Raw genomic sequence first — 57,671 nt, forward strand, 5'->3', positions numbered from 1 at the left:
CCCACGTGTTACTCACCCGTTCGCCGCTAAATCCGTACCCGAAGGTACTTCATCCGCTCGACTTGCATGTATTAGGCATACCGCCAGCGTTCGTCCTGAGCCAGGATCAAACTCTCCATATAATGGTAAGCTTGTAAGCTCATATAAAAATTGAACAGGTCATGTGTCACTCTTTAGTTTTCAAGGAACATTTCAGTTGTTACCGCCTCATCGTGGCGACAAGAAACATCTTACCATCGATATAAAAACAAGTCAACTCTTTTTATATAAAAATTAAAACCCTTGTAAAACAATGAGAAGCTGAACGCACCTATATCACTGTAATTGCGCTATTAAATAGGACGGATTCACAACATAGTCATTCTATATACTTTCACCAACTCAGTGATTAAAGTATGATAGGTATGGAACGTTAGCAGTTGTACTACTCGTGTTACCTTTTGACTAAAACGATCCCTATTACTTACGCGTGGTGCAAGTTAAGTTTGTAGCGATTAGCCGGATTGTGTGATTTCGTTTTCCATGCACGCTCGCATCACAAAGAACTGGTCAGACCCGTCTGATTTTGTCTACGTGAAGTTGCGGTTCACAGGCATTTCAACCGTAATACACTTCTTAAATTTAATTGGCTCACTGATATTTTGTTTGATTATAGGAGGATTGTTTGTGCTACTTTCTGGTAAATTAAATAAGATTCGCACAGCAGCATTACTGCTCGTCTTTATTAGTATTATTGTCATGTATCTCGGATTTGTTTGGCCTGCCGTCATGTCGATCTTTATCGCACTCGGTCTCATCTTAATCTCTGTCAGTGTAGGTATCTACTTCTGGATCGGTGTTTTATCTACACATGCTCCCCATGTGATGTGTCCGGTATGTCAAAAGAAAACCAAAGTGTTAGGAAAAAAAGATGAATGCTCACATTGCAAAGCCATCTTGTCTCTTGATCCTAACGACGCACCTCAAGACAAGCCAAAATAAGAGATCCTTCCTATAAGGGATCTCTTATTTTGGCACAAATCGGATGAAATTGATTTATTTGTGAACTCTTCTTCGTTATAATAGGAACAAGAGATTTTCTACGTGAGGAGGAATATAAAATGAAGCCACATAATCTTGTTGAAATGTTAGCTAACACAGTAAAACGACTCCCTGATAAGACAGCACTCATGTGGAAAGAAAGCGGTCGCTATGTCGATCTTTCCTATTCAAAGCTATGGGAAACCATTCAAGACTTTGCCTTTGGCTTAAAAAGTCTAAATATTAACCCTGAAGCAAAAGTAGCTATTTTGGCTGGTAATTCTCATAAATGGCTAATTAGTGACCTTGCTATTCTGAGCCTCGGAGCAGTTTCTGTCCCGATATATGCTACAAATACCGGAAAACAAATCGAGTTTATATTAAATAATGCAGACGTAGAAATGCTCATCGTAGAGTCCCCCGAGATGTTAGCACGGATTTCAAATCCCCCTGAACACACCAAACATTTTATTTTGATGAACGGAGAGTCAACGAGTAGTATAAAAGCATTAAATTTTGAAAGCGTTTTACAGATGGGTAGAAAGCGATATGAGACTGAAAAAGATTGGGCTTATCCTGCTATTCAGCCCCATACCTTAGCTACCATCGTGCATACTTCGGGTACCACAAATAACCCCAAAGGTGTGATGCTATCCCATCACAACATATTAAGCACCATCGAAGCTTGTAGTCAAACACATCCTTTTAATACAAATGACCTTTTTTTATCCATCCTACCCACATCACATATCTATGAAAGAGCGGCTGGACATTTCACACCGCTATACTTTGGTGCTACAATCGCCTATTCTGAAGGACCACTCAAATTATTAGAAAACTTACAAGAGGTAAAACCTACTGTACTAGTCGCTGTTCCTCGATTATTCGAAAAAATTTACAGCAATATTCAAAACGAATTGCGTAAATCTCCACTTAAAGCGAAGCTTTTTAATTGGGCACTGAAAATTTCTGAAGAACGTTTTCACTACACCAGCAAAGGATTTAATTGGCCTGTCCCCAAGAAATTAATGATCAAACACGCATTTGCTCATTATCTTGTTTTCTCTAAACTTCAAGAAAAGCTAGGCGGAAGACTTCGCTCAACGATGTCAGCTGGCGCGTCATTAGACCGTGATATCTGTCTGTTTTTCACTTATATTGGTATCCCTGCTTTTGAAGCATACGGTATGACGGAATCTTCCACTGGAATTTTGGGTAATCCTGTTACCAATCATAAACCTGGCACAGTAGGTGTTCCTTTTCCCGGTACAGAAATTAGACTAATGCCTGATAACGAGCTGGTTGCTCGCAGTTCAAGTGTAATGATGGGATATTACAAAGAACCGGAAGAGACTGCCAAAACCATTGTAAATGGATGGTTACACACTGGAGATATCGCTGAAATCGATGAAGAAGGTTACGTTAAAATTGTCGATCGCAAAAAAAATATTCTCGTTTTGTCTACCGGGAAAAATGTAGCCCCACAACCGATTGAAGTTGTATTAAATTTAAGCCAGTTTATTCAGCATACCATTATTATTGGGAATCATCGCAAATATGTAACCGCTTTAATTGCACTCGATTTTGACTTTTGCCATAAATATGCACAATCTAAAGGGACATCTTTTACCCATCGAGCTGAATTACTTAGATCTGAACTTATCCATTCTAAAATCCAGCGTGAGATTGATCGACTCCTTTCTGATTTTGCTCCTTTTGAAAAGCCGAAAAAGTTCCGCTTTCTAGAAAATGAGCTTACCATAGAATCAGGTGAGCTTACGCCAAAGCTTTCGATTAAAGTACGAACAATCGAGAAAAAATATGGACATCTCATACAAGCGATGTACGAGGAAGAACCCCATCATTCTGAAGTAGCAGCATCTACTGAATAATAAAGGAGCTTAGCGTTTGCTAAGCTCCTTTATTGTTCTTGTAATTGACAGGTTGTACAGGTTCCATACAGCTCTAACCGATGGGAATCAATCTTGTATCCAGTTGCTAGGGATGCTTTTTCTTCTATACTTTTTAAAGATGCATGATCAAAGTCGGTTATCTTTCCACATGTTTGGCAGATTACATGATAGTGATCCAAAATATTTGCATCAAAGCGACTTGAAGCGTCTCCAAAAGTTAATTCTCTAACTAGTCCAGCTTCCTTGAAGACACGTAGATTATTATACACAGTTGCAACGCTCATGTTTGGAAATTGACTTTCCAATGATTTATATATTTCATCAGCAGTTGGATGCTCTAAACTGGCATATAAATGGTTTAATATCGCATGCCTTTGCGGCGTCATCCGCACGCCATTTTCTTTTAACATCTCGATCGCCGTAGTAAGCCGATTATTATGCAAGATCATACACCTCCTTAATATGTTGAAGTTCATAAATAATCGTTATCAATTAATAATTTATACAATTAGTCTACTTGGTAACCCATCATTTTGTCAATCTATCACATTCTCATGTTTTTACCATACCAACAGAAGGGTAAAAGTGGACAAGTGGAACACTTGGGATTACGAGCAGCACATATTCTTCTTCCATGAAAGATAATACGATGATGCGTATCGGTCCATTCTGAACGTGGTATTTTGCGCATCAATTGTTGCTCTGTTTCGAGGGGCTTATCGCTATCAGCTAATGCGAGGCGATTGGCAACACGCTGGACATGTGTATCCACAGCGAGTGCTGGAACACCAAATGCATTACTTAATACAACATTAGCTGTTTTCCGCCCTACACCTGGAAGCGCTTCTAAAGCCGCTCTATTCTTGGGTACCTCTCCATTATATTTTTCCATTAGGAGCGTACACGTTTTTTTAATGCTTTTACTCTTATTGCGATATAAACCTAATCCTCGAATGTAAGTTGCAATTTCCTCTTCGGTAAGTAAGATGTAATCCTGTGGATGAGGCAACTCAGCAAATAAGTTTTTCGTTACTTTATTTACCTGTTTATCCGTCGATTGTGCGGATAGCATTGTGGCAATTAGTAATTCAAATGGATTACGAAAGTCAAGCTCACAATGCGCATCGGGATATAGTTCAGCAAGTATGCTTAAGATTTTCTTTGTTTGTACGCGTTTAGGTTTTGCCTGCAAACCACGTAACTCCTCTCCAAAAACCCGTTAGGCTTGTCCTTTTTCGATATGTTCTCTGACAAATGCGAGTGCTAACGCAACATGATCTTTTACTTTAACTTTGCGATAAGCCTTTACAATATTAAATTGCGGGTCAATGATAAAAGTAGAACGTTCAATCCCCATTTTTTTCTGACCAAACATATTTTTTTCTTTAAACACTTCGTACATTTGACACACTTTTGCATCAGGATCACTCAATAGTAAAAAAGGAAGTGCATGCTTTTCCGTAAACTTCTGGTGTGTGGCAACTGTATCGCGGCTCACACCTAAAATGACTGCCCCTAAGTCCTCATATGCTGCATATTGATCTCTAAAATCACAAGCTTGTGTGGTGCAACCAGGTGTATGATCCTTAGGATAAAAATAAAGGATAATATATTTCCCTTTGTAATCAGATAAACTTACATCTTGACCCGCTGTACCTTTTAATGTGAAATCTATTGCTGGTTGTCCTTCTTGCATCATATTTGTGAGCTCCTTTTCTTCTTATTTTATCATCTCTTACTCAATCATATGAATAGCATCCGCTTAAACCATATTATACCAAAGGTGTTGATCCACATGGTTTCAATATAAACATCATCAACCTGATTATACACGTGGAACATCTGGTCGTACCGGTCTATCCATCGGAACATCTGGTCTTATAGGTTTATCAAATGGAACATCAGGTTGTGGAGGTGTTTCAGGTGAAGGTTCAGAGGGAGGGCTGCCACTATCGCCTTCAGATTCGGAGGTTTTCGTCACATAATTAAGTGTGGTACCAATATTAAACGATCCCGTATTTGTGATCGCTTTTATATTAATGTATCGAATGACAATATTCACGACTACCCCCACTCCTTCTTAAATGACTCGAGGACCGCTTTGATCTGCTAAATCCGGATCGATATAGACATTACGCTCGAAATCTGCATTTCGGGCAAAGTCTCCAATCGGAGATGATCCTCCTACAGACTTATTTATACTTTCTGCCCCGATATTAATCGTATTTCCAAAATTAACAGAAGCTGCTGCGGAAACACTATTGATGCGTACATTAAATATATTATTAATTGTACCCATTTCATATAACCTCCTTCTGCAGCTTCCCAATCAAACTGATTAGTTTTTCTTATGGTACGTACCCAAATGCACCGATTCCAAACGTGTTGATTTTCATTTGTTCTATATGACTCGTGGCTGGCTCTGGTCAACTAAGTCAATATCTAAAAAACAGTTGCACTCAAAGTCCCCATTTCGAACAAAATCTCCAATTGGGGAGGAGCCACCTAAAGATTTATTTTTACTTTCGGCACCAATATTGCTCGTGCTTCCACTATTTAGGCTACTTCCAGCTGATATTACATCCAACCGTACATTATAAAAATTGTTAATCCCCATATCCAACACCCCAATTGATCAATTGCACTTCCTATATTTTGTAGCTATGACCCGTCTTTGCTAAGTTTTTTTCTTCTTCTCATGCTGAGTGGGTACAACTTTTGAAAATCTAATTTCCAGTACCCCTTTACGATAACGCGCACTGTTATATCTCTTTTCCACCGCTACGCCTAGTGGAATAATTTTTTGAAATTCCCCACGCCTTCTTTCCTGTAGTATGGCCGAAAAACCTTGATAAGGCGTATTTAAACGACCCGTTATCGTAAGCTGATCCCCTTCTATTTTAAGTTCAATATTTTGTATATTATCCATCCCAGGTAGATCAATCACTACGATGACTTCATTATTCAAATGATAAACATCCACATACGGGTCTTTACGTTCTGTTACACTAGACATTTCCTCAAAAAAATCCTCACCTAAAAACTGACGTGCAATTTGATTCCACCGTACCATATCCGCATTTTGTCCCTTCACAACAGATAACCTCCCGTAATCAGCTGGTCATATGCCTATATCTATTCAAGTGCTTTTAAATTGGTCACTACTTTCTTTCGAATTTGGTCATGTTTTCTCAAATGTTGTCCATATATTGTAAGAGAGTGTAAAAGGAGGCGTTTATATTGTACGAGTATCAGATTCAGTATTTGTGGAACTGTATTGTGCAAATCACAACACAAGTCAATCAATTGATTGAAGAAAATAATCAACTAAAAGAACAGATTGATCAAATTAAACCGATGCAAATTGATAAAATCGAGTATAAAATACATGAATTACGTGTGGATACTTTATCAGGTACGCTTAATATCGGACTTACGGCTACTGGTGAAGATGGTACAATGGGGGAAATCGTGGAAAAAATGATTGATAATCAATCTAATCAGGTCACGATTGGCGAAGATGAGGATGATCAGCAATCTACCCATTCTGATCCAACACCTTAATATCCAAGGAGAAAATCTCGTGCGCATCCATTTATATGTATTTCTGGGTGGAGTGATTGGAACCTCTTTACGTTTATTCCTAACACTCTGGTTAGATCAATCCATTTTCCCTACTGGCACCTTTTTTGTAAATCTATGTGGCAGTTTCGCATTAGGCTTTTTATTTGCTTATGCAAAGCAAAAACGAAATGTTCCCGATGAAATCAAAGTTGGATTAGGTACGGGTTTAATTGGGTCTTTCACAACTTTTTCAGCCTTCACCGCACAGCTTGTAAATTTACAGCTACCACTTGCGTTTCTATATGCATCTACCTCCATCTGTCTAGGCCTGCTTTGTGCTTATGTGGGGGGGCGACTCGCTTACACCCGGACTTAGTCCATATTTTAGCAAGCGTATTGATTTGCATCAATCAACACCACAATTACATCAAAGCTGATCTTTTTAAGAGGAGTACGCGATATGGATTTATTGGCTTGGCTTTTTATTGCTTTGGGAGGAGGAGTAGGGGCATGTCTTCGGTTTTGGCTATCACAAATTTTTTCGAAAGCCATTCCACCTGAACGCTTTCCCATCGCTACCCTTATCATTAACACAATTGGCAGCTTCGGTTTTGGTTATAGTTTCTCACATATGCAAAATCCATCATTCGCTATAATCGTCACTACGGGTATAATGGGCGGCTTTACAACTTTTTCTACATTTGCAGTTGAAAATATCACGTTACTGGAACAAAAAGCATATCTACGAATGATTAGCTATATCCTGCTTAGCGTAGGCTTAGGTATTAGTGCATTTTTAATTGGAGTGCGGGTCCATTAATTACCCGCACCACGATAACGCTTAATACCTTGGTTCCAGGTAAACACACCCAGACCTAAATACACAATGCCTACAAGTGGTGTAGCCATCGCATACCAAAACCACTCTTGTTTATCTAATAGATAACTAGCGGGGTAAAATCCAACAAAAGCAAAAGGAAGTACCCATGTTAAGGCAATCTGAATGAAGCGATGATAAATATTGATCGGATATCTCCCGTATGTGCTCACATTGAAAATAATCGGTTGAATATCAGTTTTGGAGTCTGTATATAAGCTAATACTGGTAAGGATCGTATAAATCCCACCATACACAAGTACCCCGCCGATCGAAAATAAAACGAGAAAGAAAAAATCTAGTAAAGTCCAAGTTAAGTCTAGATGATAGATCCCGTACCCCATCACCAACACACCTGTAAATACACCAATTAGAGATTCGGGTGTCATGGTCTCCATAATGATTTGGAGTAAGCTATGCACAGGTCTTGTCAAGACACGATCTAGCTCTCCTTTAATAATATACTTCTCATTAAAATCCCAGAGGTTAAAAAAGGCTGAAAAAATAGACCATGGAATTAAAAAGTATCCATATATCGCAATTACCTCATATTGATTCCAACCATTTAAATCTGATGTATGACCAAAAACGACTAATATGAAAACCAAGTTTACCGCTTGAAACAAAAAGTTGGTCAAAAATTGGGCTAAAAAATCCCACCGATAAGCAAGCCTTGTTTTCATGTATTGCTTAAAGTATTCATGAAAGAGCCGAATCTGAAACATTTTACCCCCCCTGTACAATCAGTTGTTTGCGAGCATGTCGCCAAACCAAGTAGATCGGTATCCATAATAATAGAATCCAGACGAGCTGAATCAAAACGGCATCCAAAAATTGCGAACCCGAAATACCTTTTACCAAGGTCATAGTTGGCAAATAGCTAATCGCTTGAAAAGGAAGTAACATAATGATTTTTTGTGCCCATTCTGGATAAAATGTGATGGGAATGATCAGTCCCGATAATAAGTCGACCACGACTCGCTTTGAAAAGATTAGACCTTGGTTGTTCATAATATAAAAGGCAAGTAGGCCTGTCATTAAGTTAATCTGAACGTTTACGATAAAACCTAGAAACAAACTAATAGCAAAATAGCCCCATGCTGGAGATATCCCTGGTAAATCAATCGGAAAAATGAATGAGACGATGATCATTCCCGGTATACTAAACAACAGCAAGCGAAAGATACCTTCTCCTAATCCTTGAAATGCTTTTACAAACAAGTATTGATAAGGGCGTATTAACTGGATCGCAACTGTGCCGTCACGTATTTCTTGTGCAATTTCACGATCGATATTATTGAAGTAAAAAGCACGCGACATCCATGAGATTGCGATATAAGTAGCCATCTGTACCGCAGTCATAGCTTGAAGCGAACTATTATCCCCATATATCGCCATCCACAAGAAATAATACACGCCAATATTTAAACTGTATATAATAATGCCACTATAATAATTTACGCGGTACGCTAACATCATCAAGAAGCGAATTCGCACCACTTCCCAGTACATATTAAGCATGCACAAGCCCCTCCTGATAAATCTTCCTCACAATTTCCTCGGTTGATGCTTCTTCAATTTGAATTTCTTGTACAGCAACATGCTCCACAATACGTGAAATGACTTCAGGTACCTTGGCATTTCCATTTTCAAGTATAGCTGTAAAGCGCATAGGCCCTTCTTCAATCCAGTGCACTTTCATCCCTTCGGTTTGGGCTTGTAATTGCGACAATGTATACGTATCCACAGTTTCGATATGTATCTTTTTACCGTCTCCCCACTCGTTACGAAGCCGTTGCAATCCGCCATCATAAATAATTTTCCCTTTATCCAGCATAACCACCCTAGAACATAATGCTTCAATATCTGCCAGATCGTGTGTGGTTAACAAAATCGTGGTCCCAAATTCTTTATTAATTTCCTTCAAGAATTGGCGAATATTTTCTTTAACCAAAACATCAAGTCCAATCGTAGGCTCATCTAAAAAAAGCAAGGCTGGCTGATGAATTAAGGCCGCAGCCAATTCACACCGCATTCTTTGCCCCAAGCTCAGCTTGCGAACAGGTTGATCTAATAAAGGACTGATATTTAACACTTCAATCATCCGATCCAGATAGGGCTTAAAATCTTGCTCTGGAATCCGATATACTTTTTGTAGCAATCGAAAAGACTCTTGCACTGCAATATCCCACCATAACTGACTACGTTGTCCAAAGACAACACCAATGGTTCTCACAAATTGCTCACGCTGTCCATGTGGATCATAGCCATTTACGAGTAACTGACCAGAAGTAGGTTGTAAAATGCCGGTCAACATCTTGATTGTAGTAGATTTTCCAGCACCATTTTCTCCGATATAGCCTACCATTTCTCCTTGATTTACAGATAAATCTATGGCGTCAACCGCACGAATCACACGATACTGACGATTAAATAAATCACGAAAAGCCCCTTTCAAACCGGGACGGCTTTGAAAAACTTTAAACTCCTTTGTCAAACTTTCTGCTTTTATCGATAACAATTACCGTATCCCCCATTCCATATCATACCTCTGAACTAGTATATCAAAATTTGAAGAGGTTCATTAACCCACCTTATGTTTGTACATCATCATTCTCCAAACAACCCATTTGAAAACGAGATGCGATTACTTACGATCATGATTTCAGCACATTGTTTTATACCATTTGCTTAGGTGCAACTTGATGAGCCATTATCGTTTTTTATAAAAATCTATGATAAATTAAAGAAGAACAAGAGGAGGCGTCGAAAAAAATGAGATTATTAAATGTATTATTCATTTTTTCATTGATATTTCTTAGCGGATGTAGTTCCTTAGTTAATCAATTAGAAGGATTAAAACAAGAACAAGAGGAAAAGCAAACTAAAAATGATACTACTAACAAAGAAGAAAATAAAGGAACTGAAAAGAAAGAAGAGCGGCCTGAAAATTATTTGATGCCGGAAAAGAAAAATTTAAAGTGGTTTTTGCGTGAACCAGCTGGCACATATGCAGGCAAAAAATTTGATAAACAAAAGGTGATTGCCGAATTATCCAAGACATCACTAGATGCAAAAGAGGAAGATAATTACAAGAACATCATTCAGTTGGTAGGGCAAGATTACACCGTTTATGCCGATTTTATCGATCAATTTGATGCGACGGCACCCGTACATACAAAAGTGCCCACCATAAGTCGTACTTCCGGTAAAATTGTCCCAGGAAAAATGAATGTCGAAATACTATTAGATGCAAGTGGTAGCATGAACGAAAAAATCGATGGAAAAACCAAGATGGAGCTGGCTAAACAATCCATTCAACAATTTTTATCCCAAATGCCTGATAATATTCATGCATCGCTCAGAATCTATGGCAACAAAGGCAGTAATCGTGATGCCGACAAACAAGTGTCATGTGAAAGTACAGAAGTGATTTATCCACTATCTAAATATAATGAAAGTAACTTTAAAACGGCATTATCATCTGTCAATCCTGTAGGTTGGACACCTTTAGCAAAAGCAATTGAACAAGCAAAGGTAGATCTAGCGTCTCAGACTGATGCGGAAAATATCGTCTATGTCGTAAGTGATGGTATTGAAACGTGCGGTGGCGATCCAGTAAAAGCCGCTTCTAGCCTTCACTATTCCGATATTGGTGCAATTGTCAATATCATCGGCTTTGATATCGATGATGCTGGACAAACAGCATTAAAAAAAGTAGCTAAAGCTGGAGAAGGAAGCTATTCCACAGTTGAATCGAAAGAACAACTTGAAGATTATTTCCAAAGCGAAAAAGATAAGCTAAATCATGCTTGGGATTTTTGGTATGAATACAATTATGATAAGGTCGATAATTGGTACGATACAGAATATGAAAAAGTAGACAATGCCTATGACGAAATGTGGCAAATGGCTGATGATGAGTATGATTTGATGTACGAGGTATGCGATGAAACCCCCGGATGTGGCAGGGAAGTGAAAAGTTGGTTATATGATCGATCTAAATTGATTAAAAGCTATGCCTATGATCACACTAGCGCTTTTAAATCTGAACTATATGATGCAACAAGTGCCGCTAAAAGCAAATACTATGATATGAAAAAAGAAGCCAAAAAAAAGATCAATAACTAGCTTATATATTGAGCCCCTCTCATAAAAGAGGCACAAGGCACGCTTTGTGAAGAGTGCCTTGTGCCCACATCGCTTTAGTTGTTAATATACTGTTCAAATATGTATCCAAAGTCTTTCATTCTGTACTTTTGCGTATTTTGGTATAACCATGTGAATGCATGTTGATTAATCTCATTGAAGCTTGCTGTGAGCGGGGTATCTTGCTGATTATTTACCCGTCCAAGTGTAGAAGAGGCAATTTGTAAGCTTTGTTTGGCATACTCTAAAGCCATCGCGTTATCCGCCATCGTTTCGGAGATTTTAAGCAGTGATTTGTATAGATCTTTTAATTGTTCTAATTGCGATTTTTTCACATCAATTGAATATAAATTTTCACCTAATTTAAACTTAATCTCAACATCAAGATCGACAGTTCCGGCAGTTTCAATTGTCACGAATGAAATAGGGTGAAGATAATAATCATATCGCTTAAGAAGGCGCTTTTTACTTACAGCACTTTGTCCGTCTAGGTGAATGAATGCTTTATTTGTAAAGCAGTATTCATCCGATTTTGACTTGATTACAAAATAGATCTTTTCCTGATCTTCATGCATCACATAATCATCAGCATCTACTTTGTCATAATCTTGAGGTGCTATAATCGTCCCTACATCGCTTAATCCCATCATATCTGAGGCCACTTTACCAAACATACGCACATCTCCCTCTCTTGGATATCACATAAACCTACTTTAACTCTTTACCCCGCTTTTTAAACATCTAATCTAAGTAAGGCGAGATCACTTCATGGAGCTGATGCGCAATCGCTTCTAAATCTTGATCAAAATCAGATCGGTATAGTGTGAACCGAACGAACCGCTCATCTAGGTTAAGTGCTTCTTCCATCGAACTTACTAAATTGTTGGCTTTACGATCAATCGCCATAATCATATCGACTTCTTCTTCATGCATGTGGAATATCACTGAAATATGATCCAGCTTTTTTTCATAAACAAACCCGGTCGGTATGAGGTAATAAGACTGTACAAAAGGATGTCTCGAATAATACGCATCAAACTGTAAGTCTACACTTTTTAATTGGAAACTCAACAATTCCAAAGCATTAAGTGTTTGATCGATCATACGCTGGGGAAGAATCTCAATACCATCTTCATCGGTTGGATTAAGGGCCATTTTAATATCTAACCCTGTTTTTAAATACAGTCGCACGAATCTAGTCGAAATCGGTGTATCCAATGGAAGAATGAATTCGAAGGGAACGACTTTAGTCTCATGTGGCATTAGATGAATGGATTCCATCAGTTGGAAGTGTTCCACCTCATATTTTTGTCTCTTATCATCATGTTGATAATCCATCATTAAGTATAGATAAATTTCATCGATGGTTTGCTCGGTTTGCCCGCCTTGAATAAATACTTCTCCACATAATAATTCGCCTTGCCTAAAGACAGACTTTTGTAAGCGAGTATCTACTTTAGCATTACCAATGCCCATACTTGCTAGTGTTTTCAAAAATATAGACATCGTCGTTTCTCCTTTATCTTTTAAACTGGTTCGTATTTAAAATTTCTTGTAGCTTTAGAATCGGATCTTCGTACCTTTGTTCTCGATTCATAAGCAGTGGCTGGCCAATATCTTCAAAGCTCCAGTAAAAATCAGTATGTAGTACACTGCCCGCACGCACGATTTCAATATCCATGTGCATCTCTCTATCTGATAATGAGAATATGACACCTAATTCGTCTACTAACCCATGGTTTTTTCCTGTAGGTTTAAATTGAAACATTTGAAAAAATGGATGTGGCTTTACTGATTGATCATATTGATTTGATATCTTATATAAAATAAACCCACCATTTTCCACTTCTTTTAATAATTTTTGAATCAGAGCAGGTGGAACAACATCGATATCATCAACGTCTTGCGGATCAATGGCTTTTTTTATATCTAGTCCTGTTTTGACAAAAACACGATAACTCCCCGTTGACATCGGTGTTTCAAGCGGAATTCTCACTTCGAATGGTATTTTTTTTGTCATGCGCCGTTGAATCGTAAACCCTTCTGACAAGTGAATTTTCTTTAACATATACGGCTTCTTTTTATCATTTTTCGTGATTTCTACCATCAAATAAAAATAGATATCATCGATGAGTTGCTCAATCTCACCTCCTTGAATGCAAACCTCCCCTTTTAATAAATCTCCTGCATATATGGGTTTATCTTCAAGCTGTGTATCAACTACTGCGGCTCCAATTCCTAAACTTGCTAAAGATCTTAGTATCAATCTTTCTACAACTCCTTGACCATTTTTTACTTTCTTGGGTTTCGTGCGCTTTTTTAACCAAAGTAAAATTCCTAATGACGAGCAACTAGCTCCACAGGCACTACTTATCTTTAAACATGAACTTCATATACTCCTCAAACTGCTTCGCTAATTGTTCCTGCTCTTGATTTTCTCTCTGAATTCTAGCATCGTGGAGTTGTTTCCGTAACTCTTCGTCAGAAGAGCCTGTTTCACGCTGGTTTTGGGCTTGTTGTCTTTGCCGCTCCACTAATAACTCCTGCTCACGTGCCTCAAATTCTTCCTTCAATTTTCGTAAACGTTCTGCTTCTTGTTGCAGTAGGTAAAGTTCAGACTTCTTTTCACGGTGCTCCCGTTCAAGACGTTCTTTCTCGAGGCGCTCCTGTTCAAGACGCTCATGTTCGAGACGTTCTTGCTCGAGACGTTCCTGCTCAAGACGTTCCTGCTCGAGACGTTCTTGCTCGACACGTTCCTGCTCCAAACGCTCATGTTCGAGGCGTTCCTGCTCCACACGTTCTTGCTCAAGGCGTTCTTGCTCCAAACGCTCCTGTTCGAGACGTTCCTGTTCAAGACGCTCATGCTCCACACGTTCCCGCTCAAGACGCTCTTGCTCAAGACGCTCATGTTCGAGGCGTTCCTGTTCAAGACGCTCCTGCTCCAAACACTCCTGTTCGAGGCGTTCTTGCTCTACACGTTCCTGCTCGAGACGCTCCTGTTCGACACGTTCCTGCTCGAGGCGTTCCTGCTCGAGGCGTTCCTGCTCAAAGCGCTCTTGCTCAAGACGTTCCTGCTCCAAACGCTCATGTTCGAGGCGTTCTTGCTCAACACGTTCCTGCTCCAAACGCTCATGTTCGAGGCGCTCTTGCTCGAGACGTTCCTGCTCGAGACGTTCCTGCTCGAGGCGTTCTTGCTCGAGACGTTCCTGCTCAAGGCGCTCTTGCTCGAGACGTTCCTGTTCAAGACGCTCATGCTCCAAACGCTCATGCTCAAGGCGTTCCTGTTCAAGACGCTCATGCTCCAAACGCTCATGCTCAAGGCGCTTCTGCTCGTGATTTTCTTGATTCATTAATTTATGCTGCTGATTATACTTATCAAGCTCTGCTTGCTTTCTTTCCAATTCCTTCAATAGCTCTTGTTGTTTACGTTCGTATTCAAGCTTCATATGGGCAATCAGATCATCATTTGATGTCACGGGTACGGGTTCACTTTCCGGTAATGCATTCCGCTCAGGAACCGCCTGAAGCGCTTTTACATCTTCATCTTGCTTCTTCATTTTAATTGGTTTCTTTTTACTGTTACTTCCAAATAATTTCTCTAAAAAGCTCTTGCCTTGACTCTTTTTTTCATAGCTTTCGATTTGTGCAGATATACTATCTAAGGAACCTTGCATACTTTTTTGCAATAATTTCAGCATGGGCTTCGAACATTCCAAATCTGAAGGTATCTTGGAGATAGGCTCTTTCATATCTACTCTTGTTAACAAACCATATAGAAAGCTACCCCAATCTAAGTTAGATTCTAACTTCGTGATATGATCTAGCCCACAGTATATCACTTTTAATTCGCCATTTTCGTTCACGCCAATATTTTCTTGATTCAGTAATAAATACATCGGCATGGTTTTATTTTTTAACGCTTTGGCTTGCATAACAAGTCTTTTCATCCATTGCACAATTTGTTCCTCAGTCGGTTTCTCCAAGACGAGTAAATCTTTCAAAAATGTCATCTTTTCATACGGTCGCACAAAGATGATAAAGCGCTCCTCCGTATAAGCTTCAATATATTGTATGACTAATTCCTCTTGCAATGAACGATATTGTTGAACGGCTCGAGATGGGGCCTGTCTTTGTAAAAGAACAGATTGTAGATAATATAGGCTAGAACCTGAGCGCGCAATTGCCAGTTCCCCATCACAAAAAGATTGTACCTTTTCGATTTCATATATCCCTTGATACTTTTCTCCTACACGAAAAAAAGACAACGTTCCTCGCCTCCACGCTGCTAACTTCCAGACCTTTAAAATCTGTATATTTCTATCACGTCCAAAAAGCTTCTCTTCAAGAATATCACATTTTATCCAATTGATCAGCCATGTGCAATCATCTTTTGTATCAGAGCGTCCTATTTCTGTGTCAGTAATTCATGATATGACAGTTCATCACCTGAGTATGTTATGATGAGCGTATTATACTGAGAATCATCTATAAGAAAGAGGAGTTATCGCTTTGAAAACTGAACGCTCACAACATTTATATCAACAAGCTCTCGATGTCATCGTTGGAGGTGTAAATAGTCCGTCACGTTCCTTTCGTGCAGTCGGTGGAGAAACCCCCATATTTATGAAAAAAGCACAAGGTGCCTACTTCTGGGATGAAGATAATAATCGCTATATTGACTATTTAGCCGCATTTGGCCCCATTATATTAGGACATGCACATCCAGAAGTTACCCAAGCCATTCAGGATACAGCCGCAAACGGTGTATTGTATGGGACACCGACAGAGAAAGAAGTACAATTTGCTAAGATGCTACGTCAGGCGATTCCCTCAATGGAACAAATCCGATTTGTAAATAGTGGTACCGAAGCCGTCATGACCACCATTCGTCTTGCACGTGCCTACACGGGCAGGGATAAAATATTAAAGTTTGCTGGATGCTACCATGGGCACTCCGATCTGGTACTTGTCGCAGCTGGCTCCGGTCCATCCACGCTAGGAATTCCAGATAGCGCTGGCATTCCTGTGAGTATTGCCGATCAAGTGATTACCGTTCCCTATAATGATCTAGACGCCTTAAAAGAAGCACTCCATCACTGGGGAGACCAAATTGCAGGTGTTCTCGTAGAACCTTTAGTCGGCAATTTTGGCATCGTACCTCCTCAGCCAGACTTTTTAGCACAAGTAAATCAATTAAGTCATGATGCTGGTGCACTCGTCATCTATGATGAGGTCATCACCGCTTTTCGTTTCCACTACGGTGCGATTCAAACTTACTATCATGTCGAACCTGATTTAACTGCATTAGGTAAAATTATTGGTGGCGGTCTTCCCATCGGCGCTTACGGTGGACGACGTGAAATCATGGATAAAGTAGCCCCTATGGGTCCTATGTATCAAGCAGGAACCATGGCCGGTAATCCACTTTCCATCTCCGCTGGTATCGCATGTATAGCGGCATTATCTAAACCTGGCGTTTATGAAGAACTGGAACAAAAAGCATCTACACTCGTACAAGCCATCGAAAAATTGGCTGAGCAGTACAATATTACCCTAACCATTAATCAAATGAAGGGTGCTTTCTCCGTCTACTTCAGCGATGAAAAAGTAATCGATTACGAAGGCGCAAAACGCGCAAGCAGTGAACAATTTGCCCAGTTCTTCCGCTATATGCTTGCAGAAGGAGTGTACCTCGCTCCATCTAAATATGAAGCTTGGTTCTTAACAACCGCTCATCAGGAAGTGGATATTCAATTTACCATACAAGCAGTTGAAAAAGCCTTTCAAAAGATGGCAGAAAGGAGCTAAAACATGGCTTCCTATCAAACAGTCTACGAAGCAATTGGAGGCGAGCAAAAGGTTAGAGAATTAGTAGAAGCTTTTTACCCACGGGTACAAGCGCATCCTGATTTAAAAGACCTGTTTCCAGCAGATATCATCCCCGTGATGGAAAAGCAGTATCTCTTTCTCACCCAGTTTTTGGGTGGCCCAGCTCTGTATTCGGAGCAACACGGACATCCGATGTTACGCGCTCGCCATATCCCGTTTCCCATTACACCCACGCGTGCCAACGCTTGGCTACAATGCATGGAAGCAGCACTAGATGAAGTCAACATCACCGGTCTCGCCCGAGATCACATATGGAATCGACTTGTCATGACCGCGCACCATATGGTAAATCAGCCAGAGGATCAAGAATGATCCTCTGGCTGATTCGGTTCCCCGATATAGATCTTCACATGGATGATCCATCCTATTGGTGCGATTATTGGCGCATTTGAGATTAAAGACCGCTTGGGTATAAGTATCACTGCGATTATAGGTAATATCATCGTAGCATTAGCTATAATCGCAGTGATACCCATTATCGATATGATTTCAGGTCCTTAAAAATCTGGAACAAGTCATCATAACCCTCTATTCATCTGAGGAAGGTTATGATGATTCAATCAATATATTAACTCAAAAACGTAAGTGGTTTGGAGCGAGAGGTGATCTCTTTAACCCTTTGTTTCGCTCTTTTCATGCTTTCTTTAGCAATTCGAATCTTAGGATTAAGATGGTGCGTGAAACTAAATCCCAGAAACTTACATTTCCATGGACGATCCACCGCACTTTTCTCTTGATTAACCTTGAATTTTAGTTTCTGTTCGATAAATTGGGTAATGGATTGTTTTACCCGATTTTCCGACTTACGTGTCTTTACATAAATATTACAGTGGTCCGCATAGCGGACAAATTTATGCCCACGTTCTTCAAGTTCTTTATCCAAGAGATCTAACATGATATTGGATAATAATGAACAAGGTCCCCCTTGTGGGACACCTTGTTCATTCGCAATGCTTATTCCATTGATCATGATTCCAGATTCAATATACTTACGAATCAGCTTAAGAATCTGCTTATCTTGGACTTTCTTGGCAATCAAGCCCATTAGTTTATCATGGTTCACTCGGTTAAAGAAAAACTTTCAAGATCAAAATCGACTACCCATCGGTAACCACTCGTGATATACTCCTTAGCTTTTCTAACCGCATCATGCCCCCGACTTCCTTCAGATTCCACCTCACGGTGGACACCCTTGTCTTAAGCTAATAACTACTGCCACCTTCACCATTCGGGACTTTCACCCTATAGACTACTCTAATAGAACCCCTAGAAATAAAATACATATTATAAGTATAGACAGCTGATAGAAGGAGTGAAATCGAATGTATACTAACATTAAAAAAAAGATAAATACAGCAGGACATAGACGCCTCAGAAGCATAAAAAAAAAATCTTTATTAGTATCAAATCTAATATGCGGTAAAATTACTAATCCTTCATTTTCCGTCCCAAGTTCCTCTTCTGCTCTACCTATTCAACTTGCTCGATTATGTGTAGGCACAAAAAAACTTATAAACCCAGTCATAAATATTAGTTATACTAACTTTACTTTAGTAGAATTGAATGGTATTTTACAACGGGTTAGCCTAACCTATACCTTAACTAGAGAAAGTAAAGAAAATGGTGAAATTGTTACGCTGAAACAATGGCAATCTCTAAACTCTATAGCAGAAGGACGTTTAAGTTGTAATATACCCTTAGCTGTTCAATTTTGTGATGAAGTTAAAAATTATAATGCAAATAAGTTAATTTATAAAATAAACGTAGCAAGTGTTCAAATGACTGCAGGATCAAATTTAAAGATATCCAGTAAGGACTATACTGCTCTAGTATCAGAATCTAAAGCAATTTAAACATAACTCAGTGAAGGAGAGAGTAAAAATTCCACTGACAAAACTAATAAATGGTAAAGTTTTCAATCCACCTTTACCAAACTCTTTGACTAATAATGAAAAACCAGTAAGACTGGCTGAATTAAAAGTTTCGTGTTCAGAAAGAAAGCGTTTATATCTCATGATTGAATTTTATTCCTTCATCCTAACAAATCGCATCATACAAGAAAAGAAAAATGAAGTTCAACTGTTATTCTCTTTATTAAGAAAAAAAGATAAATCAAAAAATAGAAAAACTATTCAGACATGGCCATTTTCAAGAGAAATTATAACAAAAACGCCTGAATCAGCTACTGTAAAAGTTAATGAACCTATACTTCTGTCTGTTTGTGATACTATCATTCTTAATGGAAATGCAAGCTATATATTAGAAGTTAATAGAGTAAGTGTTTCAGATGGCTCTTCTTATGATATTACTAAAAAAAGCATCACTGGTGTAGTCACAGAATGTCAATAAAATCATTAAATTAATTAAAGAGAGGGATGAGAATGAAACATATATATAAAAATACAATTTTGTCTCAGCAAATATGTGGAACAACTTACGAACCATTATCCCAAGAAAATTTGCAAAAAAAGGATGCTCCCATCAGATTGGCACAAGTAGAGATAGATACAGCAGGATTGTCGAGAATAAAAACCAAGATTGTTTACTCCAATTTTATATCATTGTCCTTAGGTAAGGATGCACTGATCGACTTGACGTTTCGTCTAACTAAAAGAAAGAAAACTGCAGATAATAAAAGTGAAATTAATACCAGATTAGAACATTGGAATTTAATATCTGAGGCAAGTACCATTGTAATTGATGACACAATTACTCCATTTCAACTTCGTTTTTTTGATCAATCGAGGGTGTCTAATGAAAAAAAAATAATCTATATGATAGATTTGAATAGAATTATAACGAGAAATGCTAGTTACAAAATAGTGAATCAAAGTATGACAGCATTAATTACAAACGAACCGCAGTAGAGTAGACGGTGTTTTTTGTGCGAAAGTAGCTGTGATCATCTTAGTTTCTGAGGTTCTGTTGCAAAAATACAGCCTGAGAATCATAATATGAAGATCATGATAAGGAACGGGATCGATGTATACATGAAGAAACACATGAATGATTTAAAATGGAAACACTATTCACCAGATATTATCGTCTAAACGATGTGCTGGTATCTAGACAACAATGGAACACCTAATAATGATTCATGGCAGAAGGCTTCAAACGAAGGATCAATCGTAGGCATTGATGCCTCCCCTTTCTTTTTCATCAATAATAATTTTAAATATGTTACTGAATGCCTTTCTGATGTTTTCTTCATTTTTTTCATGATTATCTAGATTCTGTCTTAAAACAAAAAATATGGTATCTTCATAGGGAGAACACAACCAGAGGAGATTCCGCATATGAGCCAGCAACGTTACGAAGTGACAGAAGAACAATGGGAACAAATCAAGGGTTTCTTCCCTCCATATACCACAGGACGTCCATTGAAAAGAAGCAATCGTGTCATGTTTAACGCGATTCTATGGATGGCTCGTAGCGGCACAGCATGGCGTGATCTACCAGCGTGTTATGGTTCATAGAAAGCAGCGTACAGTCGTTTCTGCAACTGGCGTGACAAGGGGCTATTGGTGACTATTTTTCAAGCCTTAAACGACGAGGCAGACTTTGAAAACCTTAACATCGACTCGACTGTCATCAAAGCCCATCAGCATAGATCAGGGGCTAAAAAGGGGTTTTAAATCACGAAGAGAACCAACATATTGGCATCAGCCATGGAGGAAAAACGACGAAGATCCATTCCATCTTAGATGGCTTAGGTAATCCACTTCTTTTGAAGCTAGGTTTTCATGTGCATGACTCACGTCCTGCTTGTGACATGCTCGATCACTTCGAAATTACAGGAAGCAATATCCTTGGCGACAAAGCCTATGGTTCAAAGTACATTCGTGATTACATCACGGCTCATGATGCTCGCTATACCATTCCCCCAAAAGCTAACGCACAACATCCTTCGGATGTTGACTGGTGCATCTATAAAGAACGTCATCTCATCGAATGTTTTTTCAATAAACTGAAGCACTTCCGTAGAGTTTCCACTCGTTATGACAAGTTAGCAACGTCTTTTTTGGCGTTTGTTTATCTCGCTTCTATTTTCAAATTGACTCAATGATTTGTTTTCAGTAAGCATCGAGTAGGAGGGGGTGACTAACCCCCGACCTCTCACACCACCGTACGTACCGTTCGGTATACGGCGGTTCATTTAAGTCTGACGAATTAAGTTATATCGCGCCTTGGTACTTCTTCAATCCTTGCTTTTGCCAATTAGCAAGATCAAGGATTGAAGAAGTATTGGGCTACAAGAGATACGCCAATATTTTTTGCGCGTACTTCTCCACTCATAGGCTTTTCCTCTAGGAATTCCTAAGGAAATGAGCCTTTTCATTTTTTGCCATGATCATTAAATGACCATCCATAGTTATATAAATTCATTAAAATATTTTTAGTAAATGGTTTACCTGTCTCAGATACAACACGAAAATATATACCTGAATCTATAGACATCACTAATTTCCTCCTATATATCAATCTAGCCATTCATAATAGTTTCTCCCTTTCTTATTTAGATAACTTTTTAATTCAGAAGGTATAGGTTTATTTGAATGTAATTCGTAGGTAGCGCCATTGTCCTTTGCAATTTTTAGTCTACTCCCCATATCTGATTTAAATTTATCAATCCTCTTAGGATCTTTCATTGTGTTTTTTCAATAAACTACTGACTTCGCCTCCCACCATCTATTATCTTTACCACCATTAAAATCTCTGCCACCTTTTTGAAATCCACCAGTTCCACTCATTCTCACTTTGATTTTAAGTGTTTCTATTCAAAAAACTCTTCACCCAGTTATCATAAAATCGAGCTTGTTCCTCGACACCAACTAAATTCAAGTTTTCATCGTAGTCAAATATATCAACTAAATCTTCTGTTTTAGCCTGTTCACCAATTCTTATTTTATAAGCTAAACATCCACTCCCCATAGATAGATGCATAGGAGAAGAATAAACATTTAATGCTGCTCCATTGCATAATATTTGAATACGATTTTCTTCTAATTTTTTACGTATGCCAGCTAATGCTTGAAAGAAGCTTTCATCTTGGCTACTTATTTTAATTTCACTCGTACTTAGCTCAAGAAAAACCATATCTCCATCCTCTGGAGATTCTTCATGCAAGTATAAAACGGCATGCATTCTTTCTCCATTACATGAAAGCAAATTTATATATTTTTTTTCCATAAGAATAAAGTTACTCCTTTTATGTAAATGGAATCTACTATCCTGTTAGCGCTTCTTTTTTGTCTCTAGTATAATAATGATACTGCATGTTCTAGTTGTTCTGGGAACGACTATATAGATCCTAGAGTATGATTAACATCAATATAATACGAGCTAACCATTTTTCCCTGCAAATGATTCTACTATATCTCTACTTGTGGTTATAATAAGTATCTCAGGTACTATCATCTGGTTTCGAGTTTGCCATAGTTGGGGCTTGGACGATTTTATCATTAATATCTCTTTCCGTACCATCAGCTTGAGCTTTAAAGTGTCCCTCCAAGTGATTATAGCTACTCGTGTTTCCTCCAATGAAGGCATAACGCGTCATATCTGCAAGAATCATTACCACTCCAATATCCTTACATAGCTCGAGTATGGAAGCAGGAGGATGTTTAGGTTGTAATTTCTAAAACCCATGTCATAGATTTCGGTATCATCGTCCCAGCATTTCTGAGTATAGCGGTAAGGTAAGATTCAGTGGGATCAATCCCCGCTTTCCACTAATCATATACGATGATTTCTATCCATGCATGCGGATAGAATTAAGCAGGCTATGTTTCCTTTCCTCTTCTTTGAGCTGAATGTCATGGAACCAGTCCTTCACTTCTTCTATACCAGTTGCTCGTGTATTTAGAAATCCATGTGAGGAGGTTCCGCCACTTTGATTGTGTTACTGAATCGTGATAAAGGTACTATAAAGAAAGTGACAGGCTAGAACATGAATCCTATTTTTGAACCTTCTAGAAGTGGAAAGAAAAACACCCTCACAAATAATCCAGAATGGTAAGTGCTATTGTGCATCTATTACGTTTTTGGTGTTACGATTTCACGATATTAGGTCAATCTGTTCAAAATACCAATTTCTTTTTTTAGTCTATGGTATAGTTTTTGATTGATCCAGCTATCTTTTTGTTTATAAACCGCTAAAATATATTCCTGCAACTTTAGTTTGTCTTCAATTTGAAAGTCATTGTACCAATCCATTGCAAGTGTTGCCCAATACTCTGATTTACTGTCAAGCCCTGCTCTAACTACTTCGGTAACCGGAAAGTCCTGAAAAATATCCACGTTTATATCCATTCCCTTGAGTGGTTCATTCATCTGGTACTCTATCTCCTTTAATGAAAATTCCAGAAGAGGTAATGTATACATATAAGCTCGAGGATTGTTTAAAACAAATACGCCACTCTCAAATGCAATTCCCCATTCATTTTCCCTAACGAGTATTCCAGTTTCAAATCTTAATTTTTTGCTTTGTAGAACCGTAAACCATTGTATATTCTTGCTATCCTTTGTTTTTTTTAGTTCAATTTTATTAGAATCTAACATAGAACAGGCTAGTGCTTTTAATCTATTTTTTTCATTTATTTTTCTTCACCTACTTCTAAATAATTGTATATGTATAACTTGTGTTACTATTCCTTATGATTTGTATCTATACCATTTTCTGTTATAGTCCATTTAAATAAATCTCTTACTTCGGGCAATAATTCTGTCGTTCCGGCGATGAAAATGACATATCCATTAGGCACCCAGACTGGCAATGGGTTTGTTCCCTTAGAGAAAAACCACTCCTACACAGCGTATAGAAATGGCTTCCAAAGATTACACGTGCGTGTTATACAACAAAACCTCCGGTGTTGTCACTTCAATCATGCTACCTGCTTCGTACACTTCTCCAATTGTTTCGAGCAATACATTATTATTCCCTATTTTGAATAGAGTACAATTATCTACTCTATCACTTGACACAATTTTGCCTATCAAACATGTGCCTTCAGAAAAACTATAGATGCTATAGCTATTATGATTACTTTTTTTTATTTCATTCCCCCATCTTAATTTAATCGGAATATCAAACTCTACATCATATAATTTTTGTAAATCCGGTACTTCGCCCATCCATGTAGCTTCTATGGTTCCATAATCACTTGCTACCTCCACAATTGTACCTCTAGAATTACTATTTTTGATCCTATTTATTCTGACTATCAAAAAATCACCTCTTGTAAGGTACACGAACAACTGAATTATCTACATTCATTACTTTTTTATTGTATCGTATGTCCATGTCTCTTCATGATCATGATATTTAGTAGACTTACTGTCCATTTCATGAGCCCTCTACCGAATGCTTCGTGTACCGTCCGCCGAAACAATTCCATCTGGATCAACAGCTCTTGTTCTAGGATGACGATTGGAATAAGGATCGGAACCAAGAAACTCTTCCCATTTATCTACTGCTTGAATAGGTTTTTTTGATTTTTGAAATAAGCTCTAATAAAGTCCATTTTCTTCTTTGTTAGTCTAGTAGCTTCGCTTCTCATTTAGTACTAATGGGTCAAGCACACTCCCAAACGTCGTGCACCACAATGATGAAATATTATAATGATCAGCAAGGAGTTATACAGTATGGAAATTTACCCGCACTCAGCAGTCATATTGTCGCCATGATATCTTACCTTAAGAATTATATTTCGAACTTTTCAAACGGCAGGTTGGATAATTATCACCATAACTGACGCTTTTTTTAAGAGTATGCTACAAGCTGAATAGATCATTTATTTTCAATAATTTTTTAAAAGGTTACATGATAAAAAGTCTGAAGCTGAATTTCTCATCAAGTTCATCTTTAGCGAGAACTGAATATAATAAAAAGATGGCCTTCTACACCAAATGTTAGAAATGGCATCTTTTTATTTGTGAAAATCTATTCGTTTGATCGAAAATATTCGTATGAAACAGAGTTCCCCCATCCATTTATATAATGCGCCCATGTTAGGCACGCAAAAAATGCCTTAGCTGTACAGTAAGCTAAGGCATAGTTCAAAAGGCAAAGGTAATTTCTACTTATTAAATATGAGTATTTATGAATAACAATTCTATTTATTTGATTGAAAGTATTCAAATGGCACTGATTTTCCCCATCCATTCTGTTCTGTAGACTTGGATTTTTTAAATGGTTTGCTGTCGGGAAGTACAATGTCATTATCTTTTAAAATTTGTATCAGATTGATAAGAGGTTCCAGTGTATATTCACTTCTATATCCAGCATAGATATTTCCTAATGTTGTATAAGTAAGTTCCTCTAGTGCAATTTCTACGATTTTTTGTTGATCAATGGATAAATGATCGAATCCAAATGCAATTGCAAGTTCTTTTAATGACTCATCCTTTGGATAATATTCAGGTACCGCTAACTCAATTTGTGTAAAATCGTTGGTTTTAGTACCGCTTTTAATTAATTCCAAAAAGGATATCATTTTTGATGAATTTATTCTCCGTTTTTTACACAATTCATTCATGCATGTTACTCCATAGGCTATTCGACCTCTTATTGAAATCTCATCGAATTCTTCCCTTAAATTCATCTTCCATCTCCTTTCTCATCCGTAATACAACTAATTTCTTAATCTGTAGGAACACGGACACCGTTTGTTGTAATTTGGCAGTTTGCACACCTAACTTTAGGATTTCCATTCCTCATCCAAACCGAGCTCATTACTAAATCATTCATTTTGGCACTACCATTTAATGCAATATTTATACATGCTATCTCTGAACAATTAGCTGTATTAGCCCAGTTAGAAGATAGACTAGGATGAATATTCTCTGGTGTTGTACCACTTCGACTAGTCCCATAATACGTTTTCCAGTTCGACTGTCCACAGCAGCAGATACAGGAGTTGGTTTTCTATTATTCCGACCAGGTCTCGCTTTAATTTCAGCAGCTCTTTTTTGAGCCAAACCTAATGATAACTCATCAAATTTTTATCTAGCATCATATGCTCGTTTGCCCCACTTACCCGCGGTTGCGAGGTTACCAGCTATTGATATCGCTGCACCAAAGGACAAGGCGGCATTACCATAATCCCCTTCGAACGCATACCAGATACCTTTTACAATATCTGCGCCTTCGCCAATGACGGGTACCATACCAGCTGTATCTAATATGGCATGTCCGTTATCTTTCAGAAATGAGCCAATACCATCCAGCAACAAAAACAGAGTTTGTTATTAAAGAAACGCATAGTCATCTACATAGCCCTGAAAGGATCATGAAGATCCTTTCCATAAAAATCACCACCAGTTGCGAGGTGTATTCAACAACGGATAGTGTCAATCAAAAATGTTTAGTACTTTGTTAATTCAAATTCTAAATCCTTTAAGAATTCCTCAACAGTTGGCGTCACACCTTTTTCATGAGGTGTCATGAAAACAGCAGGTAAAACACCATCATTTCTTAAAATGGGTAGCAACTCATGCATTAAATCTTCCAATGGAATGATTTCAGGCTTATAATTTATCCAATCACCAGTAGCACATTTTTGTGCATATTCCCTCGCTGGCCATAATGGGAAGGCAAGTTGCTGTTCATCCGTTTGGGCCAATGCCCAGCCGTCATTCCATAATCCCCAAGCCTCTTCAAAATTGACAACTCTGCCTATAAAATGACTATATCGTTTTGGTCCAGACAAAGCCAACACAGCCGTAAGCTGTTCTTCACTGATGCTCATGAAGTCCCATCCTTCCTTTACCTAACAGGTCTTATTTTGCTCTTTCTTCCGTGGTTATCGTATTTATGTTGCAGTTTATGAAGATCCCGATCTTGTAGATGTGCATACTGGTAACTAAACCCTTTGGCGGATTCTCTCCTCCGCTCGTGAGCTAGTTGATAACAACCTTCATAAGTTTTAGAGTTTCTGGAATTTCTAGGTAATCTCAAGTCTTTAGCTTGTCCTAAATCAACTCTTCTAATCTCATTTCTTAGCCATCCTATATTCGCAGAAGGTACAACCATTCTAGAAGTTGATAAAAAAACATCCACGCGAAAAAGTAAGAATTGTTAGTGCTATTTTACATCTCTTAAGTTTTTTTGATGTTAGAAATTCACTTTATTATGTCATCTTTGATCAACTATTTTTCCAAAGAGGATTATCATTAACTGTAAATGAATTAAATAGACTATCAAATTTTTGATTATCGATAGTTGTTAATTGAAGATCAATTTTTGATGATACAGCATAAAAAAGCTGTTCAACAAGATCCATTTCTATATTTAACTGTAATGTTGAAATTAGTCTTTCTCTCATAAGCTCAATATCTGGTTCCTCTTCTAATAGCTCTACTTCTAATAAAGAAAGTACTTTGTACATTTCTTTTAACTGACCACCACCTGAATATTTTAGCATATCTCTCCAATATGGATGTTGAGTAGTGAGAGAAATACATTCATGGAAATTATGAGCAATCATTCCAGCTTCACCTTCAGAGCCAATATAGACAATTGGGCAATTATCTACCTGTTGTCCTTCCCCCCATAAAGCAAAAATCCCCCCTGTTCCATCCTTAGCAATCACAGTTGCAACCTCTCTCACTTTTAAATCCGGCTCTTCAGAGATTGCGTAGGGTTTAATAACCTCAAAATCAAAGGGCCACGTCAAAATTTCTACTAGATCGGGATGCGCTATAATTTTGTTGAACAAATTCGGTAAGTTCAATTATGTCTTCTCCTTCGTTCTTTAAACTTTTTTTGCGCTAACACTTTGCATCTCCTGTTACTTTCTAAGTCTTTCTGCATACTGCAACATTTGTATCATTCCTTCATCGTACTTGTTACCATGTAAATTTCCAACATTTTTTATATCAAGGCGTAATGCACCCTCAAAATCGCCAGCATCAAAAAGTACTAGTAGAGTAGGGATTGATTGTTGACAAAGAAAAGACCACTCCTACTTCGTGTAAGAATGGTCTTTTTTCATATCATTATATTATATGGCTGGTGCCGCATGCATTAAAAATTCTTGTGGGGGTATCAACTCTTTATCCGCTTTTAGGATTCGTGGATATGGATTTTCAGCATTTATAAAGGTTAATTCATATCTCACCGGGAATAAACCATTACTTGGATCATCATCTTCTCCAGGCTCTATTAGGATCGCTTCAAATAAAAGTTCGTAACTTCCTTTAGGAACAGGAAAAACATACTCATCCGTCATCACACTACATACTGTAATTCCCTCATCTCTCACATTAAAAGGAACAATAATCGAACGGATAGAATCATCATTTAACATAATCGAATCTTTTCTACTCACCATGACTTCACATTCCCAGTTGGACAAAGCACCAAATGACACTGATCCTTCTCTCCAAGAAAAACCTTGGTCAACATGCCTATCTTCCCAATCATTAAATGGATGTTCAATTTCAGTATTAAAAACATATAATCCCGAATAAGATATTAAAAAACTGATTTTAGACCATTCTTTTTCCATAATCACACCCCACTGCTTCTAACCTCCTATATCAATTCGCACACGGGAGGATAGCTGTTTTTTAATTGATTCGCAATGTTATCTATTATTTCTCTTCCCACAGAAGGATAAGCTTCTCATCATCTTCAATTTTGCATACTTTAGTCACCTTAATATCTTTACAATACCCTGATAACCCTTCCCCGCCACTATAATCTTCTATTTCATAACGAATACTCTCCAACTGCCTTGATTTTATATCATGAAGCTTAGTTTCTATAATATTGGCAATAGAGTTCGTTGTAAATATTCTCGGAATGGAGAAATCAATAACATTAACTAATTTTACGCTTAGCATGAATCTTTCTTCATCTTCTATATACATAGAGTTAAAAATAACATCTATCTGACTTCTATCCACTGAGTCAACATATTGATTTAATTTCAGCAGTAGCACCAGCTCTCATCACACCTTCCGAACGGAGTAGGGCTCGCCCACCTCGAACTCCTCCATATAATACAGTCGAAGCACTTCCTAATGATATACCAAAGAAAAACCCATCTAGCGCTAATTCTGGTTTCCACGCATTTTTAGGCTACCGGATTCAGTAAACGCCACCGCATCGGTGGCAAAAGAAGGGCTTCACTTTTATAACCAGCTTTTTGCCATTGAACGTGATTTAAAAGATGTCTCAACAGAAGAGCGGTATCGAATACGGTTAGAACGTAGTCAGCCTGTGCTGAATGCTTTTTCAGCATGGCTTCGTACACAAACCAGTATTTAATTAATCATTAAGTCAGTACTAACCGATACCTAGTTTTAATTTTAGAGCAGGATCATGAAGGAGATAGGGTCGCTCTTTAGGAACCACCAACTTATCAAATTCATGTTTCTGTGCATGAGATCTTTGCATAGCTACAAAATCTGATATATCTTCAATCTGTACGATCCATTCATCAGAATATTTCATTAACGTATCGCCACGTAATCCTAGCTGAATGGCTCGTCTTTCTACTTTATTTCCTAGCGGATCATGGTCTGGATCCCATTGAAGCCGAACATCTGACTTCATACCTGCTTGTTTCCACTCTTCATAACTTGCATATTGATCAGGATCATAACTGGAATTCACTGCATTTGCTAATATCGATTCAAAAGCATCTCTTTTCAGCCAAATAGCAAGAATCATCTCTTGGTTTTCTTTTGTTCCCCAGCCTGATCGATACATCATCCAGAGAAAATTCGTCTTGATCCAACTCATACGTGTCAATTTAAACCCTTCACCAAATCGGTTATGTTTCTCAGCATATTGACCAATCCCTGGATGATACGCTTGGTAGACTACAATGGTATCTTGATCAAATTGCGCCAGTATATGCCGGCCCTTTTGCGGCCAGCTTCGAACCTGTTCTCTATACGGTTCAGTCACAAGTTTCACCTTTGTCCTCCCTTAGGATATATGATGTAGACATCATTGAATGAATGGAATTCTGATTTCTCATATCGAACTTCTACTCAATTAAAAGTACGAAAATAATTTTCATCATCTATAATCCAATAACGCTGGTCATGAGGTATTTTACTTTCAAAATTTAAATATTCTCCTGTCCAGCCATCCGGAACATAATACTCAAAGGACATTGGTTCAGGATAGAATGAAAACAACTGTTTTTTATCAAAGTCTACCATTAATGATACTCCAAAATTATCTGGCTCGGGCTCTTCTTTATCTTTTTCTTTAATTAACAGGTAAGTTAGTTCACACACTGAAACCTGATAACCCGAAATTTTTTCTAGAAATTGTTCCGCCGTATTTTCATTCACAATAGGAATGTCGAATCTTTCTGAATAATCATTATTACTAGGGAGAAGTTTAGTTTGATCTAAAAACCAAACATCTCGATCCGTTACATACCAGATCCATTCATTTTTATAAATCACACCTACAACAATATTTTGTGCATATTCTGGCTCTATTTTCAAAGCAAAATCCTCCTATGATCTATATACAAATTTAGTAAGAGATCTCAGAAGTTAGCTCGAAAAGTAATCTTCTGAGATGATTGGCACTCTCTGTTTTATTAAACTATTCCATCAAGACAATGTGTTTGAAACAGAATGGCTTTTCCTAAATTATATCAGTATTTGGGATACTCAATAGAACTTACACTTGGTGTGTTTATTTAATAACTCTAGCATTATAAGCATGTTCTTCTATCCATTCCGGCCAAGGCCTAGGAAACTCATAGGAATCTCCAGGAGTAAAAGGGGCTACTATTTTAGGTGCTGTACCATTTTGGTTTCGTGGGTTTAATATATATTTATTTTGATCTACAGCTGACTCTTCTACCATTTCATGAAACCATCCTGGGACTTCAAATGCAACAATATGGGCATCTCCACCTCGCTTGTTCTTAAAGTAAATTCCATGTTCAATATCCCCTGTACTAATGTTTAAATTACTCTTCTTATTACCAATACTCACCGTTCTGATTTCATTAACAAGGATGCACGCTCTACTCCTGTTATCTATATTACCAATTTATCCCATCCGAACATGATAATAAGTCACTGGGTTCGAAAAATCTTTACTGCTTGTCTTCTTTTTCTTATTTGATTTGGATTTGCTTTCCTTCGGTTTATTAGTCAAATCAACCCACATCTGCTCCACTAAGGGCCCTAACTTATCTCTACCGTCTTTACCATACTTCCTACTTTTCTTAGTTGCATTTATTCCTATCTTTAGCTTCTTTCCTTCGGCTAAAACCTTTTTTCTTCTTATAGTCCTGATACCAATTGAAAGTTTCTTAAGTAACTTGACATGTAAGAAAGTGATTATTTAGCAAATAGTTTTGAAATGATTTCCTTATTAAACTATACTATTATGCTTTTATCTGATACTCTAATTTGTATCTTTGAATAATTTTTGTTCCATTTTTCTCAAACACATAAATTCTTTGACAACATGAACATCTCCAAATTTTATGTTCAGGATCAGGGATGTCTAAAGTATCAATTTGTCCCATAGAAATGATTTTATCCATCTCTTTATCTGTATACACATGTAAATCTATATTATTTGGTATATTGCCATCCCAAAGAATTTCACCACATATACATTCATATTTCATCTTATCCATTCTCCTAATGAGTAATTTTTCCATCTTTTGTCCAGATTTCAACTCTATCTGGAAGTTATTTATTTGGAAAAGTCCCTTCTGCTCTCTTTATAATTATCAATGTTATTGATTAAAAACCTACGCATCCATTCAGGATCTTCAAACATATTGTATATAAATAAGCATATATCTTGATCTTCCTCTCGATCATCGGTAAAGTCCGGATCTATCATATTAAGAAAATCATAACGAAATGATCGGTACGTGATCGAGTACACTTTTTTCTGTTTATGATAGATACTAAAGGTAATCATCATACATCTTCTTTTATACGATAAGAGAAGATCATCATTTAAACACAACTCTTGATTGTTCACATGAACATATAAATGTTCTCCTCTAGCATAAAGCATCATCCGATCTTTCTTAGGAAAAAACAGGAACCTAAATCCTTTAATATAATCATATTTCCCATTGGTTTCTATATCTTCATCCATTTCAAATACTTCTATCTCTTGAGTTCGCGGATTAAAATACATTTTTTCCACATGTGTTGCATTGTTTCGCAAAATGAGTATTCTTTCCTTCATTGTTATCCATCCCTACTTTACACCCAATATTCGATTAAACCATTTAGAGGTTCTTGAAGCACTTTCAATAATTTCTTCCATGTCTTGTCCCCTTTATCTCTAAACCTATCAACCATGGGTCCTAATTCATCTCCGTACTTTTTCTAGTTTCTTTTATATCCCTTTAAGCGCTTCAGGGAAAGTTCGATTCTTAAACTTCACTCCAATATCACGTCTCATCTGGTGAACCGTTCTTGCGATTTCTTCGACTTCTTTTTCTTCTGCTTTCAGTTTTTTAGCTACGTTTATTAACTCTTTTACTTCTGTAACATATTTTTGTTGGATATTCATGTATTTTAATGGGCTCTTAATCCCCATCTTTGATGCAGTAGCACCAACTCTCATCACACCTTCCGAACGAAGTAAGGCTCCCCCACCTCGAACTCCTGCATATACAGTCGAAACACTTCCTAATGATATACTAAAGAAAAAACCCATCTATTGCTAATTCTGGTTTCCATCCGTTTTGTGAATAATTACGCGCTCTCATTTTCTGTTGCTGTGCTGGAGTAGCATTAAAATAAGCTGTTTGATCCCCTCCAAGCCATCTTTTATATAGCTCATCCAACACTTTTTTGTTTTTTTTAGTAGAACCTGAACCACAAGTAGTTCGGGTACAATGATCTGGTTTTGGATTTGCCATAGTTGGGACTTGGACGATTTTATCATTAATGGATCTGCCGGTACCACCAACTTGAGCTTGAAAGTGTCCATCCAAGTCGCTATAACTAATCGGGTTTCCTCCCGTGAAGGCATAACGCATCATATGACTCATCGCCAGTCCAATATCTTGAGCGGCATCGGCATACATGTCCCGGGTATCGAAACGAGCGATGCTTGGGTTGTAGTTTCTAAAGCCCATGTCATAGGCTTCGGTATCGTCGTCCCAGCGTTTCCCAGTGCAGCGGTACGGGTTATACATGGCTTTCCGGTAAAGGCTTCTTTTTGGCTTTCACCGTACATCTTTTAGCCGTAGGTCGCACGGGTATTTCCTTTTTCATCGAATAGCATCTCGACGTTGCCTGTGCGACTGGTGGTACGGTCGAAGGAGTCATAGGTATAGGACGTGGTATTTACTTTCCCTTGGTCATCCATTTTTTGCATTTAGGTAAGACGACTAAAGCCATTATATTGGTATTTCTCTGTTGTTTTTGTGCCATCGTTCACCATCCGGAGGCTACCTAAGCTGTCGTAGAGGTAGGAATTTGTTTTTCCATCTACGGTTTGGGTCAGTATGCGGTTGCGGTCATAATATGTCTTGGTTTTGCCATTTTGTGTATGGCTGATGATGTTATGATTCTAATTTAATTAAGTAGATTAATGCTTCAATAAATTACATAAGCATCACGATATAAAATGTGTTAGCCGAACCAATCATCACACCAATCGATCTTTTAATCATCTTCCCAGCAAAAGATAAGCATGACTGATGATCGTAATTACACATGAAAAACCATTCCTACGAAAGGTAAGAATGGCTCGCTAGTCAAATTCAAAACATTACGCTTGTGTTTTTTATTCATGCAATAAAGAATGAAAAATAACTTTTATAAGTGTGCATCCCTATAGAGCAGTTTCATCTTTCTAGGATCATTGCAAACATTGTAAATAAATAAACACAAATCTTGGTCCTCTTCCCGATCCTCAGTGAAGTCAGGATCTATTAGATTCAGGCGGTCGAAACGAAATGAGCGATACATCACTGAATAAACCTTTTTTCCTGCTCGATAGATTTTAAATATAATCATCGTAAATCTTCTTTTATAAGATATTTGAATATCATCATTTAAACAAACCTCTTGTTCTTTGACTTTAATATATAAATGATCTCCTCTTCGATAAAACATCATCATTTCACTCTTACTAAAAAACAGAAACCTTCTTCTTTTGATATAGTCATATATACCATCACATTTTACTTTCTCTTCTCGCTCAAATATCTGCATTTCTAGAGTATGAATGTTAAAATACATTATTTCTTTAAATATTGCATTGTTTAATAAAGTAAGGTTTTGATCATTCAAATTAAATCCCCTTATTTCACACCCGATATTCGATTAAACCATTTAGTGGACAGTCCTCGCAATTTTTTAGACTTCTTTTCCTTCTGCTTTCGGTTTTTAGCTAAGTTCTTTAGCTCTTTTACTTCAGTAACATATTTTTGTCCGATATTCATGTATTTTAATGGGCTCTTAATCCCCATCTTTGATGCAGTAGCACCAGTTCTCATCAGACCTTCCGAACGGAGTAGGGCTCGCCCACCTCGAACTTCTCCATATAATACAGTCGAAGCACTTCCTAATGATATACCAAAGAAAAACCCATCTAGCGCTAATTCTGGTTTCCATCCGTTTTGTGAATAATTACGAGCTCTCATTTTCTGTTGCTGTGCTGGAATAGCATTAAAATAAGCTGTTTGATCCCCTGCAAGCCATTTTTATATAGCTCATCCAACACTTGTTCAGGTAATTTAAGTTTTGGTTTGTTTGTTTTTTGAGTGTTTTTCCACCTTTAGCATCTTAATGCCTTTATAATTCTTATTAAATACAATTCATTACATAGATGTCATTGCCCATATTCTCAAAAGTACCTATCATTTCTACATTCATGCTTATTCCACTCCTTAAATCCTTTCGATGAATGTAGCGAGATCCGATCCTACAAGGACAAAAGTTCCTCATTAAGGATCAAAGCACCATCTTCAAGAGTTGCTACTACACCACCTACTATCCATTCTGCATCTTCAAGTAATTTACTATATCATCAGCATCTTCCAACAGGTTTGTAAAGTCTTTGGCGGCCTTCATCCTATAAAGCACGTCCGTGATTGTTACACTCAAAAAAGCTGTTACCCTCTTCAGCGCAGGTAACAACCATTTATGAAACGATTTTATTGATCACAGTAAAAAATACCGATGTTTCTTTTCACATTTGCTGTTGCCATAATTATTACTTCTATTCATTCACTAACTCTGTCTGGGAAGGATTGCGTAGAATTTCCCTCTCTTTTTGGTAAAAGTCACTCTCTATCAACCGTAATTCATCATTCATCATTCTATCATGTATTTTTTCATTTATTTCTAGATCACTTGTACTTAATTTTTTCTCATTAAGTAGCTTCGTATGATGATAAGCAAGCTCTATGATTGTGATCCACATGAAAAGTTGGTACCACCTCGTATGTTTGATGAGATAGCGCAGTAGTTTTTTCCTCTCTTCATAGGTTTTGAGTTGAATATCGTTCTGACGATAGGCAGCACGTGCCATCAAATTATGATAATGTTCCAATGTATTCGATTCTTTCAAACTAGCTTGATGAGTTGCAAGCAGTTTCTCATACAATTCCATTCCTTTTGTATAACATTTTTTTATCAGATCTTGTTTCACCAAATAGATTTCAGTAACCTGATAAAACGATTCCCAAGCTATCTTCATTTCTGCTGGCATTTTGTCACTACTATCTCGAATGTTTTTTAATAACTGCTTCAACCGTTTATATGGCCAAACAGGTGATTTAGACCATTTTTTCCCTATAGTTGATAAACGATAACAACAATGATCAATATTGGTACCCATCCACACTACATCTTGATAATTTTCTTGACACACTTCTTCAATGGGTGGAATACTACCATCACTTCGAATGACTAACCTGGCACGATGGGGTGGACGCTTTACACCGTCATATTGAATAAAAAAGTAAGCAGTATTATTGACGATGATCTTGCAAAATAAATGGTCACTCCACTCTCTATCTTGTTTATACGCTTCTACTCTTTTCTGTACAACCTCTGGAAGTTTCACCTTATTTCCAAACAAATACGCTTTTAATTTCTTCATTGAAAATGACACTCCCTGTTCACTTCCCCCATAGATCATCGAAATCCATGGGGGCATTTTTACATATAATGTTATTCACGAAAATGACTTACCATTTTTGACGTATAACCTCGGGCAAAGAAAGCCAATCCGACTCGCAGTCGCTAGTGCTGTGCCTGCTCCTCATACCGTCATCAAGCCGGCACCTGACATTAAAGTTTCTCCTACACGAATACTTAAATCTGCCCATTCTCCGTGATTCCAGTTGTAAATAGATTCACCAATCCCTACCGCAACACCTACACCAGCAACTTCTTTCGCACCTATTTTCATTAAGTTATAAGTGGTAGATATTTCTGGAGTGTTTGCGCTCCTTTTAAAGGTATCTCCTATTGTAGATAATAAACCTTTTCCTTGCTTGGTAATATTTGTTACATTGCTATTAACATTCTGGCTAATTCCCTTCACAGATTTAAAGTAGCTTTTGGTGGAGATAAAGTGATTCACACTTGACCAGGTGTCTAAAAGCCATTTCTGATGTTCACTATCTGTTGCTAGCCCCCACCAGTCTCGAACGAATCCTCCTCCGATCGCGCACATATTGCCAGATATATTCATTTTCATATCGTAAGTAATTCCTGCTAGACTGGTTTGAATTGTCGTTGAACCTGTTTTGAGACCATCTTTGGCCTTGTCCTGCCTGTCTTTTTTAGTTGGCTTAGATCCACCACTTTTTTTGTTTTTTTAGTTGAACCACAAGAAGCACGGGTACAATAATCTGGTTTCGGATTTGCCATAGTTGGAGCTTGGACGATTTTATCATTAATGGCTCTGCCGGTACCACCAGCTTGAGCTTGAAAGTGTCCATCCAAGTCGCTATAACTAATTGGATTTCCTCCGGTGAAGGCATAGCGCGTCATATTGGCTAAACTCATCGCCAGTCCAATATCTTGCGCGGCATCGGCGTACATGTCCCGGGTATCGAAACGAGCGATGCTTGGATTGTAGTTTCTAAAGCCCATGTCATAGGTTTCGGTATCGTCGTCCCAGCGTTTCCCAGTGTAGCGGTACGGATTGTACATGGCTTTCCGGTGTCCGGTGAAGGCTTCTTTTTGGTTTTCACCGGACATGGTGTAGCCGTAGGTCGCACGGGTATTTCCGTTTTCATCGAATAGCATCTCGACGTTGCCTGTGCGGCTGATGGTACGGTCGAAGGAGTCATAGGTATAGGACGTGGTATTCACTTTACCTTGGTCATCCATTTTTTGCATTTGAGTGAGACGACTAAAGCCATTGTATTGGTATTTCTTTGTTGTTTTTGTGCCATCGATCACTATCCCGATGCTACCTAAGCTGTCGTAGAGGTAGGTATTTGTTTTTCCATCTACGGTTTGGGTCAGTATGCGGTTGCCGTCGTAAGTGTATGCTGGTTCAGCAAGGTTTGATCGGACTTATGTGTTGTTTTTTGTTTCGGTAGTCCATCTTGGAAATAGCTGTAGCTGGTCGTATTGCCATTTCGAATAACCGACTGACTCACTTATCCAAATTTGTTGTGTTTTTGGTATATCATAACTAGTAAAAAGTGCACATATGTAAGTGCTAGAGTAATAGTTGATAACTAGTGGCCCATCGTTAAACAAAAAAATCACCACCAGTAGGTAGCTAAACTAGCAACTGGTGGTTTCATTCACAGGTAAAATATTTATTTCTGATTACAAGAGTAGAAATGTATCCTATATTTGTTATAAATTTGCTTGATCAGGTCACTTTGTTCTAGTGTCCTCTCTGAAAACAATCGATAAAGATGCTTATAATGCATGGTACTCATCAGAAATGCCCCATACTGTAATTAAGTAGGCATATTCCTCCACTTCAATTGCGAAGCCATATTTAAGCATATTAGATACAATTACTACATCTGTGTTCAGTTTTCCATCACAAAAATTGCTCTCCGTACTTTCTAACAAATGGATACATTCTTTCAGTTTTAATTCAATACCATACTTCCTGTTTTCATCACCATTTATATTTAGATTGAGAATAGTGCATTGATCATCCATCTTGCCAGTCAATTGCTAAACTATAAATTATCTTTTTTTAAAAACATTATAATTTAAAAATTCCTCATTTCTATATCTAAGTATAATACCTCCATACACTGATGATAGTATATTGTTAGATTCATTTAATTTAAGAAAATGATCCTCAGTAAGATGTATTCCTAACTTTTCTTTGTATATCCCAATAATATTCTCTATATCTTTTTTTGATTTATTTTCCAGCACTAATCTTTCCATCTTTTTTTTCTTATTTCTTTTTCCATGTATGTTTTTACTCCCTGAGCTAACATAGAGACATGAACATAGGGCACATGTCTACGTCCATGTCTTTCATAATTACTTAAAGCCTCTAAAATCCTCAGAGTAATGTCCTTGATACCCTGATCGATTTTTAGTTCAATTGAAATATCTAGATCCATCTGTGAACATACTTAGGTTTGGATCTTTAGGATCTCCAACATGAAAATGGGGTCCTCTTCCAAATTTATCGTTTCTATGCTCGATTATATAATGTCTTCCATTTCCAAATTCATATATTCTCGCCTTTTCTCCCCCACTATATTTATTTATCCATCCCTGCTTAGATGGGCTTGATGAAGTAGGTATACCTGCATCTCTCTTAGCTTGATTAAACATTTGCTTTCGAGTATACTGAACCACTTCTTCTTCACACTTATTATGCACCCATACATGTAAATCGGAGACAAAATACGTGTGATAATCTTCTACTTCAAAGTTATAGACTTTTACCCTTTTTTCCTTCTTAACTACTCGGTCTATCGAAAGTTCTTCTCCTTAATCATTGAGGAGCAGGTCTTCTGGTGTTAGATCTTTGGCGTCGACTCATCCTTTTCCTTTTACCCAGAAGAGGTGTTCAGCTGTGGTTTCTATGACTTCATCTTCGACATGGACTTGATAGATTTCAGTGACATCCCGTTGATATAGCCATTCTACTTCTTTGTAGGCGACTTCTCCAGTAAATTCATCCTTAGCGAGGACTGAATATAATAAAAAGATGACCTTCTACACTAAATGTTAGAAGTGGCATCTTTTTATTTATGAAAATCTATTCGTTTGACTGAAAATATTCGTATGAAACAGGGTTTCCCCATCCATCTTGTTCTGTTGCTTTCGATTTCTTAAATGGCATAATATCAGGAAGTTCAATGTCATTTTCCTGTAAAATTTGTATTAAATTCATTAATGGTTCTAACGTAATCTCACTATCATAAGCTGAGTACATATTTCCTTGTCCAACGTCTATAAACTCCTCAAACACATTAAACATAACTTGCTGTTTGTCTAATGATAATGTTTTATAGCCAAATGTGAAAGCGTAGTCTTCCAACGTATCCTCATCTGGAAGATAACTTCGAATAATTAAATCCCACTCCTCTATATTAATTGTATGAGTAAAATTTTTCATTTCATTAATAAATTTATTCATAGTAAAGCTTTTAATTTCCCATCTTTTACACAGTGTATCTACACAAATAGTCGCATATGCTACTCGTCCTCTTATTGAAATTAATTGAAGTTCTTTAATTAAATCCATTAACACACCCACTTTAACATTTTAAAATAATTGAACATAGGATTAGTCTGTTGGTACTCGAACTCCTTGTGTTGAAATTTTACAATTGGCACACCGACTTCTAGGTTTCCCATTTCGTGTCCATACAGTACTCATAACTAAATCATTTATTTTTGCACCACCATTTAATGCATTGTTTATACTTGCTATCTCAGCACAATTAGCAGTATTGCTTACACCGGTTAAGCTTTTCTCTGGTAGTCTCGAATCTAAAGAAGCATGAATATTATTCGGTGTCGTTCCACTACCACTTGTACCATAGTAAACATTTCCAGTTCGACTATCTACAGCAGCAGAGGTTACTGTAGGTCTATCTTTTTTTACTACGAGTTACTTTAATTTCAGCAGCTCTTTTTTGCGCTAAATCTAATGATAACTCATCAAATTGTGGTCTTGTCTTCGCACTCTTACCACCTTTCATTGCCCCTTTTATCGATCCTGCTCCACCGACTGGCGATATAAGCCCTGCAACTGCTCACAATTTTGATGTGTTCTCTTTATAAATCGGATCATATCCTGTAATAAGAATAGTAATATCAGCTGACTCACTTACACCCGGAGTCATAGAAAGAAACTCCTATCATTCTTCAATTCAGCTTTTGTTGACTTAGATACACATCCACCTCTAGGGTTACAAGTTTTCCCCTTACGGGATTCATTTCCTTTTTTCTGACCTTTGGCTTTCCTTTTCTTTTTACCACATTTCCAATCGGCAAGCTTTACCTTATCACCACGGGCGTTGGTGCCATAGTAGGAGACTTCGTCTTTGTCGTGGTGCTGAATCGAGAGATGGGCTCCTCATGGTGCGTACTTGTAGGATCGAATGATTTTACTGGCTACTTCTTCACTGATGACATCGTCAGATAGATCGAGATAGTTGAAGGTGGTGCGGTTCAAGGAGTCATAGATATAGGACGTGGTATTCACTTACCCTTGGTCATCCATTTTTGCATTTGGATGAGACGACTAAAGCCATCGTATTGGTATTTCTCTGTTGTTTTTGTGCCATCGTGCACCATCCGGAGGCTACCTAAGCTGTCGTAGAGGTAGGAATTTGTTTTTCCATCTACGGTTTGCGTCAGTATGCGGTTGCGGTCGTAGTTGTATGCTGGTTCAGCAAGGTTTGATCGGACTTACGTGTTGTTTTTTGTTTCGGTAGTCCATCTTGGAAATAGCTGTAGCTGGTCGTATTGCCATTTGGAATAACCGACTGGCTGACTTGTCCAAATTTGTTGTGTTTTTGGTATATCATAACTAGTAAAAAGTGCACATATGTAAGTGCTAGAGTAATAGTTGATAACTAGTGGCCCATCGCTAAACAAAAAAATCACCACCAGTAGGCAGCTAAACTAGCAACTGGTGGTTTCATTCACAGGTAAAATATTTATTTCTGATTACAAGAGTAGAAATGTATCCTATTCGTTTTTAATTTGAGAAATGGATATTAATCTCCTCAAAAGAGATTCGACTCTCTTCTAGACCTTCGGGATCATCACATTCAATCCTATCAATTTCTTCTTTAGTTAGCAGTATTCCGATATTCGGATTTGCTATCTTTTTTTAAAAAATAGACCGTAGCAAACTTGATTGATCCTTGGTCATTTCATATTCCTCTGTCAAAGCATCAAAGGCTTCCTGTATATCCAAAAGTTCATTCTCCAGTAAATAACCTCCATGTTGGTACATTAGGTCATATGAATCTGTTGAGTGATATTTATTTTCTATAATCCAAAATGCAGTTGTTATTGAGGGGACAATTCGGCTTCCTTTTTCCTCAAGAAGGTACTGAAACGCATCTGTTTGAGCAAGATGAATTATGTTACTTGGAGCTCCTCTTAAATAATTTTGGGCTTCTTTGAAACGACTCATTGAATAGCGAATACTACTTTCACTTCTAAAAGCTGCAACACAATAATCTGAATGAAAAGTAATCGTTCCTCTCCCACCTTGACTATCTTGTCTGTTGTAGTTAACACCATCCCATGAGCGCTCATGTGCAATTTCTGGGTAATGTGCAACCATGATAGCATGAGCTACTGAGGATAAAATACAACTTTCCCATAGGCTATTTCTGTTTAGATCCTTTACTGGATTTTTCATTTTTCCTCCTTATCTATCCCACTTTTCTCGATTCAACTTTCTTGATATAACACTCGCATTTGAAAAACTATTTGTTCCTCCACGACTTTTAGGAATAATATGATCAATCTGCTATTCATTTTGTGGAGGAGTAATACCTCTCTGACTTCTTCTCAGCTGTACAAGCACATCAAAGTAATCATTCGGATCATCCGATTTCACTACCCCACCATTTCGTTTCCTATTTTCTTCAATAATTTTAGCTTTCTGAGATGCAGTAAAATTTTCCCCTGAACCAACACTTCTGGCAACCTAACCACCTATTATTATACGGCCATGAATTAAGAAAAAATCACCCCTACTAAAGAAGTAAGAGTGACATATTCAAAATAATTGTCAGATAATACTATCTGTATTGTTTAGGATCTTCTGCTCTGTATATCGGTCCTCTATAAAACCTACTCCATTCAATCACAAAATCTGTAAGTCTGTCATACAAATCATCTGATAAGTACGGTTGTTTATAATTACGTAGTACTTGAACATCTTCTTGTATTTGTTTTAACACTTTGCTATCAAAAACATTTGGGTCACTAAGAGTTTCTTCGATATAAGTACAAAAGAGATTAAATGCAAAATCGTAGTTACCATTCCCATTATTTTGAGCTTCATACCGAAGTTTCTCAATCGCCCTTATTAATTCACCTTCTACTGTACTTGATTGACCTTCTTTAGGTACATAATTTTTCCAAATATCTTTAGCTTCTCTAAAATATTTCATATTACCTCCATTTTATACATAAACATTGGCAAAATAAATTCAACATCTCTACATTAACCTTTATTCATATCTATGACTTCTATTTCCAGATATAGATTCAGGTATTTAATTGTTTGGATTTCTGTACCAAGCTCTGAATTCATCAGCTGTCAATAGTCCTTTACCATATGCATCTCTCATATCACTATATTTTTGACCTGGTATATGCCCCATGTCCCATTGACCTTTTCTTGCCTTAGTTTTATCCCAAAATAATTCTTGCCCTGTATTAGAATCAAAAACTCTTCCATTTTGATCTTTAGCTGATTGCCATACATACTCAACTTGCCCTCTAGCATAAGCAGGTCTGTTATTGAATATATTATTGGTTGATGTGGATCCTGGAGCAGGAGCGAATCTACCATCAGGAGTCCTGTGAATGGCACACATATTATGCGTAAACACATTCAAATTCGACACATAATACGTATGAGAATCTTTCACCTTAAAGTAATAGACGGTGGTCTTTTTATCCTGCTTGATAACCTGGTCTACATGTAGGGTGTGTGCATCGGCGGTTTCGATGACTTCATCTTTGACGAGGACTTGGTAGATTTCAGTGACATCCCGTTGATATAGTCAGTCTAAAAATGCAAAAAAAGACCATCCTTACAAATAAGCAAGAATGGTTAGTCCTACTACACAACACTTAAGTTTTTTTGTGTTACAAATTTACTATATCACGTCAGTTCAATTCAAATTAGTTTATTTCATCCGCCTGAATAGAATTCAGAAACCCTTTAAAGGAATCTGCAATATAATATAAATCGTCAATAGTCATTTCCCCGTCTTCATATTCGAGTTCTTTTTCATGATCCCAAAAATAAATATATCCATATCTATTATTCGATAAATTCAAACATACAATATTTCCTCCTGCATCACGCCCAATTGGAATACAACTAATTGGTATTCTACACTTATATATTTCAAATAAATTTAATAAATCGTATGCTTCATCTGTCGCTAATCCAAACATACACGTTAGAATGAATTTTTGCTCTCCGTTGTTGTGGTAAGTACAAGTGTCGTCTTCTACATAGCCACCATTATATTGCTGCAAAAAATCAATATAATCTTTTGGTAGTTTATAACCAGTCTTTTCTTCAAATGCAAGTAAATCATTTTCATTAAATTCTCTATCATTTAATACCATGTTTATCATTAGATACCTCCATTATTTTCCTAAGGTCTTAGACCTTTCTTAATTAATGAAGCCCCTCCAGTATGCCTTACTGCCTGATGAATATCTGTTGGGACTAACATCATTGTTTTACCATCTTCTACATGATGCCATGTATATCCTTGTGGAGTTTTCTTCACTCCTAGTTTCTCATTAGCCTTTTTAAAATCATAATAATGGTCGCCTATTAAGTCAGCAAACTCAAATTTATTTTTTGAATATGGACTAAAATCGGGGAAACCTTCTTTGGTAAACTTAACACCATCAGGATATTTTACTGCTAAATTTCCACTTAATTCATAGGTTTGCCCTGCATATTTTTTATTTATTATCCTAATCCCATCTAAATTCTTTGAGGCTCCACCGACTGACGGTATTTTACCACCCGTATTCACGGGGATTGTCGCACCTATACTTACTGAGAGCAAATCAGGATTAGATATATGAGCCCAGTATGTTTTCCACATAGCCGTCCAATTAAGACTACTATCACTATCTGTATACTTCCCAGCTCTTACATCATCTAGATCTATACCTGACATTTCATCAACAAAACTATCGAGAACAGTATCTAGAAATGACTTAGGTTCAGGTGGTTTTGGCTTGGTTGTAGAGGTATTTTTGGTGCTATTACCACCTTTGGCTTCTCTTTTCTTTTTACCACACTCCCAATCGCAAGCCTTGCCTTTTGGTTTCCCCGTATTCAATTTCTTCTTTTGTTTTGTTAACGTTTGTCCATAAGATTCACCGTCATGTGTTTCACGATGAGCCTTGAAAACCTCTTTATTCGTAATTGAAGTATCATACGCCTGTGGCAAATGCCCATCCAATTCGCTATAACTGACCGGGTTCCCTCCTGCAAAGGCATAACGACTTCCTGTTGCAAGACTCATCGCCAGTCCAATATCTTGCGCGGCATCGGCGTACATGTCCCGGGTATCGAAGCGGGCGATGCTTGGGTTGTAGTTTCTAAAGCCCATGTCATAGGTTTCGGTATCGTCGTCCCAGCGTTTCCCAGTGTAGCGGTACGGATTGTACATGGCTTTGTCTGGGTTAGCTTCGTCAATCTTGTCGACTCCAGTGAAGGCTTCTTTTTGGTTTTCACCGTACATGGTGTAGCCGTAGGTCGCACGGGTATTTCCGTTTTCATCGAATAGCATCTCGACGTCACCACGGGCGTTGGTGCCGTAGTAGGAGACTTCGTCTTTGTCGTGGTGCTGCATCGAGAGACGGGCTCCCCATGGTGCGTACGTGTAGGAGCGGATGATTTTACCGGCTACTTCTTCACTGATGACATCGTCAGATAGACCGAGGTAGTTGAAGGTGGTTGTCTCTTCTTTGTCGGTACCCACGCTTCCTGTGCGACTGGTGGTACGGTCGAAGGAGTCATAGGTATAGGACGTGGTATTCACTTTCCCTTGGTCATCCATTTTTTGCATTTGCGTGAGACGACTAAAGCCATCGTATTGGTATTTCTCTGTTGCTTTTGTGCCATCGTGCACCATCCGGAGGCTACCTAAGCTGTCGTAGAGGTAGGAATTTGTTTTTCCATCTACGGTTTGCGTCAGCATGCGGTTGCGGTCGTAAGTGTACGTCTTGGTTTTGCCGTTTTGTGTATGACTGATGATGTTACTATTGGCGTCTAGTTCCACGGTTTCATTCAGTGGATTGTCGCCTGTTTTCACCATTTGCGTCACACGATCTCGTGGATCGTAGGTGTAACGGGTCTGGCTATTGACGGTCTTGCCATCAGCATCGATTAGCTGAAGGGTATCTTGTGTGCGATGTCCGTTTTCATTGTACGTAAGTGTATGCTGGTTCAGCAAGGTTTGATCAGACTTACGTGTTGTTTTTTGTTTCGGTAGTCCATCTAGGAAATAGCTGTAGCTGGTCGTATTGCCATTTGGAATGACTGACTGGCTCACTTGTCCAAATTCGTTGTATTGATAGGACCACGTACGCGGGTTTGGATCGCTCATATTTTGCTTATCTTGAATCGATTTAAGCAAGTTGCGTTCGGTGTAGGTGTAGTCTTGCACCCCACTATCATGTGCCCGCTGGATCAAGTTGCCGTTGCTATCGTATTGGTAGCGAATGGTTTGATCCACTTGATTGTTCATCAATTGTTGCATCGTTTCCAGCTGGTTCAGCTTGTTATACCCCAGCTGATACGTATCCATCTTCGCATCTGTACTGTGATCTTGCAACTGGGTTAGGTTGCCATTGACGTCATACGAATAGGTAAAGGACTTCGTTTTCGATTGTGGCACTAGACGTATGCTTTCTGCTGAAACAAGTCCATTGGCATCATTACTTAGCACAACTTGATGTTTTGCATCTCCCTCAAAATGATAGGTACCTAGCTTCACCCATTCCCTATCTCTTTGTTGCTGGTTGATGCGAACAGTGTCTGTACCCCCATCATGATGGATCGTATAAGGTGCTTGGGTAGCAGATGTGGTAAAGGACGGATAACGTACATACAAATCATAGCGATCTTTCGGTATATCAATGGACCAAGTCGCTTTACTTTCACCATTACCCGCTTCGCTCATTTGAACCTCTTGTAAGAGATTCCCCTCTATCAACTCTACTTGATCGAACCAAGCTTCTCCTCTTGCCGTATCGCTAGTATGATCGACTTCGAGCAAGATTCGAATATGAGTTGTATCGGGTCCCGTCTGGAATGTAAGGTCTTGCTTTGACCAGTCGTTTGTACCGGTAAGCTGTTGATCACGCGTATGGCTTTTTCTATCTGATGAGAACGATCCATTCTGCTCAAGTTGCATGAGATTAATAAAAGCATTCGCGTCTTTCAAATTTTTTGTTTTCACAAATGCTTGTAACGAATAGGTCGTATTGGGCTTAACTTGATATTCTTGACCAGCGGCAATATATCCATAAGCACGATCTGTCGATGCTGTTGTTACTTTTAGCGCATACTCACCTTGATAAGCTTCTGTGCGATCTAACTGTATCGTTCCATTGTCTCTCGACTTAAAGTTTTTCACCCACATATAAGGATATTTCTTCGCAGTTTCTTCATTTACTGGATAAAACTGCACTTGATCAAACCATGCTGTTCCTGAAGCATCCGCACTCGCATGGTTTACTTCCGCATATAATCGTACGACACTCGTATCTGGTGCTGTTTTAAAGGTAAAGGTTTGTTCATGCCAGTCCTTACTCCCCACAGCAGCTTGATCTTCTGTACCTGTATATCCTCCCGATGATAACGTACCCTGTGCATTTAATTGTCGGGTCAATAAGAATGCTTTCGCATCTGTTATATCTTCCGTACGTACTTTTGCTTTCATCGTATATACCGTGTTCGGCGTCACAGCGATATCTTGCGCCAGTATCCGATAACCGGATTGTGCAGTCTCTGATGAGGTGGTGATCTTCAGCATATGGCGCCCGTCTTCATTGACGATGCCAGATGTTCCTTCATCGTTTTTGACTAGTTCAAACCAATCTTTTGCTGGTAAAAATGCATCTGCATCTTGATAAAACTGCACTTGATCAAACCATGCTGTTCCTGAAGCATTCGCACTCGCATGGTTTACTTCCGCATATAATCGTACGACACTCGTATCTGATGCTGTTTTAAAGGTAAAGGTTTGTTCATGCCAGTCCTTACTCCCCACAGCAGCTTGATCTTCTGTACCTGTATATCCTCCCGATGATGTCGTACCCTGTGCATTTAATTGTCGGGTCAATAAGAATGCTTTCGCATCTGTTATATCTTCCGTACGTACTTTTGCTTTCATCGTATATACCGTGTTCGGCGTCACAGCGATATCTTGCGCCAGTATCCGATAACCGGATTGTGCAGTCTCTGATGAGGTGGTGATCTTCAGCATATGGCGCCCGTCTTCATTGACGATGCCAGATGTTCCTTCATCGTTTTTGACTAGTTCAAACCAATCTTTTGCTGGTAAAAATGCATCTGCATCTTGATAAAACTGCACTTGATCAAACCATGCTGTTCCTGAAGCATTCGCACTCGCATGGTTTACTTCTGCATATAGCCGTACGACACTCGTATCTGATGCTGTTTTAAAGGTAAAGGTTTGTTCATGCCAGTCCTTACTCCCCACAGCAGCTTGATCTTCTGTACCCGTGTATCCTCCCGATGATGTCGTACCCTGTGCATTTAATTGTCGGGTCAATAAGAATGCTTTCGCATCTGTTATATCTTCCGTACGTACTTTTGCTTTCATCGTATATACAGTATTCGGCGTCACAGCGATATCTTGCGCCAGTATCCGATGACCGGATTGTGCAGTCTCTGATGATGTGGTGATCTTTAGCATATGACGTCCATCTTCATGTACGATACCAGATGTTCCTTCATCATTTCGGACAAGCTCAAACCAACCGTCAGGTGCTAAATAAGCCGCGTCTTCCATATCTGAATTCAGAAGTACGTTCTTTTCATTAATGTAAGACGTACTTCCATCCTGCCACTTCCCGGATGATTGAGCTTCTTTTAGATTCACTTCCACACTGCGGTCATTTTTCACGAGTTTGACTGCATCGGCAACAACTGAGCCACTAGCAGATCCCGTTAGAGTGACTTTACCTGTTTGCGCGTTGCTGAATGAATAACTACCAAGATTTACCCACTCTCCATGAAGATCAGGGTTGGACTGATCGACTTCGCGATATGACGTACCCTTGGCATGGATAATGCTGAAAGGTGCTCGTTTCGAACGCGTTTGATGATAAACATTTTTGATGTATACCTCGTAATCACCTGCTGCAGGTACATTTAATTTCCATGTAAAAGAGCCTGTAACGTTTTCATTTACGAGATAATTTGTTCCGTGATACTTATCACTATTAGGAGATGAAGCTCCCCAATCTCCCTCTTGCTCCACTTTAGTCGCATCCGCATTGTCAATAATAAGTGTAGTCTGATCAGAGTTACGCTCTGTTTCGGTCTTCACTTTTCCATCTGGATAGTAGGTCCAGTTTTGCTCTCTTTGCTCGGCTCCACCTTCACCGTTTAACGTATACTGCGTGGTTTGTCCGAGATCGTTGTAGGCGTATTTGGCCTGAATGCCGTGTGGATCGGTCGTTTGTTTGATCCAGCCATTATCAAAATAATCGACCTTTGTCACATTTCGCTTCGTTTGTCCCGATGAGGCGGGTGCACTAATTTCGGTAATACGGCTCAAATTGTCATACGTGTATTGAAGTTTATGTTCTTCACGCTCACGCGCGTTACTGCTATTCGGGTCACGTGGGTAAATGATTTCTTGTACCCGATTCAGCTTGTCATAGACCGTTTTATGAACATAATCCCCTTCTGTACTGGTTGCTACCCCACGCGGTGTAATCGTTTCGGTTAAGTTTCCGACGGTGTCATACTTATACTGCGTGGTGCGAACGACATTTTGGTCATGCGGGGTTCGCATAGCGGTCAATTGACCATTTTCATCGTAACTCGCTTCGGTTATATTTCCTTCTTCATCTGTTACCTTGACCGGATTGCCATCATGATCGTAGGTAAAGTGAACGCTGTTGCCGAGTGTATCCGTCTCTTTCGTAAGACGTCCGTTTAAGTCATAGGCATAGGTCGTGCTATAATCGTCAGCTGCTTCAGTCTCATTCCCTTTCGGTTCAGTCACTTTGACCAAATTGCCGACGTTGTCGTATTCATAAGATAAGGTGTGTCCTTCACTATTGATCACTTTGGCAATACGATGTAATTGATCAAACAGATATTGCGTAGCGTAATCATCTGGATCTTCTGATGTGAGGTTTCCTTTCGGTTGCGTTTCTTTAATGAGATTCCCCACATGATCGTATTCATATGTGACGAGGCGTTTTGCTCCATTTGTCGTATCGGAGGGGAGTGTTGCCTGCATCACCCAGTCATTTTTGTTATAGCTGTAAGTCGTTTTTACACCTGTTGGTGTGGTGGTTTCCAGTATGTTGTCGTTGGCATCGTAGACGGGTGCTGGGATCGTAATCTTACGTCCCGTCGCTTTGTCGACTGGCATGGTACTGGTAAGCGGTCGTAAGAACGAATCATACGTATAAGTACCCGTATTCCCGTCTGGATCGACTACGGTCAGCACTTCACCACGTAACCCGTAGGAAACGGTCGTGCTCTTTCCTAGCGCATTGGTAACTTTTTCAGGTAAACCACTTGCACCATAGTTGCTATAGGTCGTTTTATTGCCCTTCGCATCGGTGATACTGGCTAGCAATTCATTCTGATAGGTATATTTGGTGGTGTAGTCACCTGCTGTAGCGGTCGCATTCCCTTTTGGTGCCGTTACAGTCAGCAAATTCCCCATCTGGTCATACGTATAGGTGGAAACGTGCCCTTCTGGACTGGTCACTTTCTTCAGATCTGCCACATGACCATCGAGATGGTAGTCATACTCCATCTTCGTTTGCTTACGCTTACTCACGTCAGAGATGGCATTGTTCATGGCATCGGTTTGGGTAAGCATATAGCCATTGTCATCATAAGTCCAAGTGGTGACAGCACCATTGGCATTTTCTTTACGGATCAGGTTACGATCCTCATCCCAACCAAATTTATCCGTTTCATTGCGGTCATTGGTATATTCAATCGGACGCCCGTCGTTATTAAACTTATACACACTTTTGCGGTTTTTGGCATCAGTCACCACAGTGATCGCATTTTCAGCATCATCCGCAGAAGTCCGGTATTCTAAATGAGTTTCTTTTCCTTCCCGGTCTATGATTTTGGTGGCGTGACCGCCGTCATCATAGTAAACCTGACTAATATTCCCACGTGGATCGGTAATCGTCCGCATCCGATTTTGTTCATAGGAGAACTGGTAGACTTTAGCGCCTGTTTTTCCGTCTCCTTCTGTAATCTTGGTCAGATATCCTTCATGGTTATAGGTAAAGGAAAATTTCAGCCCTGAGATATCGGTCATGCTTTTCACTTGATTTAATACATCTGGATCACTCGTATCCTTCGATCCATAATATTCCATCGCGATGGTACGACGACCGTGATGATCTTTTAAGTACTTAAGGAACTTCACCTTCAGATTCCCAACACTTCGTTTTTCGTACACATAATCCATTTTGAAACCATTACGATCGATTGTTCTCGATATATAGCCTTCGCTATCAAAATAATAGTAAGTACCATCTTGCGTTGTAATGCGCCATTGATACGTTTTATTATTCATTGAGTTCAAAATGAGATGCAGTTTGCTTCCTTTTGGACTCTTAAACTTCTTGGTTTTCGTATCGTAAACAAATGTATATTTGGTTCCATCACCATCGATAAAGAGGACGGTACCAGATAGAATTTTGCCTGTATGATCTATCTTAACCCCCTTGGAGTTTGCCGGTGTTCCCACACGCATCATATTGGTGAGGGCAAACGACCAACCTGGACCAAATAAGGAGTCTGATGCATCTAAGCTGTTGTAGGTGAGCGTCGGATTGGTGTCAAACCCTTTTGATGGATTGGAGAACGGACTGTAACTAAACATGGTATTTCCATAAAAGAGGTTTGCGGTAATATCTGTACCTGCTCCTGTATATTTTCCAATTAATCCTTGGTGGGGTTCATAGCCGAGGTGTTCCGCTTTCTTCTGGGATTGTACGACAATCGCTTGTTGTAAAGCTGGAATCCCTTGGGCACTTTTTGATAAATATTCGCCCGATTGATTGACAATATCCCATTCCAGATTCCGCGTTTCACGATATGCTTTAGTTTGCAGTACCGGCGCATGAATCTGGGCTTTTACCTGTACGGCTTCTCCAGGCTTTACATCTTTGGGCAGATTCACACGATCGGTTCCTTGTGGCGCTTGATCACCGGACCACCGATAGGTCAGTTGTTCATCGCCCTTTTTCCAGATCCGATCCGTGGTGTTGGTGATGGTAACCAGTACTTCATGGTTATCTCCAACCACCATATCGGCTGGGGTTTCGGGTGCATGATAAGTATTTTCTGCTGTTGGTAAAGTGTAAATCACTTTCAACTTTGGCCGTAGCGTCTTCTCTTTGGTTTCGTTACTTAAAAAGAGTGTCCGCTCAAGACTGCCTGGAAGCAGTTTTAACATGAAACCATAATTGGTCTTTGTACCTGTGTGCCATGCATCAACGGCTTGTGTCGCGTTCCAAACACGCCATTTCGGATCGTTTGTAATTCCGGAAACGGTATCGAGTGTTGCGGAATCAAAATTTGCATTCGATGTATTCCATGTTGCACTTCCTTCATAAAATGCCTTCGTAAGAGTGTGCAACGCATACGTGGCGTCTGAACTCCCCCCATCAATATCACGATACCAACCCCATAGATTTAAAGATGCATTGACAATTTTTGCACCCTTTGGAATATATTGGATATTAAAGCGCATGAGGGCTCGTGTTGTACCATATGTGCCACTATTGGTTCCAACCATTAACCAGTTCTTACCTTCAATGGTATTTAGATTCATGGTTGGCTTCGATTTGGATATCGTTGTATCTTCTTCTGGATTTTGAAACACTTTTAGTGCCATGCCCGCCTTCGGAAGACGCGTCAGGACAGAAGCACCTGGTTTAAGTTCTCCACTTTTTGTTTTCACAGCGATCATGTAATAGTAAGCATTTCCTAGTGGATCAGGGTCATCTGCTGGCGTGGGATCAGCTGTGGTATCCGTATAGTTCAATTGATATTTGTTATCGATTGGAGCGATCAAAGTAGACTCATCCGGAACAAAGTCTTGATAAACACTACGGTGTACTTGATATTCTACAAAGTCATCTTCTGTATACTTGGACCACTTCAGGTCTGCACCGGTAGCATAGACGGTTGTCGGTTCTGTAAGTGATACACTTGGTTCATCATAGATCACGGTTAACCGTGGACGTATGGAAGATTCATCATAGTTTTGACTGGCCGTATAAATGGGCCCGCCTTTCCCCAAGGTTTCATCTCGTGCACGTAACAAAAAACCATAGTTGGGTGCTGTACCTTGAAGCCATTTTTGTACCAATTCACGTACACCAAAGTGATTCCAGGCATTATTGGAATTGGCTGTTTTCGTTGCGATTGCACGCTTCACAAAACGAATCCCATCTGCGATGACATAGCCGTTCGCATCATCAGAGATCACTACTTTATGGGAAGAACCAGCTTCAAACGGATAATAACCAATGGTTACCCAGCGACTACCATTTTTCTGTTGATTGACACGTACCGTTTGACTGCGTCCTCCTTCATAATGCACAGTATAGGGCGTGTTCGTTGCACGATCTGAGGAACTCGTGTAAAAAATTTGTAATTCATACACCCCGTCTTCTTTAAAATGGGGTACATAAGTGAATGTTTCTTTTCCTTGGCCTGGATTATTAGGTGCATAAGTACCATGGTATGAACCACTTACAGAACTAGATAATGGCCAGTTTCCTACCTTAGAGGTATAGGTTGATTCATTATCTATAGCGTGATAGTAAGAGATTGGCGTGGTATTATAAGAGCCACCTCCACTGCCCCATTTAATGCCTGTGTGGGACTGATTCCAGGTCACATTGTTTACATCCCAATCCCGTGTCACTTGGTGGGCACTCATCGAAACCGAGTGACTACCGCTTGTCGTATCAATTTCCTGATCATAGTACATCGACAAGGTGGCTTCATTTAATATCGCTTGTTTCGGAATGGAAGATAAGTCGAACTTCACAAGTGCCCGATAAATCGAGTTATCACTGGTTCCAGCCTTAAGACGCCATGTACCTTCCGTATTGTAATTTGGATCCTTACTCGCGATGTAAGCATCGACACTTTCAGTGGGTGTTGGCTCAATCTTAATGGTTGGGTCAATTAAAATTGGGAATTTTCTGTTTTGATCAGCTATCCATTTGGGATCCGCTTCAATCGTGATGGTTGCTTGATCACCTTCTTGTTTGACTGATTGCTTGACATTTTCACTATAGATAAAACCATAAGGTGAGTTTTCATCAGGTGTTGCATCCATCATGAAAGGTTTAGGCATGCGGTAAACCACTCTGCCGCTTTCTCGATCCTCAAAACGGATCGAACCATCTTCCTCATCCTTGGCTTGTAATCCTTTAAGATTCAAATGAAATGTATATGTCGGATTTTCTACTTTCTGATTCAATCGAATGGTTTCTTTGAGTGAGTCCGTTCCCACATCGTAGATGAGATCGGCTTTGTCCCATAATTGCACATATGTAACCTGATTTTCCTTTATGGTCGGTTTCACATTTGCTTGCGCTGCTACTGGATTAAAATCGATTTGCTTCTCTTCATGTTCAAAACGTAGTAGCGTGGAGGATGAAGTTCCAAAATAAGTGCGGAACGTGTTAGAGGTATTTTCATAATTAAAACCTTTTTGTTTCGTCTTTTTGACATTGACATCAATCTCTTGCCATTTGCCTTTTTCGTCTTTGTAGTGGACAGGATCAGCAGAGATTTCTTTTTGTTTGCGTCCGTCAGAGAGTTCGAACACTTTACTATTCTGATCCCGTTCACTGGTATCTTCTTTTACTTTTTCGGCTTTAGGAATCTTCTCACCGACCGGTGCTTCTTCTTTTTGATAAAGCGTCTCGTCAGCAATTTCTTCCGCCTTCGCCTTTTCTTCATCACGATCTGTGAAGAAGTCGACCAGTGAATTCCAAGCGCCTTTACTTGATTCTTCAGCTGTGAGTAGTAAGCTTGATGATGCTTCTACTACAGCGGTGCGTTTTTCTGTAAAGCTAGTCGTTACCATTTCGGCTGCGTATATCGGTGTGGGCAACAGACTCGTAAACAGAAAAATCAGTAGCATGGCGATGATTCCCATGCGTTTCAAAATAGGATGATTTCTCAATGTATACATTCCTTTCTTAAAATAATTACCTATTCATTTAAAATGAAAATGAAATAAATGTCAATTAAAACATTTACTTTTATTTCATTTTCATTTGTTTTAGATCCTGGTGAAGGCGTACTTTGATAAAGTACTCGATAATCAACGTGAAATAACAAAGACTGAACCCAGTACAATACTGAGTTCAGTCTTTAATTCATCATGAAGTCAATACGAATCGATACCTAATTTTAGAGCAGGATCATGAAGGATATAGGGTCTCTCTTTAGCAACCACCAACTTATCAAGATTATCATTTCGTGCATAAGAGCTTTGTATAGCTACAAAATGTGATATATCGTCAATTTGTACGATCCATTCATCTGCATATCTCATTAGCGTATCCCCACGTAAGATGAAAGGGGATATCAAAGTTTACACCATTGCGCATCGAATTATAGGTCATATATACACCTGTTGCTAGAAATCCAACACATACACCTATTGTTAGAAAAAAAGAATGGAACATTTTTTTGTGTATGCTAACAAAATTGATATGTTTAGAACCTATATAATATATAATGGATACGAATAAAGTAGCATATATGTATACTTCTAAGGGATACATATATAAATTCCCCTCCTCATTGTTTGTTATGATAGCCCCTAACAAAACCTCATCGCTCAATGAATTTTACCTCAGCATTTATACAGGAGTGAATATTTTGAAAGCACCTAGCGAAGTATTAAAGGTATGGAACCAATTTGATAAATATCCCTTGGAAACACTTACTAAAGCTTGGCTATCTGTGCAAAAAGATGGCCCGAGACAACGTACTATTGAAGAAATGGTCCAACATCGTAAGCAATACGGAACGAGTGGCAACTGTTTTGACCTCGCCCTGTGGTTGTTACATGAGTTTCATGACGCTGGTATAGAAGCTTATCTCATAGGACGACATCTCCTAACCCCCAAAGCACATGTTGCTGTTGTAGCTATCGGCAAGAATGGATATCGTTATCTTTGTGATCTTGGTGATCAATGGATTGCTCCGATTTTGTTAGATTATTCAAGTGAATGCTTTACTAAGAAGCCCTTAGAAGGGTTTTTCCCAGGTGCTAACATACAAGTGGCATCTTCTGATCAAAGCTGTTTCATTAAATATTACCGTCCTAATGGTGAAATAAGCAGTCAGATCTATGATTTGAGAAGCATTTCGAGAGAAAAGTTCATTGAAGCAGGTCATTTTTCGCAATCTTCATTAGACAAACCGCTATGTGAAATGCGACTGCCACTGGATAATGAAATTGGACATTGGGAGTTTTATAACTGGAGAAGTTTTATAAGTACAAATGACGGTTTATATGGAGAAAACCCTTGTTCATCGCTACATGAATGGTCACACAGAATTCATAAAAAAACAGGTATGGACCCCTCAATTGTTTATGCGTCTTTACAAGTTTACACCCATCAAAGCACACTATAATCCCGTATACGACTTGTATATCCATTAGACATCACGATCTTCTATTTGGGTATACATCATCTCATCCTCTTCCTCAAATAAACTAAGTTGCTTTATATGTGGTTCATCGTCAGTCAAATCGGCTACGCTCATCCCTAACAACCTTACCTGCTTTCCTTCTAGGTTCATGCGTTCTAGCATAAATAAGATATACTTCATGATCTGACTGCTGGTGTGAATTGGAGTAGGTAAGGTGAGCCTTCTCGTAATCTGCTTAAAATCGTGAAACTTCATTTTAAGTACCAGAACTCGAGCGACTAGTTGCTTATCTTGCAGATAGGTTGCAACTTGCTGTGCTAGCTCTTCTAAGATCGGAATCATCTCGCTACGCACACCTATATCCTCACTTAAGGTCATTTCTTTTCCGATTGATTTTCGGACACGTTTAGGGTTTACCTGCCTAGTATCTTCTCCTCGAATTTGGTGATACAAAATCTCGCCCCGTTTACCCAAGAGCTCAACCAATTGCTGTAACGACCATTCACGTAGCTCAATACCCTTATGTATGCCTAAGTCTTTCAGTTGTTTTTCTGTGACTTGCCCAATTCCAGCAAACTTCCGTATCGGCATCCGATCGATAAATGCCACAGCTTGTGCCGGCGTCACCACCGTCAAACCATCTGGCTTTTGATAGCCTGAAGCAAGCTTCGCAATAAACTTGTTATAAGATACGCCTGCAGACGCGGTTAAACGTAACCGACGATTTATAACCGATTTCATCTCTTTTGCAATCAACGTAGCCGATTTCATATTTTTTTTGTTATCGGTTACGTCTAAATAGGCCTCATCCACTGATAATGGCTCGACTAGGTTCGTATAAAGATAGAAGATATCCATCAATTCCAGCGAAATTTCCTTATACAACTTCATACGTGGACGAACAAAAATGGCCTGTGGGCAAAGTTGATGTGCCCGTTTAGCAGGCATGGCAGAATGAATACCAAATTGTCGCGCTTCATAGGAGCATGTAGCCACTACACCACGCCCATAGGGATCACCACCTACTACAATCGGCTTCCCTCTGTACTCCGGATTTTCACGTTGCTCAACTGACGCAAAAAAGGCATCCATATCCACATGAATAATCTTTCGCATATTTGCTCCGTCCTTCATTTTGAAAAATGGATTGGCTCAT

Annotated in this window: 59 protein-coding genes, 1 rRNA gene and 7 pseudogenes; 14 read left to right on the top strand and 53 right to left on the bottom strand. The window is 38.7% G+C overall.

Translation table 11 applies throughout. The annotated features are described in order from the left end of the window. Positions 1-122 (bottom strand): 16S ribosomal RNA (locus IC619_RS13705); the annotation flags it as partial. Positions 123-666: 544 nt separating this feature from the next. Between IC619_RS13705 and IC619_RS16870 the strand changes: the two genes are divergently transcribed. Both IC619_RS16870 and IC619_RS13715 read left to right on the top strand, forming a co-directional pair. Continuing rightward, complete coding sequence (locus IC619_RS16870; RefSeq protein ID WP_347239804.1) at positions 667-981, top strand: DUF2614 family zinc ribbon-containing protein; 315 nt, start codon at positions 667-669, stop codon at positions 979-981. Positions 982-1,100: 119 nt separating this feature from the next. Beyond that, a complete protein-coding gene (locus IC619_RS13715; RefSeq protein ID WP_191140711.1) occupies positions 1,101-2,912 on the top strand; it encodes an AMP-dependent synthetase/ligase in 1,812 nt (603 codons plus the stop codon). 29 nt (positions 2,913-2,941) lie between these two features. Here IC619_RS13715 and IC619_RS13720 read toward each other — a convergent pair whose 3' ends face one another. The 7 genes from IC619_RS13720 to IC619_RS16875 form a co-directional block, all read right to left on the bottom strand. Further along, the gene (locus IC619_RS13720; RefSeq protein WP_191140712.1) at positions 2,942-3,382 is read right to left on the bottom strand and encodes a Fur family transcriptional regulator; all 441 of its coding nucleotides are present in this window, start codon (positions 3,380-3,382) and stop codon (positions 2,942-2,944) included. Positions 3,383-3,477: 95 nt separating this feature from the next. Beyond that, positions 3,478-4,125 (bottom strand): endonuclease III, encoded by a 648-nt coding sequence (gene nth, locus IC619_RS13725; protein ID WP_191140713.1) that lies wholly within the window; start codon positions 4,123-4,125, stop codon positions 3,478-3,480. Positions 4,126-4,152: 27 nt separating this feature from the next. Continuing rightward, entirely contained in the window at positions 4,153-4,629 is a 477-nt protein-coding gene (bcp, locus tag IC619_RS13730) for a thioredoxin-dependent thiol peroxidase (RefSeq protein ID WP_191140763.1), read from the bottom strand. Positions 4,630-4,758: 129 nt separating this feature from the next. After that, on the bottom strand, positions 4,759-4,995 hold the full coding sequence (locus IC619_RS13735) for a hypothetical protein (protein WP_191140714.1): 237 nt from the start codon (positions 4,993-4,995) through the stop codon (positions 4,759-4,761). A gap of 18 nt (positions 4,996-5,013) precedes the next feature. Then, entirely contained in the window at positions 5,014-5,232 is a 219-nt protein-coding gene (locus tag IC619_RS13740) for a spore germination protein (RefSeq protein ID WP_191140715.1), read from the bottom strand. 102 nt (positions 5,233-5,334) lie between these two features. Beyond that, on the bottom strand, positions 5,335-5,550 hold the full coding sequence (locus IC619_RS13745) for a spore gernimation protein (RefSeq protein WP_191140716.1): 216 nt from the start codon (positions 5,548-5,550) through the stop codon (positions 5,335-5,337). Positions 5,551-5,610: 60 nt separating this feature from the next. After that, the gene (locus IC619_RS16875; RefSeq protein ID WP_191140717.1) at positions 5,611-6,027 is read right to left on the bottom strand and encodes an Hsp20 family protein; all 417 of its coding nucleotides are present in this window, start codon (positions 6,025-6,027) and stop codon (positions 5,611-5,613) included. A gap of 146 nt (positions 6,028-6,173) precedes the next feature. Here IC619_RS16875 and gerPC point away from each other — a divergent pair, with 146 nt between their 5' ends. The 3 genes from gerPC (at position 6,174) to crcB (ending at position 7,317) form a co-directional block, all read left to right on the top strand. Next, positions 6,174-6,497 carry a spore germination protein GerPC gene (gerPC, locus tag IC619_RS13755; RefSeq protein ID WP_191140718.1) on the top strand — a complete coding sequence of 108 codons (324 nt, stop codon included), beginning with the start codon at positions 6,174-6,176 and terminating at the stop codon, positions 6,495-6,497. 19 nt (positions 6,498-6,516) lie between these two features. After that, positions 6,517-6,873 carry a fluoride efflux transporter FluC gene (locus IC619_RS13760; protein WP_347239805.1) on the top strand — a complete coding sequence of 119 codons (357 nt, stop codon included), beginning with the start codon at positions 6,517-6,519 and terminating at the stop codon, positions 6,871-6,873. Positions 6,874-6,957: 84 nt separating this feature from the next. Continuing rightward, positions 6,958-7,317 (top strand): fluoride efflux transporter CrcB, encoded by a 360-nt coding sequence (gene crcB, locus IC619_RS13765; protein ID WP_191140720.1) that lies wholly within the window; start codon positions 6,958-6,960, stop codon positions 7,315-7,317. On the opposite strand, the gene IC619_RS13770 is transcribed toward crcB, so the two are convergent. From IC619_RS13770 to IC619_RS13780, 3 genes are read right to left on the bottom strand one after another with little or no spacing between them, the layout of a single operon-like run. Next, the gene (locus IC619_RS13770; protein ID WP_191140721.1) at positions 7,314-8,099 is read right to left on the bottom strand and encodes an ABC transporter permease; all 786 of its coding nucleotides are present in this window, start codon (positions 8,097-8,099) and stop codon (positions 7,314-7,316) included. The two genes, crcB and IC619_RS13770, sit on opposite strands and share 4 nt — an antisense overlap. 1 nt (position 8,100) lies before the next feature. Then, complete coding sequence (locus tag IC619_RS13775; RefSeq protein WP_191140722.1) at positions 8,101-8,895, bottom strand: ABC transporter permease; 795 nt, start codon at positions 8,893-8,895, stop codon at positions 8,101-8,103. After that, positions 8,888-9,895 carry an ABC transporter ATP-binding protein gene (locus tag IC619_RS13780; RefSeq protein ID WP_191140723.1) on the bottom strand — a complete coding sequence of 336 codons (1,008 nt, stop codon included), beginning with the start codon at positions 9,893-9,895 and terminating at the stop codon, positions 8,888-8,890. Before IC619_RS13780 ends, IC619_RS13775 begins: the two co-directional genes overlap by 8 nt. Before the next feature lie 254 nt (positions 9,896-10,149). Here IC619_RS13780 and IC619_RS13785 point away from each other — a divergent pair, with 254 nt between their 5' ends. After that, positions 10,150-11,505, top strand: a complete 1,356-nt coding sequence (locus IC619_RS13785) for a VWA domain-containing protein (protein ID WP_191140724.1) — start codon at positions 10,150-10,152, stop codon at positions 11,503-11,505. Positions 11,506-11,579: 74 nt separating this feature from the next. On the opposite strand, the gene IC619_RS13790 is transcribed toward IC619_RS13785, so the two are convergent. The 4 genes from IC619_RS13790 to IC619_RS13805 all read right to left on the bottom strand — a co-directional run bounded on the left by IC619_RS13790 (position 11,580) and on the right by IC619_RS13805 (position 15,788). Next, the gene (locus tag IC619_RS13790; RefSeq protein ID WP_191140725.1) at positions 11,580-12,197 is read right to left on the bottom strand and encodes a PH domain-containing protein; all 618 of its coding nucleotides are present in this window, start codon (positions 12,195-12,197) and stop codon (positions 11,580-11,582) included. A 67-nt stretch (positions 12,198-12,264) separates the two neighbouring features. Continuing rightward, on the bottom strand, positions 12,265-13,029 hold the full coding sequence (locus tag IC619_RS13795; protein ID WP_191140726.1) for a sporulation protein: 765 nt from the start codon (positions 13,027-13,029) through the stop codon (positions 12,265-12,267). Between the two features lie 13 nt (positions 13,030-13,042). Beyond that, the gene (locus IC619_RS13800) at positions 13,043-13,789 is read right to left on the bottom strand and encodes a sporulation protein (RefSeq protein ID WP_191140727.1); all 747 of its coding nucleotides are present in this window, start codon (positions 13,787-13,789) and stop codon (positions 13,043-13,045) included. A 100-nt stretch (positions 13,790-13,889) separates the two neighbouring features. Beyond that, positions 13,890-15,788, bottom strand: a complete 1,899-nt coding sequence (locus IC619_RS13805; protein WP_191140728.1) for a coiled-coil domain-containing protein — start codon at positions 15,786-15,788, stop codon at positions 13,890-13,892. Positions 15,789-16,032: 244 nt separating this feature from the next. On the opposite strand from IC619_RS13805, the gene IC619_RS13810 reads away from it, so the two are divergent. Further along, the gene (locus IC619_RS13810) at positions 16,033-17,331 is read left to right on the top strand and encodes a glutamate-1-semialdehyde 2,1-aminomutase (RefSeq protein ID WP_224749810.1); all 1,299 of its coding nucleotides are present in this window, start codon (positions 16,033-16,035) and stop codon (positions 17,329-17,331) included. Between the two features lie 3 nt (positions 17,332-17,334). Continuing rightward, a complete protein-coding gene (locus IC619_RS13815) occupies positions 17,335-17,724 on the top strand; it encodes a globin domain-containing protein (protein WP_191140729.1) in 390 nt (129 codons plus the stop codon). Between the two features lie 274 nt (positions 17,725-17,998). Here IC619_RS13815 and IC619_RS13820 read toward each other — a convergent pair. Beyond that, positions 17,999-18,570, bottom strand: a pseudogene (locus tag IC619_RS13820) (reverse transcriptase domain-containing protein); the annotation flags it as partial. Positions 18,571-18,734: 164 nt separating this feature from the next. Here IC619_RS13820 and IC619_RS13825 point away from each other — a divergent pair. The 4 genes and pseudogenes from IC619_RS13825 to IC619_RS13840 all read left to right on the top strand — a co-directional run bounded on the left by IC619_RS13825 (position 18,735) and on the right by IC619_RS13840 (position 21,478). Next, the gene (locus tag IC619_RS13825; protein WP_191140731.1) at positions 18,735-19,265 is read left to right on the top strand and encodes a DUF4489 domain-containing protein; all 531 of its coding nucleotides are present in this window, start codon (positions 18,735-18,737) and stop codon (positions 19,263-19,265) included. 10 nt (positions 19,266-19,275) lie between these two features. Next, positions 19,276-19,761, top strand: coding sequence for a hypothetical protein (locus IC619_RS13830; protein WP_191140732.1), 486 nt, complete (start codon positions 19,276-19,278; stop codon positions 19,759-19,761). 32 nt (positions 19,762-19,793) lie between these two features. Continuing rightward, on the top strand, positions 19,794-20,279 hold the full coding sequence (locus tag IC619_RS13835; protein WP_191140733.1) for a DUF4489 domain-containing protein: 486 nt from the start codon (positions 19,794-19,796) through the stop codon (positions 20,277-20,279). A 429-nt stretch (positions 20,280-20,708) separates the two neighbouring features. Beyond that, positions 20,709-21,478 (top strand): annotated as a pseudogene (locus IC619_RS13840) (IS5 family transposase). Positions 21,479-21,747: 269 nt separating this feature from the next. On the opposite strand, the gene IC619_RS17130 reads toward IC619_RS13840, so the two are convergent. The 12 genes from IC619_RS17130 to IC619_RS13900 all read right to left on the bottom strand — a co-directional run bounded on the left by IC619_RS17130 (position 21,748) and on the right by IC619_RS13900 (position 29,358). Then, on the bottom strand, positions 21,748-21,870 hold the full coding sequence (locus IC619_RS17130; RefSeq protein WP_283770987.1) for a hypothetical protein: 123 nt from the start codon (positions 21,868-21,870) through the stop codon (positions 21,748-21,750). Positions 21,871-22,176: 306 nt separating this feature from the next. Beyond that, positions 22,177-22,602, bottom strand: a complete 426-nt coding sequence (locus IC619_RS13845; RefSeq protein ID WP_213260933.1) for a hypothetical protein — start codon at positions 22,600-22,602, stop codon at positions 22,177-22,179. A 214-nt stretch (positions 22,603-22,816) separates the two neighbouring features. Beyond that, positions 22,817-22,987: a hypothetical protein gene (locus IC619_RS13850; protein ID WP_191140734.1), complete on the bottom strand. Its 171-nt coding sequence runs from the start codon at positions 22,985-22,987 to the stop codon at positions 22,817-22,819. A gap of 491 nt (positions 22,988-23,478) precedes the next feature. Next, the gene (locus IC619_RS13855) at positions 23,479-23,973 is read right to left on the bottom strand and encodes a hypothetical protein (RefSeq protein ID WP_191140735.1); all 495 of its coding nucleotides are present in this window, start codon (positions 23,971-23,973) and stop codon (positions 23,479-23,481) included. A gap of 276 nt (positions 23,974-24,249) precedes the next feature. Further along, complete coding sequence (locus IC619_RS13860; RefSeq protein WP_191140736.1) at positions 24,250-24,639, bottom strand: hypothetical protein; 390 nt, start codon at positions 24,637-24,639, stop codon at positions 24,250-24,252. A gap of 56 nt (positions 24,640-24,695) precedes the next feature. After that, positions 24,696-24,863, bottom strand: a complete 168-nt coding sequence (locus IC619_RS13865) for a hypothetical protein (RefSeq protein WP_191140737.1) — start codon at positions 24,861-24,863, stop codon at positions 24,696-24,698. Positions 24,864-25,526: 663 nt separating this feature from the next. Then, on the bottom strand, positions 25,527-26,015 hold the full coding sequence (locus tag IC619_RS13870) for a hypothetical protein (RefSeq protein WP_191140738.1): 489 nt from the start codon (positions 26,013-26,015) through the stop codon (positions 25,527-25,529). Between the two features lie 400 nt (positions 26,016-26,415). Next, positions 26,416-26,646 carry a hypothetical protein gene (locus IC619_RS13875; RefSeq protein WP_191140739.1) on the bottom strand — a complete coding sequence of 77 codons (231 nt, stop codon included), beginning with the start codon at positions 26,644-26,646 and terminating at the stop codon, positions 26,416-26,418. Positions 26,647-26,777: 131 nt separating this feature from the next. Further along, positions 26,778-27,161 (bottom strand): DUF2750 domain-containing protein, encoded by a 384-nt coding sequence (locus IC619_RS13880; RefSeq protein ID WP_191140740.1) that lies wholly within the window; start codon positions 27,159-27,161, stop codon positions 26,778-26,780. A gap of 396 nt (positions 27,162-27,557) precedes the next feature. Beyond that, positions 27,558-28,145, bottom strand: coding sequence for a hypothetical protein (locus IC619_RS13890; RefSeq protein WP_191140742.1), 588 nt, complete (start codon positions 28,143-28,145; stop codon positions 27,558-27,560). A gap of 270 nt (positions 28,146-28,415) precedes the next feature. Further along, positions 28,416-28,922 carry a competence protein ComJ gene (comJ, locus tag IC619_RS13895; protein ID WP_191140743.1) on the bottom strand — a complete coding sequence of 169 codons (507 nt, stop codon included), beginning with the start codon at positions 28,920-28,922 and terminating at the stop codon, positions 28,416-28,418. Positions 28,923-29,007: 85 nt separating this feature from the next. After that, positions 29,008-29,358 (bottom strand): hypothetical protein, encoded by a 351-nt coding sequence (locus tag IC619_RS13900; RefSeq protein WP_191140744.1) that lies wholly within the window; start codon positions 29,356-29,358, stop codon positions 29,008-29,010. 169 nt (positions 29,359-29,527) lie between these two features. Here IC619_RS13900 and IC619_RS13905 point away from each other — a divergent pair. Beyond that, positions 29,528-29,680: pseudogene (locus IC619_RS13905) on the top strand (IS66 family transposase); the annotation flags it as partial. 24 nt (positions 29,681-29,704) lie between these two features. Here IC619_RS13905 and IC619_RS13910 read toward each other — a convergent pair. From IC619_RS13910 to IC619_RS14035, 24 genes and pseudogenes are all read right to left on the bottom strand, one after another. Next, a complete protein-coding gene (locus IC619_RS13910) occupies positions 29,705-30,340 on the bottom strand; it encodes a DUF4291 family protein (protein WP_191140745.1) in 636 nt (211 codons plus the stop codon). A 77-nt stretch (positions 30,341-30,417) separates the two neighbouring features. Continuing rightward, positions 30,418-30,885 carry a hypothetical protein gene (locus IC619_RS13915; protein ID WP_191140746.1) on the bottom strand — a complete coding sequence of 156 codons (468 nt, stop codon included), beginning with the start codon at positions 30,883-30,885 and terminating at the stop codon, positions 30,418-30,420. A gap of 196 nt (positions 30,886-31,081) precedes the next feature. Further along, positions 31,082-31,387 (bottom strand): hypothetical protein, encoded by a 306-nt coding sequence (locus IC619_RS13920; RefSeq protein ID WP_191140747.1) that lies wholly within the window; start codon positions 31,385-31,387, stop codon positions 31,082-31,084. 397 nt (positions 31,388-31,784) lie between these two features. Then, positions 31,785-32,042, bottom strand: a complete 258-nt coding sequence (locus tag IC619_RS13925) for a hypothetical protein (RefSeq protein ID WP_249669872.1) — start codon at positions 32,040-32,042, stop codon at positions 31,785-31,787. A gap of 59 nt (positions 32,043-32,101) precedes the next feature. Then, positions 32,102-32,611, bottom strand: coding sequence for a hypothetical protein (locus IC619_RS13930; protein WP_191140748.1), 510 nt, complete (start codon positions 32,609-32,611; stop codon positions 32,102-32,104). A 153-nt stretch (positions 32,612-32,764) separates the two neighbouring features. Continuing rightward, on the bottom strand, positions 32,765-33,088 hold the full coding sequence (locus IC619_RS13935) for a hypothetical protein (RefSeq protein WP_191140749.1): 324 nt from the start codon (positions 33,086-33,088) through the stop codon (positions 32,765-32,767). Further along, entirely contained in the window at positions 33,072-33,572 is a 501-nt protein-coding gene (locus tag IC619_RS13940) for an RHS repeat-associated core domain-containing protein (protein WP_191140750.1), read from the bottom strand. The genes IC619_RS13935 and IC619_RS13940 overlap by 17 nt, the downstream gene beginning before the upstream one ends. Before the next feature lie 625 nt (positions 33,573-34,197). Then, positions 34,198-34,674: a hypothetical protein gene (locus IC619_RS13945; protein ID WP_191140751.1), complete on the bottom strand. Its 477-nt coding sequence runs from the start codon at positions 34,672-34,674 to the stop codon at positions 34,198-34,200. 11 nt (positions 34,675-34,685) lie between these two features. Continuing rightward, the gene (locus tag IC619_RS13950) at positions 34,686-35,027 is read right to left on the bottom strand and encodes a hypothetical protein (RefSeq protein ID WP_191140752.1); all 342 of its coding nucleotides are present in this window, start codon (positions 35,025-35,027) and stop codon (positions 34,686-34,688) included. 578 nt (positions 35,028-35,605) lie between these two features. Continuing rightward, positions 35,606-36,490 carry a hypothetical protein gene (locus IC619_RS13955; protein ID WP_191140753.1) on the bottom strand — a complete coding sequence of 295 codons (885 nt, stop codon included), beginning with the start codon at positions 36,488-36,490 and terminating at the stop codon, positions 35,606-35,608. Between the two features lie 162 nt (positions 36,491-36,652). Beyond that, positions 36,653-37,093: a hypothetical protein gene (locus tag IC619_RS13960; RefSeq protein ID WP_191140754.1), complete on the bottom strand. Its 441-nt coding sequence runs from the start codon at positions 37,091-37,093 to the stop codon at positions 36,653-36,655. A gap of 17 nt (positions 37,094-37,110) precedes the next feature. Next, complete coding sequence (locus IC619_RS16880) at positions 37,111-37,803, bottom strand: RHS repeat-associated core domain-containing protein (protein WP_191140755.1); 693 nt, start codon at positions 37,801-37,803, stop codon at positions 37,111-37,113. Positions 37,804-38,277: 474 nt separating this feature from the next. Beyond that, on the bottom strand, positions 38,278-38,529 hold the full coding sequence (locus IC619_RS13970; RefSeq protein WP_191140756.1) for a hypothetical protein: 252 nt from the start codon (positions 38,527-38,529) through the stop codon (positions 38,278-38,280). Positions 38,530-38,925: 396 nt separating this feature from the next. Next, positions 38,926-39,165, bottom strand: a complete 240-nt coding sequence (locus IC619_RS17385; protein ID WP_191140757.1) for an HNH/endonuclease VII fold putative polymorphic toxin — start codon at positions 39,163-39,165, stop codon at positions 38,926-38,928. 45 nt (positions 39,166-39,210) lie between these two features. Further along, a pseudogene (locus IC619_RS17390) lies at positions 39,211-39,546 on the bottom strand (polymorphic toxin-type HINT domain-containing protein); the annotation flags it as partial. 49 nt (positions 39,547-39,595) lie between these two features. Then, entirely contained in the window at positions 39,596-40,084 is a 489-nt protein-coding gene (locus IC619_RS13990; RefSeq protein WP_191140758.1) for a hypothetical protein, read from the bottom strand. A gap of 42 nt (positions 40,085-40,126) precedes the next feature. Continuing rightward, positions 40,127-40,432 (bottom strand): annotated as a pseudogene (locus tag IC619_RS17395) (YwqJ-related putative deaminase); the annotation flags it as partial. A gap of 1,116 nt (positions 40,433-41,548) precedes the next feature. After that, positions 41,549-42,223: pseudogene (locus tag IC619_RS14005) on the bottom strand (hypothetical protein). A 9-nt stretch (positions 42,224-42,232) separates the two neighbouring features. Then, positions 42,233-42,334: pseudogene (locus IC619_RS17400) on the bottom strand (HNH endonuclease domain-containing protein); the annotation flags it as partial. A gap of 274 nt (positions 42,335-42,608) precedes the next feature. Beyond that, positions 42,609-42,983 carry a hypothetical protein gene (locus IC619_RS14015; RefSeq protein ID WP_191140760.1) on the bottom strand — a complete coding sequence of 125 codons (375 nt, stop codon included), beginning with the start codon at positions 42,981-42,983 and terminating at the stop codon, positions 42,609-42,611. Between the two features lie 105 nt (positions 42,984-43,088). Continuing rightward, positions 43,089-43,427 (bottom strand): GH-E family nuclease, encoded by a 339-nt coding sequence (locus IC619_RS14020; protein WP_213260935.1) that lies wholly within the window; start codon positions 43,425-43,427, stop codon positions 43,089-43,091. A 295-nt stretch (positions 43,428-43,722) separates the two neighbouring features. Then, entirely contained in the window at positions 43,723-44,187 is a 465-nt protein-coding gene (locus IC619_RS14025; RefSeq protein WP_191140762.1) for an SMI1/KNR4 family protein, read from the bottom strand. A 20-nt stretch (positions 44,188-44,207) separates the two neighbouring features. Further along, on the bottom strand, positions 44,208-55,031 hold the full coding sequence (locus IC619_RS14030; RefSeq protein ID WP_213260938.1) for a golvesin C-terminal-like domain-containing protein: 10,824 nt from the start codon (positions 55,029-55,031) through the stop codon (positions 44,208-44,210). Between the two features lie 207 nt (positions 55,032-55,238). Continuing rightward, positions 55,239-55,406, bottom strand: a complete 168-nt coding sequence (locus tag IC619_RS14035; protein ID WP_191140770.1) for a hypothetical protein — start codon at positions 55,404-55,406, stop codon at positions 55,239-55,241. 320 nt (positions 55,407-55,726) lie between these two features. Between IC619_RS14035 and IC619_RS14040 the strand changes: the two genes are divergently transcribed. After that, positions 55,727-56,497 carry a hypothetical protein gene (locus tag IC619_RS14040; protein ID WP_347239807.1) on the top strand — a complete coding sequence of 257 codons (771 nt, stop codon included), beginning with the start codon at positions 55,727-55,729 and terminating at the stop codon, positions 56,495-56,497. Between the two features lie 24 nt (positions 56,498-56,521). On the opposite strand, the gene dinB is transcribed toward IC619_RS14040, so the two are convergent. Further along, on the bottom strand, positions 56,522-57,631 hold the full coding sequence (dinB, locus tag IC619_RS14045) for a DNA polymerase IV (RefSeq protein WP_213260940.1): 1,110 nt from the start codon (positions 57,629-57,631) through the stop codon (positions 56,522-56,524). Positions 57,632-57,671 lie beyond the last annotated feature (40 nt).

Source organism: Polycladospora coralii (assembly GCF_014773435.2).
Taxonomy (GTDB): Bacteria; Bacillota; Bacilli; order Thermoactinomycetales; family Thermoactinomycetaceae; genus Polycladospora; species Polycladospora coralii.

Coding starts and splice junctions, on each gene's coding strand:
- IC619_RS13770 (WP_191140721.1), bottom strand. CDS start 8,099: ATGTTTCAGATTCGGCTCTTTCATGAATACTTTAAGCAATACATGAAA.
- IC619_RS13795 (WP_191140726.1), bottom strand. CDS start 13,029: ATGTCTATATTTTTGAAAACACTAGCAAGTATGGGCATTGGTAATGCT.
- IC619_RS13720 (WP_191140712.1), bottom strand. CDS start 3,382: ATGATCTTGCATAATAATCGGCTTACTACGGCGATCGAGATGTTAAAA.
- crcB (WP_191140720.1), top strand. CDS start 6,958: ATGGATTTATTGGCTTGGCTTTTTATTGCTTTGGGAGGAGGAGTAGGG.
- IC619_RS13825 (WP_191140731.1), top strand. CDS start 18,735: ATGTATACTAACATTAAAAAAAAGATAAATACAGCAGGACATAGACGC.
- IC619_RS13930 (WP_191140748.1), bottom strand. CDS start 32,611: ATGAAGGAAAGAATACTCATTTTGCGAAACAATGCAACACATGTGGAA.
- IC619_RS13790 (WP_191140725.1), bottom strand. CDS start 12,197: ATGTTTGGTAAAGTGGCCTCAGATATGATGGGATTAAGCGATGTAGGG.
- IC619_RS13775 (WP_191140722.1), bottom strand. CDS start 8,895: ATGCTTAATATGTACTGGGAAGTGGTGCGAATTCGCTTCTTGATGATG.
- IC619_RS13855 (WP_191140735.1), bottom strand. CDS start 23,973: ATGTTAGATTCTAATAAAATTGAACTAAAAAAAACAAAGGATAGCAAG.
- IC619_RS13935 (WP_191140749.1), bottom strand. CDS start 33,088: ATGGGTTTTTTCTTTAGTATATCATTAGGAAGTGTTTCGACTGTATAT.
- IC619_RS13990 (WP_191140758.1), bottom strand. CDS start 40,084: ATGGATTTAATTAAAGAACTTCAATTAATTTCAATAAGAGGACGAGTA.
- IC619_RS14015 (WP_191140760.1), bottom strand. CDS start 42,983: ATGAAATATTTTAGAGAAGCTAAAGATATTTGGAAAAATTATGTACCT.
- dinB (WP_213260940.1), bottom strand. CDS start 57,631: ATGCGAAAGATTATTCATGTGGATATGGATGCCTTTTTTGCGTCAGTT.
- IC619_RS13870 (WP_191140738.1), bottom strand. CDS start 26,015: ATGAATTTAAGGGAAGAATTCGATGAGATTTCAATAAGAGGTCGAATA.
- IC619_RS13850 (WP_191140734.1), bottom strand. CDS start 22,987: ATGATTCTTGCAGATATGACGCGTTATGCCTTCATTGGAGGAAACACG.
- IC619_RS13815 (WP_191140729.1), top strand. CDS start 17,335: ATGGCTTCCTATCAAACAGTCTACGAAGCAATTGGAGGCGAGCAAAAG.
- IC619_RS13740 (WP_191140715.1), bottom strand. CDS start 5,232: ATGGGTACAATTAATAATATATTTAATGTACGCATCAATAGTGTTTCC.
- IC619_RS13970 (WP_191140756.1), bottom strand. CDS start 38,529: ATGGATGATCAATGCACTATTCTCAATCTAAATATAAATGGTGATGAA.
- IC619_RS13745 (WP_191140716.1), bottom strand. CDS start 5,550: ATGGGGATTAACAATTTTTATAATGTACGGTTGGATGTAATATCAGCT.
- IC619_RS13955 (WP_191140753.1), bottom strand. CDS start 36,490: ATGAAGAAATTAAAAGCGTATTTGTTTGGAAATAAGGTGAAACTTCCA.
- IC619_RS13785 (WP_191140724.1), top strand. CDS start 10,150: ATGAGATTATTAAATGTATTATTCATTTTTTCATTGATATTTCTTAGC.
- IC619_RS13835 (WP_191140733.1), top strand. CDS start 19,794: ATGAAACATATATATAAAAATACAATTTTGTCTCAGCAAATATGTGGA.
- IC619_RS14035 (WP_191140770.1), bottom strand. CDS start 55,406: ATGAGATATGCAGATGAATGGATCGTACAAATTGACGATATATCACAT.
- IC619_RS13845 (WP_213260933.1), bottom strand. CDS start 22,602: ATGGAAAAAAAATATATAAATTTGCTTTCATGTAATGGAGAAAGAATG.
- IC619_RS13940 (WP_191140750.1), bottom strand. CDS start 33,572: ATGTATAACCCGTACCGCTGCACTGGGAAACGCTGGGACGACGATACC.
- IC619_RS13715 (WP_191140711.1), top strand. CDS start 1,101: ATGAAGCCACATAATCTTGTTGAAATGTTAGCTAACACAGTAAAACGA.
- bcp (WP_191140763.1), bottom strand. CDS start 4,629: ATGCAAGAAGGACAACCAGCAATAGATTTCACATTAAAAGGTACAGCG.
- IC619_RS17130 (WP_283770987.1), bottom strand. CDS start 21,870: ATGTCTATAGATTCAGGTATATATTTTCGTGTTGTATCTGAGACAGGT.
- IC619_RS14025 (WP_191140762.1), bottom strand. CDS start 44,187: ATGATAAACATGGTATTAAATGATAGAGAATTTAATGAAAATGATTTA.
- IC619_RS17385 (WP_191140757.1), bottom strand. CDS start 39,165: ATGTTTAATCAAGCTAAGAGAGATGCAGGTATACCTACTTCATCAAGC.
- IC619_RS13880 (WP_191140740.1), bottom strand. CDS start 27,161: ATGAGCATCAGTGAAGAACAGCTTACGGCTGTGTTGGCTTTGTCTGGA.
- IC619_RS13960 (WP_191140754.1), bottom strand. CDS start 37,093: ATGAAAATGAATATATCTGGCAATATGTGCGCGATCGGAGGAGGATTC.
- IC619_RS13925 (WP_249669872.1), bottom strand. CDS start 32,042: ATGGATAAGATGAAATATGAATGTATATGTGGTGAAATTCTTTGGGAT.
- comJ (WP_191140743.1), bottom strand. CDS start 28,922: ATGGAAAAAGAATGGTCTAAAATCAGTTTTTTAATATCTTATTCGGGA.
- IC619_RS13950 (WP_191140752.1), bottom strand. CDS start 35,027: ATGAGAGCTCGTAATTATTCACAAAACGGATGGAAACCAGAATTAGCG.